Origin of the sequence: Tepidiphilus margaritifer DSM 15129, from assembly GCF_000425565.1 — a bacterium.
Taxonomy (GTDB): Bacteria; Pseudomonadota; Gammaproteobacteria; order Burkholderiales; family Rhodocyclaceae; genus Tepidiphilus; species Tepidiphilus margaritifer.
In genome coordinates, this window is sequence record NZ_AUDR01000016.1 from 111,510 (window position 1) to 168,285 (window position 56,776).

Genomic DNA, 56,776 nt, shown 5'->3' on the forward strand with positions numbered 1-56,776 from the left:
TCCATCGCCGCTATGGCCGCGCGATCATCGGTTTGCGGCAACAGGATGCCGAACTCCTCTCCGCCCAGTCGACCACAGACGTCCATCTGCCGCAGGGTTTGTCGCACCGTCTGGGCGAAATGGCGCAGCACGGCATCTCCTGCGGCATGCCCAAGCGTGTCGTTGATGCGTTTGAAGTAATCGAGATCGATGAGGCAAAAGGAAGAATTGATCGCAAATCCGGAACGAACGACGCGCTGAAACTCCTTGTTCATGGCATCGAGAAAGGCCCGACGGTTGGGCAGCTCGGTGAGGGGATCGGTCATGGCCATGCGTTCGAGCCGTTCCTCGAGCAGCACCTGGTCGGTCACGTCGCGATAGGTGGCGATGTAGCGCAAAGGCCGCCCCTCGTTGTCGGTGACAGGGGCGATGGTCACGTCGTGGTGGCGCAATTCCCCTGTTGCCGTCTTGTTCACCATCCTTCCTTGCCAGACTGCCCCCCGGGAAATCGTCTCCCATAATTCCCGGTAAAACGATTCCGTCTGAACGCCACTATGAAAGAGAAGTCCTGCCCGCGTACCGATGAGTTCGTCCGCGCTGTAACCCGTGATCTGCTCGAGCGCCGGGTTGACCCATTCGACGGTGCCGTCGGCCGCGGCGATCATGATGCCCACCGGCGCATGACGCAGCGCCGCGGTCAGAAGGCGATCTCGCTGGATTTTTTCTTCTTCTTGGGTCACGTCGCGTGACACGCCGATCGCGCGCAGCGCCCATCCCGTTTGCGGGTCGCGGTCGCATACCTGGCCACGATCTTCGAGCCACAGGATGCGGCCATCCGGTGTTCGAATACGGTAACGCTGCTGATAAATTGCGGTTTTTCCTTTCAGGAGATCGATGAGGGCCGAGCGCACCTTGAGCCAGTCGTCGGGATGGACGAAAGAACGCCATTGAGCAAAACTGAGGCGGACGGGCTCGCTGCCTAAGCCTACCCACCGACTCCATTGAGCATCGAGCCAGGCAGTTTCATGCACGAAATCCAGATCCCACGTCGCCAGCTCCGCCGCTTCCAACGCGAGCCGTAGGCGCGTCTCGAGCCGAGATGAGGACGAGACGGGATCCTGCCGCATTTACGTCCCTTTTTCAGGCAGGAGTCCACGGGATTCCGCTTCCTCGTAGATTGCCCGCGCCACGGCCTTCCACACGGGGCCACCGTGGAGCTCCTCTCCCATGCTCGCGGCCGAGGCCATGGTTTGGAACATGAGGGCGATGAGCCCCAAGAGCTCGGCGCGTACGCGCGGCTCGAGCGAAGACGAATAGAAATGCTGCGAGATTTTGTGCGGGTCGGTGTCGAGCGCTTCGCGCGCCAGTTCCCGCATCTGTTTGGCGTTGGACGGATCGATACCGAGCACGGCGAGCTTGGCCGCGATGGCGCTCTCCAGCGTTTCCACGTTGCGTGCCAGAAACGTCGGTTGCACCATTACCAGCCCTCTCGCTCATGTCTCGATCGCTCAATGATAGCACGGCCGAGAAAGAGCGATGGTGGGTGCTGACGGACTCGAACCGCCGACATTCGCCTTGTAAGGGCGACGCTCTACCAACTGAGCTAAGCACCCGCTGCAAGCGCCGGCAATGGTATCATCACCGGCCCTGCTTGGCAAACGAAGCAAAACTCAATGCGGCAATTCGCTTGCCGCCGGGCTCACGCCCGTGCTCGTGGTACTACTCGCGGCAATGACTGGCGTCGCAACGGGTGGTTCACTCGCGGGGGCCAAGGGTTCGGGCTTGCGCTCGAGGGCGAGCTCGAGCACCTGCTCGATCCAGCGCACGGGAATGATCTCGAGCGCGCTTTTGACGTTTTCGGGGATCTCGGCCAGATCCTTGACGTTCTCCTCGGGGATGAGCACCTTACGGATGCCACCGCGCACCGCGGCGAGCAGCTTCTCCTTGAGCCCGCCGATCGCCAGCACCTCGCCGCGTAAGGTGATCTCGCCGGTCATGGCCACGTCGCAGCGCACCGGAATCTCGGTGAGCGCGGACACCAGCGCCGTGGTGATGGCGATGCCCGCTGAAGGGCCGTCTTTGGGGATGGCGCCTTCGGGCAAGTGCACGTGCACGTCGGTCTTCTCGTAGAAATCTTCGGGAATACCGAGCTTGCGCGCGCGCTTGCGCACCACGGTGATGGCTGCCTGGATGGACTCCTGCATGACCTCGCCGAGTTTGCCCGTGGTGATGACCTTGCCCTTGCCCGGCATCACCGCGGCTTCCACGGTAAGGAGCTCACCACCGACTTCGGTCCAGGCAAGTCCAGTGACTTGTCCGACCTGGTTCTCCTTCTCGGCCACGCCGAAGGTGTATTTGCGCACGCCCAGATAGGTTTCGAGATCAGCCGAATCCACCGTGACAGGGGCTTTCAGCGCTTTCAACAGCAACCCTTTGATCACCTTGCGGCAGATCTTGGAGATCTCGCGCTCGAGACTGCGTACGCCGGCTTCCCGCGTGTAGTAGCGCACGATGTCGCGGATCGCCGCAGTGGTGACGCTGAGCTCGTTCTTCTTCACTCCGTTGAGTTTCATCTGCTTGGGCAGCAGATAGCGCTCGGCGATGGCGATCTTCTCGTCCTCGGTGTAGCCGGAGAGGCGAATCACCTCCATGCGATCGAGCAGCGGCGCCGGAATGTTGAGCGTATTGGCCGTAGCCACGAACATCACTTCCGAGAGGTCGAAATCGACCTCGACGTAGTGGTCCTGGAAGGCATGGTTTTGCTCGGGGTCGAGCACTTCCAGCAGCGCCGAGCTCGGATCACCACGAAAATCCATGCCGATCTTGTCGACTTCATCGAGCAGGAAGAGCGGGTTCTTCACGCCGACCTTGATGAGACTCTGGATGATGCGCCCCGGCATGGCGCCGATATAGGTGCGCCGATGGCCGCGGATCTCGGCTTCGTCGCGCACCCCGCCCAGCGCCATACGCACGAACTTGCGCCCCGTGGCGCGTGCCATCGACTGCCCGAGCGAGGTCTTGCCCACGCCGGGAGGACCGACGAGACACAGGATGGGGGCCTTGACGACGTCGACGCGCTTTTGCACGGCGAGGTACTCGACGATGCGTTCCTTGACTTTTTCCAGGCCGTAGTGATCGGTATCGAGGATCTTCTGCGCCCGAGCCAAATCCAGGCGTACGCGTGTGCGCTTGTTCCACGGCAAGCTCACGAGCACGTCGAGATAGTTGCGCACCACGGTGGCTTCGGCCGACATGGGCGACATCATGCGCAGCTTCTTGAGCTCGGCCTCGGCTTTTTCTTGCACCTCCTTGGGCATGCCGGCGGCCTTGATTTTCTTCTCGAGCTCCTCGAGTTCGGCCTGTTCGTCGCCCTCGCCGAGCTCCTTCTGGATCGCCTTGACCTGCTCATTGAGGTAGAACTCGCGCTGGGATTTCTCCATCTGGCGCTTGACCCGGCTGCGGATGCGCTTCTCGACTTCGAGAATGTCGATCTCGGCCTCGAGCAGCGCGAGCAGGCGCTCCATGCGGGGCACGAGCGCAGTGATTTCGAGCAGCTCTTGTTTCTTGTCGATCTTCAGCGGCAGATGGGCAGCGATGATGTCGGTGAGATGCTCGGGATCTTCGAGCGCCGCGAGCGAGGCAACGAGCTCTTGAGGCAGCTTCTGGTTGAGCTTGACGTACTCCTCGAAGGCCGACAGCAGCGAGCGGCGTAGCGCCTCGGTCTCGCGGGCATCCCCGCTCTGGGTTTCCAGGGGCTCAGCCAAGGCGACGAAAGTGTCGCCTTCTTCGAGGATGCGATCGAAACGCGCGCGCTGCCGTCCTTCGATGAGCACCTTGACCGTGCCGTCGGGCAGTTTGAGCATCTGCAGCACGTGGGCGATGCAGCCGAGCGTGAAGATGTCCTCGGGACCGGGATCGTCCTTGGCGGCGTCTTTCTGGGTGGCGAGCACGAGCCGGCCGCCATTTTCCATGGCACGCTCGAGCGCCTTGATGGACTTAGGTCGCCCCACGAAAAGCGGGATGACCATGTGGGGGAACACCACCACGTCGCGCAAAGGCAGCAACGGCAGGTGTTCGAGGGTTTTCCCCTGGGCTTGGATGATTTCTGTCATGGGTGAAAATCCTGATGAGGCGAGGAATCGCTACCGTGCAATATGGTAGCTTGGGGAGCAAAAATCAAGGGGGGAAAACGCATTGGCAGCGGAGCCAGGAGCGGGCTCCGCACCAAATGGAGGTAAAAACAGACAGACGGCTCAGTTCGCGCCGCTGACGCGGGCTTCCTCGCCGCTGAGCTTGAGGGGGGGTGTGCCTTGCGTCACGGTGGATTCTTCGATGATGATCTTGCGCACTCCCTCACTGCTGAGGTTGGGCAGATCGAACATCAGGTCGAGCAACACCTCTTCCATGATGGAACGCAGGCCCCGTGCACCTGTACGACGCTCGATGGCTTTACGAGCGATCGCCCGGATGGCTCCGGGAGTGAATTCGAGCTCCACGCCTTCCATCTCGAACAGTTTGCGGTATTGCTTGACGAGCGCGTTCTTCGGCTCGGTCTCGATGCGTATGAGCGCTTCTTCGTCGAGCTCCTCGAGCGGCACGATCACCGGCAAGCGTCCGACGAATTCGGGAATCAGCCCGAAACGCACGAGATCGTCGGGTTCGACCTGACGCAGCAATTCGGATTTCTTGCGCTCCTTCTTGCTGGCCACGGAAGCCCCAAAGCCAATACCGGCCGCTTCCGTGCGTTGTTCGACGATCTTTTCCAGCCCTTCGAACGCGCCGCCGCAGATGAAGAGGATATTGGTGGTGTCGAGCTGGATGAAATCTTGGTTCGGATGCTTGCGCCCCCCCTGCGGCGGCACGGAGGCGACCGTCCCTTCGATGAGTTTCAGGAGCGCCTGCTGCACGCCCTCGCCCGAGACATCGCGCGTGATCGAGGGATTCTCGGATTTGCGGGTGATCTTGTCGATCTCGTCGATGAAAACGATGCCCCGCTTGGCCCGTTCGACGTCGAAGTCGCAGGTCTGGAGCAAACGGGCGAGGATGTTCTCCACGTCTTCGCCCACGTAGCCTGCCTCGGTGAGCGTGGTGGCATCGGCGATGGCGAACGGGACGTCGAGCTTGCGTGCGAGCGTCTGCGCGAGCAGCGTCTTGCCCGAACCCGTAGGCCCGATGAGCAGGATGTTGCTCTTGGCGATCTCCACCTCGTCGTCGCGCCCCGCGAGCGCCAGGCGCTTGTAGTGGTTATACACCGCGACCGACAATACGCGTTTGGCGTAATCCTGACCAATGACGTATTGATCGAGATAATCGACGAGCTCCTTGGGAGTGGGTAGCCGCCGCTCTCCATCGGCCGCCGTACCGTGCTCCTCGGCCAGATCTTGACGCACGATGTCGTTGCACAGCTCGATGCACTCGTTGCAGATATACACCGACGGGCCGGCGATGAGCTTCTTGACCTCGTGCTGGCTCTTGCCGCAGAAGGAACAGTAGAATTCGCCGCTGTCGCTGCGTTTGCTTTTTGCCATGGTTTCTCAGATGTCTCCGCGACGGATCAGGACTTTGTCGACGAGGCCATACTTGACGGCCTCTTCCGCGTCCATGAAGTTGTCCCGCTCGGTATCCCGCTCGATGCGCTCGACGTCGTTGCCGGTGTGGAACGCCAGGAGCTCGTTGAGCTTGGCCTTGATCTTCAGGATCTCGCGGGCGTGGATCTCGATGTCGGTGGCCTGGCCCTGAAACCCACCCAGGGGCTGGTGGATCATCACGCGGGAATTGGGCAGGCAATAACGCTTGCCCTTGGCGCCTGCCGCGAGCAGGAAGGCGCCCATGCTCGCCGCCTGGCCGATGCACAGGGTGCTCACGTCGGGCTTGATGAACTGCATCGTGTCGTAGATGGCCATGCCTGCCGTGACCGAACCGCCCGGGGAGTTGATGTAGAAGTGGATGTCTTTGTCCGGGTTCTCGGATTCGAGAAAGAGGAGCTGCGCGACGACGAGGCTCGCGACCGCATCGTCGACGGGGCCAACGAGAAAGACCACGCGCTCCTTGAGCAGGCGCGAGTAGATGTCGTAGGCCCGCTCGCCGCGGCCGCTCTGCTCCACCACCATCGGCACGAGGCCGAGCCCGAGCGGGGTGTTCGCCTCAAAGGGTTCTTTCATGGTTCCTCACGCAGGAATGTGTTCAATCGCGGTTGACGCGAAAACGCGCGAATTCGTTCCCCATCAGGCGGGACGCTGCGTCATGAACTCGTCGAACTCGACGGGCTTGTCGGCCACCTGAACCTGCTCGAGCACCCACTGCACGACGTTGTTCTCGATCGCCACCGCTTCTACCGACACCAAGCGCTCCGGATCGGAATAATACCAATTGACCATCACCTCGGGGTGCTCGTACTCGGCAGCGACTTCTTCGACGAGGGCGCGCACCTGCTCGGGTTTGGCCTGCAATTCATGGCGTTTGACGATCTCGCCGATGATGAGCCCGAGCTTGACGCGGCGACGGGCCTCTTCCTCGAAGAGCTGCGGCGAGAGTTCGAGTTTGGCGGCGTCGAACCCGCGCATGCGCAGATCGCGGCGGGTGCGCTCGACGAGCTGTTCGGCTTCGGTCTCGACGAGGGCGTTCGGCACGGCAAAATCATGGGCGGTGAGCAGCAGATCGAAGACCTGTTTCTTCACTTCGTTGTCGATGCGCTGCTTGAGTTCGCGCTCGAGCGAAGCCCGGATCTCGTCGCGCAATTTTTGCACATCGCCATCTTCGATGCCGAGCGCGCGGGCGAAGTCGGCATCGACCGCCGGCAGCTCCGGCTCTTCGACTTTATGCAGCGTGAGCTCGAACTGCAGGGTCTGACCGGCGAACTTGTTGTCCTCGTCTTCGGGGAAGGTGACCTCGAAGGTTTTGGTTTCACCGGGTCGCATGCCGATCGGCGCGTTTTCGATGGCTTCGAGCAAAGCACCAGCGCCGATGACGAAGGGGAAATTCTCGACGTGGCCGTTTTCGACCACTTCGCCCTCTTTGCGCGCGGTGTAGGAAACGGTGACGCGATCCCCTTCTTGCGCCGGCCGATCGACCTCGTGGTAGGTGGTGCGCTGTTTGCGCAGCCGCTCGAGGGTTTTATCGACTTCGGCCTCGGTGATCTCGAGATGCGGGCGTTCGACCGTGCGCTCGGAGAGGTCGGCGAGTTCAACTTCGGGATAGATTTCGAAACGGGCCGTGAAGGCAAGGATCGACGCATCGGCCGATTCGGCGGGTTCGATGCGGAAACTGCCCGCCACGCGCAGCCCTTCACGGGCGACGGTTTCATTGAAGGTGCGTTCGATCGCCTCGCTCACGGCTTCGGCCCACATCTCGTTGCCGTACATTTGTTTGACGAGGCGCATCGGCACCTTGCCGGGACGGAAACCCGGCATCTTGACGGTGGGCGCGATGCGTTTGAGCCGCTTTTCGGCGTCTTTCTCGACGTCGGCCACGGGAATGTTGAGCGTGAGCGAGCGTTCGAGGGGATTGACGGGTTGTTGCGCGGGCGTCTGTTCGGCGACTTCCATCCGAGTTCCTTGCATTCGTGGGTGAAGAAAACGGTTTTTCATTCTAACATGGTTTGATCGTCAGCCGGGAGTCGCGTCATGCCTTTCGTCCCCTCTTTCATCGTACCTCTTTCTTCCCGCCCCTTGTGCCGTCTGCAGGAAATCCGGGCGATCGAGGCCGTGGAAGTTCCCCTGGCCGATCCGCCGCTGATGGAGCGTGCCGGCGCGGCGATCGCGCGCGTGGTGATGGCGCACGTGCCGCCTGGCGGATTGGTGTGTGTCCTGTGCGGACCGGGCAACAACGGCGGGGACGGGTTCGTGGCGGCGCGTCGGCTGCTCGCACTTGGGCGCCAGGCCGTGGTGATCGGTCGTTTCGACGGAGGGCGATCGGGGGGTGAAGCCGCGGCGGCGCGCGAAGCGTTCGTGGCATCTGGCGGGGTCGTCTTGCCCGGACCGGAAGCGCTCGAAGCCCCTCCGGCAGCGATCGTGGATGCCCTCTTCGGCATCGGTCTTGCCCGCCCCATCGGTGAGCCGTATGCCTCCTGGATCGAGTGGAGCAAGGGGTGGGCCGCGTTCAAACTGGCGGTGGATGTCCCCAGCGGACTCGATGCCGACACCGGGCACTGCATGGGGGCATGTTTCGAGGCGAACGCCACCCTCACGTTCCTCGCCGACAAGCCCGGCCTGCACACGCTTGACGGCCCGGATCGAGCCGGCAAAGTCATGGTCGACGCGCTGGGCATCGATCCGTCGCGCCACGACTTGGGGCAAGGACGTCTCCTCGGGCGGGATGCCTTCGCCGGTCATCTGCGGCCACGACGCCAGAATACTCACAAAGGCAGCTTCGGCCACGTGTTGGTGGTGGGCGGGGCGCCGCGCATGAGCGGAGCGGCTTTTCTCGCCGGGCACGCGGCGCTCGCCACCGGCGCCGGCAAGGTGACGCTGTGCGCGCTCGATCCGAACATCCTTTCCTTCAGTCCGGTGCATCCGGAACTGATGGTGGGCAACGCGATTCCCGAGCGCGGCGTCGACGTGCTCGTCGTCGGGCCGGGTTTGGGGGTTTCGGACGAGGCCAGGGCCCTGCTCGCGCGCCTTCTCCCCTCCCCTTTGCCGCTGGTGCTCGATGCCGACGGGCTCAATCGCTTGGCCGTCGATGGCGAATTGCAGGAGTCCCTGCGTTCGCGCTCGATTCCGGCGATCCTCACGCCCCACCCCATGGAGGCCGCGCGACTGCTCGGAACCGACGTGGCGACGGTGCAAAAGGATCGCATCGCCGCGGCGCAGGAATTGGCCCGGCGCCATCGGGCGCACGTCGTGCTCAAGGGCTGCGGCTCGGTCGTGGCCGATCCCGACGGCGCCTGGGCGATCAATCCCACCGGGAATCCGGGTATGGCGAGCGCCGGGATGGGCGACGTGCTGAGCGGCATACTCGGCTCCCTGCTCGCCCAAGGCTGGCCGGTACCGCTGGCGGCGCGCTTCGGCCCCTTCCTGCATGGCGCCGCGGCCGACCGACTCGCCGCCGAAGGTGTCGGCCCGATCGGGCTCACCGCCAGCGAGACGGTGGCGGCGGCGCGGCGACTGGTAAATGAATGGTCTGGCGCGGTCTATTCGAGCTGACCCCAGGGGCGGACGCGCTCTTCCTCCCACCAGGTCATCGCCTGGACCAACTCGGCGAGCGAATCGCAGGCCATTTTTTCCATCACGCGGGCGCGATAGACTTCTACCGTCTTGATCGAGATGCCCAGGTCGTCGGCAACCTGCTTGTTGAGGCGACCAGCGACGATGAGCGTGAGCACTTCACGCTCGCGCTGCGACAGGCTCGCGAGGCGCCGCTCGATCTCCTGGCGTCGGCGCTGCCGCTCGCACCACGTCCGCGAGCGATCGAGCGCCTCCTCGATGCGGTCGAGCAGTTGCGCATCGGAAAACGGTTTTTCCAGAAAGTCGACCGCTCCCTTGCGCAACATGCGCACCGCCATGGGAATGTCCCCGTGACCCGTGATGAAGATCACGGGCAATGGCAGCTCGCGTCGACGCAGCTCCTCGAAGAGTTCCAAACCGCTCATGCCGGGCATGCGCACGTCGAGTAACACACAACCGCTTCCCGATAGCCCGCCGGTGGCCAGAAAGGATGCCGCATCCGCGTACGTGCGCACGTGATGGCCGCTGCCTTCGAGGAGCCATTGCAGGGAATCGCGCATCGCTTCGTCGTCGTCGACGACATGCACGAGGCGTTCTTTCTCCGTCCCGTTCATCCCTTCATTCCTCCAACGGCAAGGTGAAGCGAAACACCGTTCCCCCTTGAGGATTGTCCTCCACGGTCAGGCGCCCTGCGTGGAATTCGACGATGGAGCGGCAGATCTTCAGCCCCATTCCCAGCCCATCGGGTTTGGTGGTGAAAAACGAAGTGAAAATCTGCTCGCGTTCCTCGGGCGAGAGACCGCGGCCCCGATCGATCACGGACACGGACACGTGGCGCTCGTCCTCGAGACTTGCCTGTACCCGGATCTGGCGCGCCGCAGGCCGCGTCTGTGCCATCGCTTCGATGCCATTGCGCATCAAATTGACCAGTACCTGCTCGATCAGGATCGGATCGGCCCGCACGCGGGGAAGGTCGGCCGGAAGCTCCACCAGGAGACGCACGTTGTTACGCTTGGCCTCCGGGGTCATGATTTCGACGGCACCCGCCACGATTTCGGCGAGCGGCACCGCTTCGCGCCTGGGTTCGGACTTGCGTACGAAGTCGCGGATGCGGTTGAGAATGGAGCCGGCGCGCTCGGCCTGCGTCGCTGCTTTTTCCAGCACGGCGCGGACTGCCGCCTCGTCGAGCCGTCCTTGTTCCAAGCGGCTCATGCCGCCGCGGCAATAATTGGCGATCGCCGCAAGCGGTTGGTTGAGCTCGTGCGCGAGCGTGGAAGCCATCTCGCCCATGGTGATGAGCCGTGCCGTCTGATGCAATTGGACCTGGCGCTGCAGCTCGAGCGCACGCAAATGCTGATGCACGGTAATGTCGGTGGCGATCGCCATGCGCACGATCCGCCCGTCGACCCACCGCGTGAGCTGTTCATGGACGTGATACCAGCGCCCGGATTCGGGGTGCTGCACTTCGCCGTCGAACAGCTCGCGAGGCAAGGTCTCTTCGTCGGGGTGAGATCCGTCCGGTTCCGGGGAGATCGGTCGCGGTACGCCAATGGCCGCCGCGCTTCGTCCCACCGCATCGAACCCATAGATACGCTTGAATGCCCGGTTGGCGAAGAGGATCTCGTCGCTCGCCCAGTCGGCGACGAACACCGCGGCATCGAGCCCTTCCAGCACCGCAGCGAAACGGCGTTGGGCCGCCTCGAGCGCGGCGCGGACCCGCCGTGCCTCGGTTACGTCCGTCACCGCGGCCATCCAGCCGGTGTGCCGCCCCTCGCCATCGATGAGCGGCGAGAGGTAGAAGCGCGCATCGAGCCGTTCTCCATCCTTGCGCCGGATGCGCATGTCGAATCCGTCGGGAGGAAAGCGTCCCGCGAGCGTCATGCGCAGGCTCTCCCAGCACGTCTCGAACGATTCTTCCGGCCAATAAGGAAACGGCGGACCACAGCCGAGGAGTTCCTCTTCCGTGAATCCGACCAGCCGGCAGAAAGCGGGGTTCACATAGATGATGCGCCCCTGCAGATCGATCGCCCGCAGGCCGGTGACGAGGGATTCCTCCATGGCGCGACGAAACGCCATCTCGGCCTGTAGCGCCTGCTCGGTTTGTTTTGCCCGGGTGATGTCATGCGCGATCGCGTAGCAAGCATCTTCATCATTGACCGGGTTGATGTGCCACGACAGCCAGCGATATTCACCGGTGATGCCATGCACGCGGGCGACGAATTCCACGGCTTCGCCACTCGAGAGCCGACGTAGCGCCGACATCGTCTCGCCCCAGTCGTCGGGATGCACCAAGTCGATGAGCGATTTTCCCTGGAGCATTCGCTCGGTATAGCCGAGCACACGGGGAAAGGCGGCGTTGCACCGCAAGATTTTCCCGTCTTGCGTCAGGATCGCCAGCAGGTCGAGCGAGAAATGGAAGAGCCGGTCCCGTTCGCGCAGCAAGCGCGCCATGGCCAACTCTCGTGTCCGTGAGCGTACGAGCAGCACGATGACCCAACCGCCCAGCGCCGCAATCACCAAGAGCATGGTGAGCATCTCGGTGTCGATCCCGGTGGCCGCTCCCGATGCCCCCCACTGGTAAAGCATGGCCCCCGTACCTAACATGATCAAGGCAAACAGGACCGCGGCGGCGCCGAATCTCGAAGGATGCGCTTCAGGCGCAGCGATGGCCGAAAGGTGGGTCTTCATGGATATGGGAAAGCGCGGGGGAAGGAAAATTCCTCGATGAGACTGTCGCGCATTCTTGGTCGTTCCACCACTAGGGAAAACCCGTAGTCATGATAACGTCTTTTTGTGCTGCAGCGCACGATTGCACTTCGTGAAATTAAATTTTATATTGCGGGACGTCGATCGCAAAAGGAGGCCTCCATGTCCGTTCAATCCCAGCACCACAACCACCCGGATCCGGATCCCGAAGAAACGCGCGAGTGGCTGGAAGCGCTCGATGCCGTCCTCGAGCACGAAGGGCCGGAACGGGCGCACGCGCTCCTCGAGACCCTGATCGAGGAGGCGCGAGAGCATGGCGTCGATCTCCCCTACTCGGCCAACACGGCCTACATCAACACCATCCCGGTCGAATTGCAGCCCCCTTATCCCGGCGATCCCGACCTCGAGATCAAGATCCATTCCTACATCCGTTGGAACGCGATGGCCATGGTGGTGCGCGCCAACCGTGATTCCAACGTGGGCGGGCACATCGCCTCGTTCGCCTCGGCCGCCGTACTCTACGACGTCGGCTTCAACCATTTTTTCCGTGCGCCGAACGAGCATCATCTGGGGGACCTCGTTTTCTTCCAGGGGCACTCCGCGCCCGGGATCTACGCGCGCGCCTTCATGCTCGGGCGGCTCACGGAAGAGCAGCTCATCAACTACCGCCGCGAGATCGACGGCAAGGGGCTTTCCTCCTATCCCCACCCTTGGCTGATGCCGGCCTTCTGGCAGTTTCCCACCGTGTCGATGGGCTTGGGTCCCATCCAGGCGATCTATCAGGCGCGTTTCATCAAGTATCTCGCCTGCCGGGGGGTGCTCGACGCGGAACGTGCCGCCAAGCGCAAAGTGTGGTGTTTCGTCGGCGATGGCGAAACCGACGAGGTCGAGACCTTGGGGGCGATCGGTCTGGCGGCGCGCGAGAAGCTCGACAACCTCATCTTCGTCATCAACTGTAACCTGCAGCGGCTCGACGGCCCGGTGCGAGGCAATGGCAAGGTCATCCAGGAGCTGGAAGCCGAGTTCCGTGGCGCCGGCTGGAACGTCATCAAGGTGATCTGGGGCTCGCGTTGGGACGCGCTCTTTGCCCGCGACAAGAAGGGCATCCTGAAAAAACGCATGATGGAGCTGTGCGACGGGGACTATCAGACGTTCCGCGCCAAGGACGGAGCCTACATCCGCGAGCATTTCTTCAATACGCCCGAGCTCAAGGCGCTGGTGGCCGACTGGACCGACGAGGAGATTTGGCAACTCAACCGCGGCGGCCACGACATCTTCAAAGTGCACGCTGCCTACAAGGCCGCCGTCGAACACGAGGGGCAGCCGACGGTGATCCTCGCCAAGACCATCAAGGGCTACGGCATGGGCCAGGCGGGCGAGGCGATGAACATCGCCCACCAGGCGAAGAAGATGGATCACGACGCGATCCGCAGTTTCCGCGACCGTTTCCGTCTGCCGGTCCCCGACGACCAGATCGATGCGCTGCCTTTCCTCACCTTCGCGCCCGACTCGCCCGAGGCGCGCTACATGCACGAACGGCGCCAGGCGCTGGGCGGCTATCTGCCGCAGCGGCGGCAGAAAGCGAGCGAATCGCTGGAAATTCCGCCGCTCGAATCGTTTGCCTCCTTCTTTGCCGGCAGCGGCGAAGGGCGCGAGATCTCCACGACCATGGCGCTGGTACGCATGATGATCCAGCTCATGCGCGACAAGAAGATCGGCAAGCGCGTGGTGCCCATCGTACCGGACGAGTCGCGCACCTTCGGCATGGAAGGGATGTTTCGCCAGTTCGGCATCTGGAACCAGGAAGGGCAGAAATACGTTCCCGAGGATCATGACCAGCTGATGTTCTACAAGGAGTCGCGCGACGGCCAGATCCTGGAGGAGGGGATCAACGAAGCGGGCGCGACGAGCGACTGGATCGCGGCGGCCACGAGCTACAGCGTGCACGACGTGATCACGATCCCCTTCTACATCTTCTATTCCATGTTCGGCTTCCAGCGCACGATGGATCTCATCTGGGCGGCGGGAGATCAGCGCGCCCGGGGCTTTCTCATCGGCGGCACCTCGGGGCGCACGACCTTGAACGGGGAAGGGCTGCAACACCAGGACGGCCACAGCCACGTGCTCGCGCACGTCGTGCCCAACTGCATCAGCTACGACCCGACCTTCCAGTACGAACTCGCCGTGATCGTGCACGAAGGCTTGCGGCGCATGATGGCAGAGCAGGAAGACGTCTTCTACTACATCACCGTGCTCAACGAGAACTACGAGCATCCGCCCATGCCCGAAGGCGAGGGGGTGCGCGAGGACATCCTCAAGGGAATGTATCTGCTGCGCGCCGCTGCAGCCGGCGACGCTCCCCGCGTCCAGCTCATGGGCAGCGGTTCTATCCTGCGCGAAGTGATGGCCGCGGCCGACATCCTGCGCGAAGACTGGGGCGTGGCTGCCGACGTGTGGAGCTGCACGAGCTTCAACGAGCTCGCCCGCGACGGCCAGGACACGGTGCGCTGGAACCTCTTGCATCCGCTGGAAGCGCCGCGCAAGAGCCACGTCGAGCAAAAACTCTCCGGGCACCGCGGCCCGGCAGTGGCGGCGACCGACTACGTCAAGCTCTACGCCGAGCAGATCCGCCCCTTCGTCAAGCGCACTTACTACACCTTGGGCACCGACGGATTCGGGCGTTCCGATACCCGCGAGAAGCTGCGATTCCATTTCGAGGTCGATCGGCACTGGGTGACGCTCGCCGCGCTCATGGCGCTCGCCGAAGACGGCGAACTGCCGCGGCGCAAGGTGGCCGAAGCCATCGTCCGCTACGGCATCGACCCCGCCAAACCCAATCCGCGCACGGCCTAAAGGAGATTCCCGATGGCATCCCTCATCGAAGTGAAGGTACCGGACATCGGCGACTATCACGACGTGCCGGTGATCGAGGTGTTGGTCAAGCCCGGTGACGTGCTTGCGCCCGAAGATCCGATCTGCACCCTCGAATCGGACAAGGCCACCATGGACGTGCCCTGCCCGGTGGCCGGCATCGTGCGCGAGGTGCTCGTCAAGGTCGGCGACAAGGTCTCCGAAGGCACCCCCGTCATCCGCCTCGAAGCCAGCGAGGCGGGCGAACAGGCCAAGACACCTGCCTCCGAGCCGACGCGATCGGCTCCTGCCGTCGGCGCGACCGCCTGGGCCCCGGTGCTCGAACCCGCGGCGCCGGCCCCCGTTGCGCCCACGCCGATCCAGCTCGGAGGCAAGATCCACGCCAGCCCGGTGGTGCGGGCTTTTGCCCGCGAGCTCGGGGTCGATCTCTCCAAGGTCACTGCGTCCGGGCCGAACGGCCGCATCCTGCGTGAGGATGTCGTTGCCTACGTCAAGCGCGTAATGCAGGGCGAAGCGCAGGCGCCGGCCAAGGAGGCGGGCGGCGGCACGCTGCTCGCCGGCCTGGAATTGCCGCCGTGGCCCAAGGTCGACTTCGCCAAGTTCGGCCCGATCGAGGTCAAGGAACTGGGGCGCATCAAGAAGATCTCGGCGGCGAATCTCGCGCGCAACTGGATCATGATCCCGGCGGTCACCTACCACGACGAGGCCGACGTCACCGAGCTCGAAGCCTTCCGCCGCGAGCTCAACCGCGAGCACGAAAAGGAAGGGATCAAGTTCACCATGCTCGCCTTCCTCATCAAGGCGGTGGTGGCGGCGCTGCAGCGATTCCCCGACATGAACACCAGCCTCGACGGGGACAAGCTCGTCTATAAGCGCTACTACCATATCGGCTTCGCCGCCGACACACCGCAGGGTCTGGTGGTGCCGGTGCTGAAAGAGGCCGACAAAAAGGGACTGCGCGACATCGCCGTCGAAACATCCGAACTCGCCCGTAAGGCGCGCGAAGGCAAGCTCAAGCCGGCCGAGATGCAGGGCGCCACCTTCACCATCTCCAGCCTGGGAGGGATCGGCGGCACGGGATTTGCCCCCATCATCAATGCGCCGGAAGTGGCGATCCTCGGCGTGAACAAGATCGCCGTCAAACCGGTATGGGACGGCAAGGCGTTCGTTCCGCGTCAGATCCTGCCGCTGTCGCTCACGGCGGATCATCGCGTCATCGACGGGGCGTACGCCACGCGCTTCACCACCCACCTTGCCCAGCTGCTCGCCGACTTCCGGCGGGTGCTGCTCTGACGCGGAGGCGAATTCCATGTCCCTCATCGAAGTGAAGGTACCGGACATCGGCGACTATCACGACGTGCCGGTGATCGAGGTGTTGGTCAAGCCCGGTGACGTGCTTGCGCCCGAAGATCCGATCTGCACCCTCGAATCGGACAAGGCCACCATGGACGTGCCCTGCCCGGTGGCCGGCATCGTGCGCGAGGTGCTCGTCAAGGTCGGCGACAAGGTCTCCGAAGGCACCCCCGTCATCCGCCTCGAAGCCAACGAAGCGGGCAAGGGGGCCGAAGCATCCTCTGCCCCTGCCGAATCCGCCGCAGCGAGCGCCCCGGCACCGTCCGGATCGGCTCCCGTGCCGGCAGTAACGTCGTCCGTACCCGCCTTCGCCGGAGAAGTCCACCACCGCTGTCAGCTGCTCGTGCTCGGCGGCGGCCCAGGCGGCTATTCCGCCGCCTTCCGCGCAGCCGATCTCGGGCTCGACGTATTGCTGGTCGAGCGCGAACCCGTGCTTGGAGGGGTGTGCCTCAACGTGGGCTGCATCCCCTCCAAGGCCCTGCTGCATCTGGCTGCCGGCATCGGCGCACGCGATCACCTCGCCCAGGCCGGGATCGTCTTCGAGGCGCCCAAAATCGAGCTCGAGCGGGTGCGCGCCCATCGTGACGAGGTCGTAGGGCGATTGACCAAGGGCCTCGCGGGCATGGCCAAGGCGCGCGGCGTGCGGGTGCTGCAGGGGGAAGGCCGGCTCGTCGGCCCCCATCACCTCGAAGTGCGGCGCATGGAGGGCAATCCTGCGCGCGAAACCGGCGTGGTCGAAACCATCGAATTCGAACAGGCGATCCTTGCCGCCGGTTCGCAGCCGGTGCGCCTGCCGTTCCAGCCGGACGATCCCCGCGTGGTAGACTCCACGGGGGCGCTCGCCCTGCCCTTGCTGCCAAAGCGCATGCTGGTGGTGGGCGGCGGCATCATCGGCCTGGAAATGGGTACGGTCTATGCCGCCTTCGGCGCCACGGTCGATGTGGTGGAGGCGACGGCGGATCTCTTTCCCGGTGCCGACCGTGACCTCGTTCGCGTCTGGGAGAAGAAAAACGCCGCCCGCTTCGGGGCGCTCTACCGCAACACGCGCACCACGGCGCTCGAGGCGCGCGCAGACGGTATCTGGGCGAGGTTCGAGGGCGAAGCGGCGCCCAAGGAAGGGCAACGCTACGACCTCGTGCTGGTGGCCGTGGGGCGTCGCTCCAACGGCCCCCTGCTCGGACTCGATGCGGCGGGCGTGCGCGTGGATGAACGCGGATTCATCCCGGTCGACCCGCAACGGCGCACCAACGTGCCCCACGTTTTCGCCATCGGGGACCTCACCGGCAATCCGATGCTCGCCCACAAAGCCGTGCACGAAGGGCATGTGGCGGCGGAAGCGGCCGCCGGCCGGAAAGCGGCGTTCGATGCGCTGCAGATCCCATCGGTGGCCTACACCGACCCCGAGATCGCCTGGGCCGGACTCACCGAAGCCGAAGCCAAGGCCCGTGGTCTCAAAGTAGAAAAGGCCGTCTTTCCCTGGGCCGCCTCGGGGCGGGCGATCGCCAACGGTTGCGAGGAAGGATTCACCAAACTGCTGTTCGACACCGAGACGCACCGCCTGGTCGGTGGCGCCATCGTCGGCGCCGGTGCCGGGGATCTGATCGGTGAAATCTGCCTGGCGATCGAGATGGGGGCGGAAGCAGGCGACATTGCCCGCACCATCCATCCTCACCCAACGCTCATCGAAACGGTGGGTCTGGCCGCGGAAGTCGCCGAGGGTAGTTGCACCGACCTTCCGCCTGCGCGCAAGCGTTGAACCGATTCATGGGCGGTAAGTCTTTTTGGCTTGCCGCCCATTAGGGAAATCCCTAGTCGGTGATTTCCCCATTTCCTCTTGCGATCAGCCCCACTCTACTCGATACTGTACGACGGTCCCGCGCCCGCAAGGAGGAAATTTCAATGAAGAAAAAAACCATCGTCGCGGCGCTCGCTGCGGCATGCGCTCTTTCCACCCCCGCTTGGGCGGGACAAACGCTCGATACCGTGCTCAAACGCGGCGTGCTGCATTGCGGCGTCAGCGACGGTCTGCCGGGGTTTTCCTACACCGACGCAAGCGGCAACTACGTGGGCATCGACGCGGATTTCTGCCGTGCGGTGGCCGCGGCGCTCTTCGGTGATGCGAAGAAAGTGAAATTCACACCGCTCACCGCCAAGGAGCGCTTCACCGCCCTGCAATCGGGCGAGATCGACGTACTGTCGCGCAATTCCACCTGGACCATCTCGCGCGACGTCGGCATGGGCATGTCCTTTGCTGGCGTTACCTACTACGACGGCCAGGGATTCCTCGTGAACAAGAAACTGGGCGTGAAGAGCGCCCGCGAGCTCGACGGTGCTACCGTCTGCATTTTGGCAGGTACCAGCACCGAGATGAATCTCTCGGACTACTTCCGCTCCAATGGCATGAAATACACGCCGGTCACCTATGAGAAGTCCGATGAATCCGCCAAAGCGCTCGAATCGGGCCGCTGTGACGTGCTCACGTCCGATCAATCTCAGCTCTACGCTCAACGCATGAAACTCGCCCATCCGGACGATTACGTCGTGCTGCCCGAGGTGATTTCGAAAGAGCCCCTCGGCCCCGTAGTCCGCCAGGGAGATCCCGAGTGGTTCAACGTGGTGCGCTGGACCCTCTTTGCCCTCGTTGCGGCTGAAGACTATGGCATCACCTCGGCCAATGTCGATCAGATGGCCAAGACTTCCACCAACCCCGAGGTGCGGCGCCTGCTCGGTCTGGACGCCGATTTCGGCAAGGACATGAAGCTCAAGAAAGACTGGGCCTACCAGATCGTCAAGCAAGTGGGCAATTACGGCGAGATGTTCGAACGTAACGTCGGCAAAGGAAGCCCCCTCAAGATCGAACGCGGCCTCAACGCCCAATGGAACAAAGGCGGCTTGCAGTACTCCCCACCCTTCCGCTGATTCCATCGCTTTCCTCGTCCGCCGTCGTCTCGGCGGCGGACTCTTTTCGGTTGATCCCTATGACCCCAGGCGAAACGATTCGCGGCGGCAGAGTGCGCCGCTGGCTCTATGATCCAAAGATCCGCGCCCTCGCGGCGCAGATTCTTACCATTCTGGCAATCGGGCTTTTTGCCGGCTGGATCGTGCACAACACCGTGCACAACCTCACGGTGCGCGGCATCGCCTCCGGCTTCGGCTTTCTGCACAATCCCGCGGGTTTTGGCATCCTGCAGACGCTCATCGATTATCGCGAAACCGACACCTTCGCGCGCGTCTTCGTGATCGGTCTGCTCAATACCCTGCTCGTGGCGGCGTTGGGCATCGTCTTCGCCACCGTGCTGGGTTTTCTCGTGGGAATCGGGCGTCTGGCCGAAAATGCGCTTATCCGCGGCCTATCGGCTCTCTACGTCGAAACCTTTCGCAATGTTCCCCCGCTGCTGCAGATCTTCTTCTGGTACTTCGCGGTGCTGCGCGCCATGCCTTCGCCGCGCCAGAGCCACGAGTTCCTGGGAGCGTTCTTCCTCAACATCCGCGGCCTCTACGTGCCACGTCCCATTCCCGCCGAGGGATTCGTCCCGACCTTGCTCGCGCTGGGAATCGCGCTCGTCTCGGCCTTTGCCCTGAGTCGTTGGGCTCGCCGTCGGCAGGAGCGCACCGGCGAGCCCTTCCCCACGGGGCGAGCCACGTTGTTGCTGCTCATCGGCTTGCCGCTTGCTGCGCGCCTGATCTTCGGTGCCCCTTTCACCTGGGAGCTTCCCCAGTTGCAGGGATTCAACTTCCGCGGCGGGTGGGTCTTGCTGCCCGAGCTCGTCGCGCTCACGCTGGCCCTGTCGCTTTATACCGCCGCCTTCATCGCCGAAACGGTCCGCTCCGGCATCCAGTCGGTGCCGCGCGGACAGATCGAGGCGGCAATCGCGCTGGGATTGACTCCGCGCCAGCGCCTGCGCCTCATCGTCCTGCCGCAGGCCATGCGCGTCATCATCCCGCCGCTCACCAGCCAGTACCTCAATCTGACGAAGAACTCCTCGCTGGGCGCGGCGATCGGCTATCCCGACCTCGTGGGGCTCTTCGCCGGCACGGTGCTCAATCAGACCGGACAGGCGATCGAGACCATCGCCATGACGATGGCGGTATATCTGCTCATCAGCCTGTCGATCTCTCTCGTCATGAACTGGTACAACCGGCGCATGGCGCTGGTCGAACGCTGAGGATCCGCCATGTCTTCCTCCCCTTCCCTTCGTCCTCCCGTCGTGCGCGTGGACGCGCTGCGCTGGCTGCGGGAGAACCTCTTCTCCGGCCCGATCAATACGGCGCTCACTCTGGTCGCGCTCTATCTGCTGTGGCGCTTCGTCCCCCCTGTACTGGGCTGGCTCTTTTTCGACGCCACCTGGCAAGGGAGTTCCCGTGCCGATTGCCATCCGGGTGGAGCGTGCTGGATCTTCATCGGCCAGCGGTTCGGACAATTCCTCTATGGTTTTTATCCGGCAGAAGAGCGCTGGCGGGTGAATCTGGCGGCCCTGTCGATCATTTTGCTGGCCGTACCGCTCTTTTTCTCCCGCCTTCCGCAGCGACGTCGCTGGGCGATCGGCTATTTTCTCTTTACCCCTGTGCTGGTGTGGTGGCTGCTCTATGGTGCGGGAATCCTAGGGCTTCCGACCGTCTCCACCGACCAATGGGGCGGTCTGATGCTCACCCTGGTAATCGCCGCCGTCGGCATTGCCGGTGCCCTGCCGCTGGGCATCCTGCTCGCGCTAGGGCGGCGCTCGCAGCTGCCGGCGATCAAGATCGTCTGCATCACCTTCATCGAATTCTGGCGCGGAGTGCCGCTCATCACGGTGCTCTTCATGTCCTCGGTGATGCTGCCGCTCTTCCTGCCCGAGCAGATGTCGATCGACAAACTCGTGCGGGCACTCATCGCCGTCATCCTCTTCGAAGCGGCCTATCTCGCCGAAGTGGTGCGCGGCGGCTTGCAAGCCATTCCCAAGGGGCAATACGAGGCTGCTCATGCCCTCGGCTTGAGCTACTGGCAGTCGATGGGCCTCGTGATCCTGCCTCAGGCCCTGCGTCTGGTGATCCCGGGTATCGTCAATACCTTCATCGCGCTCTTCAAGGATACGAGCTTAGTGATCATCATCGGCCTGGCGGATTTCTTCACCACGGTCCACCGGGCCACGGTCGCCCCCGAATGGCTCGGCTTTTCCACCGAAGGCTACGTCTTTGCCGCCTTCGTCTATTTCCTTTTCTGCTTCGGCATGTCGCGCTACTCGATCGCCTTGGAAAAACGCCTGGCGCGCAGCGAAAAGCGCTGACCCCCCTTCATTTTCCCGATGGGAGAACCAAATGGAACTCATGGAAGAGACGCTCACGCGCCTCGAATCGCACAAGACTCAAGAGGTGATGATCCTCATGGAGCACGTCAACAAGTGGTATCACGATTTCCACGTGCTCAAGGACATCGATCTCACGGTGATGGCCGGCGAGCGCATCGTGATATGCGGCCCTTCGGGTTCGGGTAAATCGACCCTCATCCGTTGCATCAACCGGCTCGAGGCGCACCAGCGAGGGCGCATCGTCGTCGATGGCATCGAACTCACCGAAGACGTGAAAGCGATCGACGCCATCCGCCGTGAAGTGGGAATGGTCTTTCAGCACTTCAACCTCTTCCCTCACCTCACGGTGCTCGAGAACTGCACGCTGGCGCCGATCTGGGTGAAGAAAATGCCCAAGAAAGAGGCCGAGGCGCTGGCGCTCCAGTATCTTCAGCGGGTGCGCATCGCCGATCAGGCGCACAAGTATCCGGGGCAACTCTCGGGGGGGCAACAGCAGCGCGTGGCGATCGCCCGGGCACTGTGCATGAAGCCGAAGATCATGCTCTTCGACGAGCCCACTTCTGCGCTCGACCCGGAGATGGTCAAGGAAGTGCTCGACACCATGATCGAACTCGCCGCCGAGGGGATGACCATGCTGTGCGTGACCCACGAGATGGGCTTTGCGCGCACCGTGGCCGACCGGGTGATTTTCATGGACCGCGGCGAGATCGTGGAGCAGGCCCCGCCGGAGGAATTCTTCCTCCACCCGAAGGAAGAGCGCACGCGCCGCTTCCTCGGGCAGATCCTGCACCACTGAGCAGCGCTCAGTCCTTGCTCAGGGCTTCGATCGGCAGGCCGACGCGCACGTTCCCCCACAGGCGGCCATCGACGTAGATCGGCATGGCGACATCGACGAGGACCTCGCCCGTGTCGCGGCGGTAGGTCTGCATCAGCACCGGAGCGGTATTCTGCGCCGCGCGCAGCTCGCGGGGATTGTCGAACTTGCGGTAAGTGCGGTTGCCCACCAGATCTTTTTCCCTGTCGCCGGTGAGGGGCTTGCTGAACTTCGCGTTGTGCGCCGAGAGGTAGCCGTCGGTATTGACGGCCACCACGAACACCGCCTCCGGGATCCGCGCCAGCCCCTCGTCCAGCAGGTGCTGACAGCGGCGCACGAACTCGTCGCTCCAGGCGAGCTTGAATTTCGGCGGATCGCAGTTCAGATAGGGGCGGTAGTTGCGGTCGAACACGTCGACGCCATCGCGTGCCATCGCTTCGAGCTGGGCCTGGATGGCATCGCGAATGGTCCGCTCCTCGCGCACGAGCTGATCGAAGCGGCCACGGCCAACACGGTAACGGGCGAGCATCTCGAGGATGGTTTCGGTACGCTCGGCCAGAGTGTCGATGTCGCTTCGAGTCTCCTGCATCAGGCGACGTACGGCCTCGCCCACCTCGGCGATGTGGCGCACGTGTCCCACCATCGCGTCGTTCGCCTGCACCAGATGTCCGCTGGCCGTGACCATCTCTCCCAGGCTCTCGCGGCTGCGGTGGAACGCCTCGTCCATGCGCAGGAATTCGTCTTCGACGTGATGGACCGAACGCAGCGTCTCGTCCATATCGGCGTTGATCGCCTCGTTCTGACTGCGGGTCTGGTCGACGATGCCAATCATGCCATCGATATCTCGGGTGATCTCTTGCGAGGAGAGGTTGACGCGTTCGGCGAGCTTGCGCACCTCGTCGGCCACCACGGCGAATCCGCGCCCATATTCTCCGGCGCGCGCCGCTTCGATCGCTGCGTTCAGGGCGAGCAAATTCGTCTGGTCGGCGACTTCGCGGATCAAACCGGCGATGCGGCGGATCTGCTCGGAGCGGTTCGCCAATTCGCCCACCGTGCCGGTAAAGCTAGCCAGACGCTCGCGCGAAGTACTGACGCGCTGCACGACGGCGTGCAGTTCGGAGAGCGCCGAAGAGACTGCGGCCAAGCTCTCCTGCATCGTCGTGTCCAGCCCCTGGATCCGCGTCTGGACCTCCTCGATCGCCTCCGTCGTACGCTGGCTCGCGGCAAAGACTTCGTCGGCCAGACGCAGCTGGGTCTCGGCGCCCTTCTCGGCTTCCACCGCCTTGGCATCGGCGCGCACCGCATCCCCGCCCACTTCCACGCTCACCCGGCGCAGGTCGACGATGATTGCTCGCATCTTCTCGGCAAACGCGTTGTAGGCTTTGGCGAGTTCTCCCAGCTCGTCGTGCGTCATCACCGGCAGGTCGACGGAGAAATCCCCTTCGCGCCGGTCGTTGCTCAGGGTGCGGAAGATCTCGGCCATGCGTCGCAGCGGCCGCACGATGAGGTGGCGCATGTAGAGGATGAGCCCGACGGACACGAGCAAGATCGCAATGACCAGCACCGCGAATTCGCCGAGGGTTTGGCCAAACGCCGCCGCGACTTCGGCGCGTAGTGCTTCGCCCCCTTGGCGGACGAGGAGTTCGTCGATGCGCGCTCTCAAAGACGAGAGCAGCAGCAAACCCATCGCCGCCATGAGAGGCAAGAGGAGAAAACTCGCGAATTTTTTCGTGACCGTGGCAAAAAAAGTACGCTCTACCCAGTCGTAAGCGCGCCAGAACCAACCCATGTCCTTCTCCATCGGCATTTGAGGAGTTATCGGCCTCCCTCGAAAAAACTTTAGCCGATACTGGCACGCTTCGCTTGCACGAGGCTGACGGAGGCGCCGTCCTCGTTTGCCAGAAGTCATGCGGTTTGCTCCCTCGCGCCGGAAATGCGAAAATTCCTCCTTTCGTTCGCCCAGATCCCGAGTCCTCCCATGACGGAACCAATGACTTCCGAGCCGCTCACCCTTGCCGAAGAGAACCGCATCATCGCCGAACGGCGCAAGAAACTCGCGGCGCTGCGTGCCCGCGGTCCGGCCTTCCCCAACGATTTCGAACGGCTCAATCTCGCCGCCAAGCTCGACGAAGCCTACGGCGAAACCGAGCCGGAAAAACTCCAGGAACTCAAGCCCGCCGCGGTCGTGGCCGGGCGCATCATGTTGAAGCGCGTCATGGGCAAGGCGAGTTTCATCACGATCCAGGACATGTCCGGCCGCATCCAGGTCTATGTGGCGCGAGACAGCGTCGGGGCCGAGGTCTATGAGGAGTTCAAACATTGGGACATCGGTGACATCGTCGGCGTCTCAGGTCACCTCTTCAAGACGCGCACCGGCGAGCTCACGATCCACGCGGAATCGATCCGCTTGCTCACCAAGAGCTTGCGCCCGCTGCCGGACAAATACCACGGCCTGGCCGACCAGGAGCTGAAATACCGGCAGCGCTACGTCGATCTCATCATGAGCGAGGAGACGCGCCGGCGATTCGTCGCCCGCAGCCGTCTCATCGAGGCGATTCGCGACTACATGCGCGAGTATGGATTCCTCGAAGTCGAAACGCCCATGCTCCACCCCATTCCCGGCGGAGCCAACGCGCGTCCCTTCGTCACGCACCACAACGCGCTCGACATGCCGATGTACCTGCGTATCGCCCCCGAGCTCTACCTCAAGCGCCTGGTGGTGGGCGGATTCGAAAAGGTGTTCGAGATCAACCGCAATTTCCGCAACGAGGGGATCTCGCCGCGGCACAATCCCGAATTCACCATGATGGAGTTCTACGAGGCCTACAGCGACTACCGCAAGATGATGGATTTCACCGAAGGGTTGATCCGTCATGCGGCGCGCGTGGCGCTGGGCACGGAGCGCTTCATCTATCAGGGGCGTGAACTCGATCTGTCACAGCCCTTCGCGCGGCTCACCATCGTCGAGGCGATCCAGAAACATCACCCCGGCTGGTCTCGCGCCCAGCTCGAGGATCCGCAGTGGCTGCGCGCCAAGCTGGCCGAACTCGGCGTGGACGTCAAACCGGACATGGGGCTGGGGGCGCTGCAGCTCGCGCTCTTCGAGGAGACCACCGAAGCCGAACTCTGGTCGCCGACCTTCATCGTCGATTATCCGGCCGAAGTCTCGCCGCTCGCGCGCCGTAGCGACACCAACCCCGAGATCACCGAGCGATTCGAGCTCTTCATCGTCGGGCGTGAGATCGCCAATGGCTTTTCCGAATTGAACGACCCGGAAGACCAGGCCGAGCGATTCCTTGCGCAAGTACGGGCAAAAGAGGCCGGAGACGAAGAAGCGATGTACTTCGACGCCGATTACATCCGGGCGCTCGAATACGGCATGCCGCCCACCGGTGGCTGCGGCATCGGCATCGACCGGCTGGTGATGCTGCTCACCGACAGCCCCAACATCCGCGACGTCATCCTTTTCCCCGCCATGCGTCCGGAAGAGTAAGGCACTTCAGCGGCGGAAAAAGCGTGCCGGGTCGGCCGCGAGCGCCGTGGTGCGCTCGAGCGGCCAGGGCTCGCCGCAAAGCATGGCCGCGGCAAGCCGCGCTGCCGGCACCGCGAAGGCCAAGCCCCGTGCGCCGAATCCCGAGAGTATGAAAAGTCCCGGCGTCTCGCCCAGGGGACCGACCACCGGCAGACGATCCGGTACCGTCGGCCGAAATCCTACTCGTGCTTCGAGCGAGGCGAAATCGAGCCCCGCCGTGTAGCCGGGTAAAATCGCTTCGAGCTTGGCGAGGTTTTCCCGGTGATCGCTGGCGCGCACGGCAGGGTCCGGGTCATCCACGGCCAACGTCGCTCCGAAGGCGCGCCGCCCCGAGACTTCCGGCGTCACATAGCCGTTGCGGCACACCGTCACCCGAGGCGGCGAACCTACCTCGGCCGGCGCGAGCGACACTTGGCCGCGCGCGGGCCGGATCGGCAGTCCGGCCGCCTGAGCGAACGAGGAGACTTCCGCGCCCGCGGCGAGCACCACCGCGTCGGCTTCTTCCAGGACCTTACCCTCGGCGTCGCGCACGCGCCAGCCCGGTGCGTACGGCTCGATCGAACCAACGGCCGTGGCGCAACGCAGCGTGAGCATCGGTCCGGCGAGTTCGAGCAAGCGGCGGCACCAGCGCTGCGGGCCGATCCAGCCGCCGAGCTCGAACCACCAGCCGCCCTGCGCCACCGGCCAGCCGATGCGCTCGGAGAGCGTGGCCGCGTCGAGCCAGGTCAACACCTCGGACGGCGGGGCAAGCCGCTCGAGCGTCGCGCGCTGCTTGCGCGCCTGCGCTTCGTCGCGCGCCAGATGCGCCACGCCGTTCGGTCCCCAAGGGGCGTCGATTCCCTGCGCTTCCCATTCGCGCAGCATGGCGTGGGCGGCGAGCGTGCCGGCGCGTGTCCAGCGCGAGAGGCGATTGTCGTCGGCGCTCGGCAGCCAGCGCAGCACCCCGGCGAGGTTGCCCGAAGCGCCCTGTCCCGGTGCCGATTCCCGCTCGAAGAGCGTCACGGGCACGCCGCGGCGTGCGAGCGCATGGGCGAGGTTTGCCCCTGCCATGCCTGCACCGATCACCACGACCCGAGCGGGACGTCGTTCCTCGGCGAGCATCCCCTCGCGCCAGGCGATGGTCATCTCCCGCTTGCCGGCGAATCCGGGCGCCGGACGGACGCTCAGGCCGGCGGCGGCGAGCCGCCGGCGTACCTCACCGGCCGCACACCAGGTAGCGAGCCGCGCCCCCGGTTTCATGCGCCGTGCGACCGCGGCGAGCAGCGGCTCCGACCACATGGCAGGGTTCTTCGTCGGGGCGAATCCGTCGAGATAGACGGCATCGAACCGGCCTTCGATCTCCTCGATCGCCGCGGCATCGTGGTAGACGAGAAAGAGCCGCACCCGACCCTCGTCGAACTCGACGGTATGAATACCCGGAACGAGCGGAGGTAAGCGTTGCCCCAAGGTCAGCGCGAGCGGACGCAGCTCGCTCTCCCCTTGCGCCCACACGTGGCGCCAGTCTTCGGCCGTAAGCGGATGCTTTTCCAGGGAAACGAAATCGAGCCGCTGCGCGCGTCGCGGATCCGAACGCCACGCCGCCCAGGTGGCGAGAAAATTCCCCCCCAGCCCGAATCCCGTCTCCAGGATGGCGAAGTGTGCCCGCCCCGCCCACGCCTGCGGCAGCCCTGTGCCGCCGAGAAAGACGTGTCGGCTCTGGGCGAGCGCTCCATGCACCGAGTGATAGACGTCGTCGTAGTCGCCATGTGCTGGCACGCCCTCGCGCCACTGCAAGCGCGCCGGGATGAGTTCGAGGAGCTTTGCCATGGTCACGGGGGCTCAGAGGGCGCGCTCGAGCCGCGAAAGCGTGCGTTCCCGTCCCAGCACTTCGAGCACCGCTTCCACTGCCGGGGATTGCGGCACGCCCAGCAGCACCACCCGCAGCGGGATGCCGAGCTTGGGCATTTTTACGCCAGCCGCGGCGAGCGTTTCCTTGATGGCTGCGGCGAGCCGCTCACGCCGCCATTCCGTTTCCGGGATCGCTTCGAGCCGACGATGGAGCTCGGCCAGCGCCCGGACGGCGGCTTCGTCGAGATGTTTCTCCCGTAATTCGGCCGCAGGATGCACTTCGGCCACGAACGGCTCGACGCAGTCGGCCAGTTCCTCCAAAGTCTGCACCCGATCCTGATAGAGCGCCACCACCGGTTCGAGCGCTGCCGCATCGGCAACCGCGACGCCGCGCCGCGTGAGCCGTTCGGCGCAATCGGCCGCGAGCCGGCGCACTTCGGCCTGCTTGATGTAATGGGCGTTCAGCCAGCGCAGCTTGTCGAAGTCGAAGCGCGCCGGGGAAGGATTGACGTCTTTGAGATCGAACCAGGCGACGAACTGCTCGCGCGTGAAAATTTCGTCGTCGCCATGGCTCCAGCCCAGACGGGCGAGATAGTTGATCACCGCTTCCGGCAGATAACCGTCCTCATGGTACTGCATCACCGACACCGCCCCGTGGCGTTTGGAGAGCTTCTGCCCGTCCGGCCCCAGGATCATGGGCAAATGGGCGAACTGCGGCAGAGGGGCGCCGAGCGCGAGGTAGAGGTTGATCTGGCGCGGCGTATTGTTGACGTGATCGTCACCGCGGATGACGTGCGTGATGCGCATGTCCCAGTCGTCGACCACCACGCAGAAATTGTAGGTAGGGGTGCCGTCGGCACGGGCGATCACGAAGTCGTCGAGCTCTTCGTTGGCGAATTCGATGCGCCCTTTGACGAGATCGTCCCAGGCAACGGTGCCACTGAGCGGATTCTTGAACCGCACCACCGGCTGCACGCCAGGCGGCGGAGGCGGCAGAGTCTTGCCGGGCTCGGGGCGCCAGCGCCGGTCGTATCGCGGCTTTTCTCCGCGGGCACGCTGAGCCTCGCGCAGCGCCTCCAGCTCCTCGGGGCTCATGTAACAATGATAGGCGGTGCCGGCCGCGAGCATCTGCTCGATCACCTCGCGGTAGCGATCCATGCGCTGGGTCTGATAATAAGGCCCTTCGTCATGGTCGAGCTCCAGCCAATGCATGCCATCGAGAATGGCCTTGACCGCTTCGGCCGTGGAACGCTCGCGGTCGGTGTCCTCGATGCGCAGGATGAACTGGCCACCATAGTGACGGGCATAGGCCCAGGAGAAGAGCGCGGTGCGCGCACCGCCGATGTGCAGATAACCCGTGGGACTAGGAGCAAAACGCGTGCGGACGGTCATGATCGAAAAGGTTCCTCGAAAAAATCAACCGGCATCATGGTTGAAACGCAAAAATGTGGATGAAGCGCTAGAGGGTGGTCACCCGACGGCATTTCATGGAATGTCCTCATTGGAGGAAAGCTCTTGCAAAAGGCGGGTTACTTGCCGATGCAATCCTGGCAAACTGCGATGAATCGTCCTCCAGACGATCTCATAGTCCACCTTGAAATAACCATGGGCAAGCACGTTGCGCATCTGATAGGCAATCGACAAGGGCAATTCAGGATGCGCCATCGCGAAATCGGGGTAGTGTTTGTCTATATTTCTGCTCGCCTCGCCGATCACCTCGAAATTTCGCACCACGGCATCCTGGACCAATGAGTCATTCAGGAAAGTCACCTCGTCCATATCGGCGGTATAGCGATCGATACGTTCGATGGCTTCAAGGATGTGCGCAAGGTAGTCGGCAAGACGCCGTCGGTCGGCGGTCATAAGGGGTGGGCCTGGGCAAGCACTTGGGCGCGGATTTCTTCTGGCAGAGCCTTGGGCGTCAGCACGTCCACTCGGATCCCCAGCAGGGTCTCGAGTTCATGGCGGATCGCACCGAGATCGAACAGCGTTGTTTCGGGCGTGGGATCGACGAGGATGTCCAAGTCGCTATCCTCGGTATCTCGACCTTGCACGACGGAACCGAATATCCGGGCATTGCGGGCATGATGCGCCTCGATCACGCGTCGAATAAGGTCACGGCGCAACGCAAGGACTTCGGAAGGTTTCACGTTTCCCCTCGCCCATTTTATTTTTTCATGATAACGCCGTGCATTACGAATCGCAACCGCACGGTTCAACGCCCGCCGGAGCCGCGCGCGGCGCGCTCCAGACGGTCGGCGATCGCTCGCGCCAAGGGGCCTTCCCCTTGCGGGCGTTCGATGACGATCTCGTCGACCCCGAGCCGGTCGAAGGCGCGCAGCCGGGCGTAGAGGAGGCGCGCCAAATCTTCGAGCGTCGCGGGCATCTCGTACCACTTCGCCCCCGGCAGATCGAGCGCATGTCGGCTCCACAGGGCGAGGCGTTTGCCTTGGGCGAGCAGACGGGAGACGAGCAACTCGATCTCGCCGGGCGCGGCCAGACGTACGGGCGTAGTCGGCGCGTAATGACCCGGTAACGACCCCGAGACGCGCGGTGCACCGCCATCGGCCGCGGCCACGGGTCGCCCCAGCACCTCGGCCAATGATTCTTCGCCGATCGCGCCGGGACGCAGGATGACGGGACCCACGGTGTCGAGACGGGAGAGATCGAGGATGGTCGATTCCACCCCCACCGTGCAGGGGCCGCCGTCGAGCACGAGCGCCACCTCGTCGCCCAATTCTTCGAGCACGTCGGCGGCCGTGGTCGGGCTCACGCGGCCGAAACGGTTGGCGCTCGGCGCCGCCAGCCCCGAACCGAAAGTGCGCAAGAGCGCCAAGGCCACGGGATGCGCCGGCACGCGCAGCGCCACCGTCTCCTGCCCCCCAGTCACCTCCAGCGGCACCCCTTCGCCGCGCCGAAGCACCAGGGTCAAAGGGCCGGGCCAGAATCGGCGCGCGAGTGCCCACGCCTCTTCAGGGATGTCGCGCGCCCACTGGGGCAGGTGTTCGGCGCAAGGCAGATGCACGATGAGGGGATGATCGCTGGGCCTGCCCTTGGCAGCGAAGATGCGCCGTACCGCCGTGGGGTTACGCGCGTCGGCGGCAAGGCCGTAGACCGTCTCGGTCGGCAGCCCCACCAGTTCGCCGGCACGAAGTTTCGCCGCCGCCTCGGCCAGCGCTTCTTCGCCGGGAGACAGGATGCGCGCGTTCATTGCGGCAAAGGCGGCAGCGGCGGCAAACCCAGACGACGCCGCGCTTCGCTTGCCACGGCGCACGCCTCGGCGAGCGTCGCTGCCGTGACGGTGAAATGCCCCATCTTGCGCCCGCGACGCGCCTCGCGCTTGCCATAGAGGTGCAACCGCAAGCCCGGCAGGGCGAGAATTTCGTGCCAAGGCGGCTCGCGCAGCACCTCGCCCTCGAACCACACCTCGCCCAAGAGATTGACCATCACCGCCGGCGAATGCGCCTCAGGCACGGCGAGTGGCAGGCCGCACAAGGCGCGCACCTGCTGCTCGAACTGGCAGACGCGGTGCGCATCGAGCGTATGGTGCCCGCTGTTGTGGGGCCGCGGTGCCATTTCGTTGACGTAGAGCTTGCCGCCGGCGTAGAAGAATTCCACTCCCAGCGTGCCGACGTAGCCGAGTGCCTCGGCGAGCGCTTCGGCGATCTCACCGGCCTCGCGCAGCACGGTCGATGGCAAGGGGGCCGGGGCGAATGTCGTATCCAGGATGCCGTCGCGATGCACGTTGAGTCCGGCCTCGAAGGCGGCGATGCGCCCATCGGCACCACGGACGAGCACCACCGAGAGCTCCGCCTCCAGGGCCAGCCGCGCCTCCAGCACGCAGTCGCGCCCAAAGCGCACGAACGCTGCCCGCGCCTCTTGCCGGTCGGCGACCACAGCCTGCCCTTTTCCGTCATAGCCGAAACGCGCCGTTTTGAGGATGCCGGGGAAAAGCGCCTCGGGCGCGCGCTCGAGGTCTTCTGCCGTGCGCACCGCGAGAAAAGACGCATGCGGCAGGCCATTTCGTGCGAGGAAAGACTTCTCTTCGATGCGATCCTGACAGACGGCAAGCGCTGCCGCGCCGGGACGCACGGGCATGGACTCGGCGAGCCGGGCGAGGCTCGTCGCGGGCACGTTCTCGAATTCGGTGGTTGCCGCGGCGCAGTGGGCCGCAACTTCCGCGAGCAGCGCCTCGTCGTCGTAGGCCCCGCACAGATGCCGCCCGGCGATGCGCCCTGCCGGCGCCTCGGGATCGGGATCGAGCACCCAGACTGCGTAACCGAGCTCCTGCGCCGCCCGAACGAAGAATCGCCCCAGCTGCCCGCCGCCGAGGATCGCCAGCCTTGCCGGCGCGTCGATCCGCCCGGCCGTCATTCCAGCGGCTCCAGGCGCATGGCGAGCACGGATTCGCTCTGGCGGCGGCGGAATTCGGCAAGCCGCTGCCCGAGCACTTCGTCCGTGACCGCGAGCATCGCCACGGCGAAGAGCGCTGCGTTCGCCGCTCCGGCCGCGCCGATGGCAAAGGTGGCGACCGGCACCCCCTTGGGCATCTGGACGATGGAGAGTAACGAATCCTGCCCGTGCAGCGCCCGCGACTCTACCGGCACCCCCAGCACCGGCACCGTCGTCTTCGCCGCCAGCATTCCCGGCAGATGCGCCGCCCCGCCGGCTCCGGCGATGATCGCCCGCAGACCGCGCTCGAGGGCCGTTTCGGCGTAGGCGAACATCAGGTCCGGCGTGCGGTGCGCCGACACCACCCGCGCCTCGAAGGGCACCTCGAACTCGCGCAGCACCTCGGCCGCGGCGCGCATCGTCGGCCAGTCGGAAGAAGACCCCATCACCACCCCGACGAGCGGCTCGCCGGATCCGTAGCGCAGGACTTCCCCATTCACGGCGCGATCCCCCGGCGGCGCTGGGCCGCGAGCAAGGTATTTTCCAGCAACATGGCGATCGTCATCGGCCCCACGCCGCCGGGCACGGGCGTGATCCGGCTGGCGACCTCACGCACTCCGGTGGCCACGTCCCCCACCAGCCGGCCGTCGGGCAAGCGGTTGATGCCGACGTCGATCACCACCGCCCCCGGCTTGACCATCTCGGGCGTGATGAATTCGGGCTTGCCCACCGCCACCACCAGCAGATCGGCGCGTCGGGTGTGCGCGGCGAGTTCCCGCGTGCGCGAATGCGCCACCGTCACCGTCGCCCCGGCGTTGAGCAGCATGAGTGCCATGGGCTTGCCGACGATGTTGGAACGCCCCACCACTACCGCGTCCATGCCCTGCGGCTCGATGCCTTCCCAGGCGAGCAACTGCATCACCCCGTGCGGCGTACAGGGCCAGAAACATTCCCGGCCTTGCACCAAGCGCCCCACGTTCTCGGCGTGAAAGCCATCGACGTCCTTGCTCACGGCGATGCGCTCGAGCACCAGAGTCTCGTCGATGTGCGGCGGCAGCGGCAGCTGCACGAGGATGCCGTCGACCTCGGAATCGGCATTCAAGGCGTCGATACAGGCGAGCAGCCGCTCGGCGGACACGTCGGCAGGAAACTCGTACTTGCGCGAGCGGATCCCGACCTCGGCACAGGCCGTCACCTTGTTGCGCACATAGACGTGAGAGGCAGGGTCTTCCCCCACCAGGATCACCGCGAGCGTCGGCACGACGCCGCGCTCCTGCAAGACGCGCACGCGTTCGGCGATGCGGCGGCGCAGGGCCTGGGCGATGGCTTTACCGTCGATGAGTTCAGCGGTCATCGTATACCCGTCGAGAAAGAAAATAGGCCGACGCAGGGCCGGCCTATTCGTGAAAACTGGGGCGACATACCGGATTCGAACCGGTGACACCTGGAGCCACAATCCAGTGCTCTACCAACTGAGCTAATGCCGCCGCCGAAAACCTTGGGGCTTGCGTGGCCTGCCCGACAGGAATCGAACCTGTAACCCCCGGCTTAGAAGGCCGGTGCTCTATCCGGTTGAGCTACGGGCAGATTCCGTCCCAGGCAGTATTCCGGAAGTAGCGTGGTCGGGGTGGAGGGATTCGAACCCCCGACATCTTGCTCCCAAAGCAAGCGCGCTACCGGACTGCGCTACACCCCGGAAAGGCGATCATTATAACCCGATCGCCCCACTTGTCAAAGCCTCATTCACCCTCTTTGACCGCCTTGAGACTGAGCTTGATGCGCCCGCGATCGTCGGTCTCGAGCACCTTCACGCGCACCTTCTGCCCTTCCTGCACGTAGTCGGAAACTTTCTCCACCCGCTCGTCGGCGATCTGGGAGATGTGCAACAGCCCGTCGCGACCCGGCATGATGTTGACGATGGCGCCGAAATCGAGCAGCTTGACGACCGTGCCCTCGTAGATCCTGCCCACCTCCACTTCGGCCGTGAGCTCCTCGATGCGCCGCTTGGCTTCCTCGGCGCCTTCGGCGCTGAAGGACGAGATGGTGACGTTGCCATCGTCGGCGATCTCGATGACGGTACCGGTCTCTTCTTGCAGGGCCCGGATCACGGAACCCCCCTTGCCGATCACGTCGCGGATCTTCTCGGGGTTGATCTTGAGCTGGATCATGCGCGGCGCATAGGCCGAGACCTCACCGCGCGCCTCGCCCATCGCCTGGCGCATCAGCTGCAGGATATGCATGCGGCCTTCGCGCGCCTGGGCGAGCGCCACCTGCATGATTTCCTTGGTGATGCCCTGGATCTTGATGTCCATCTGCAGCGCCGTGACGCCACGCTCGGTACCGGCCACCTTGAAATCCATGTCGCCGAGGTGATCCTCGTCGCCCAGGATGTCCGTGAGCACCGCGAAACGGTTGCCTTCCTTGATGAGACCCATGGCGACCCCGGCCACGTGCGCTTTGGTCGGCACGCCGGCGTCCATCAGCGCGAGCGAGCCGCCGCAGACGGTGGCCATGGAGCTCGAACCGTTCGACTCGAGGATTTCGGAGACGAGCCGGATGGTGTAGGGGAAATCCTCCTGCTTGGGCAGCACGGCCGAGAGCGCCCGCTTGGCGAGGTTGCCGTGACCGATCTCGCGGCGCTTGGGCGAGCCGACCCGGCCGGTCTCGCCGGTGGAGAACGGCGGGAAGTTGTAGTGCAGCATGAAGCTTTCACGATATTCGCCGGCCACGGCATCGATGATCTGCTCGTCACGGCCGGTGCCGAGCGTGGCGACCACCAGCGCCTGCGTCTCGCCCCGGGTGAAGAGCGCCGAACCGTGCGTGCGCGGCAGCACCCCCACCCGAATGTCGATCGGGCGCACGGTGCGCGTGTCGCGCCCATCGATGCGCGGCTCACCCGCGAGGATACGTCCGCGCACGATGGAGGCTTCCAGCGTGAAGAGGATGTTCTCGATGTCGGGGATGGAGGGCAGCGGATCGAACTCGGCGAGCACCTTCTCGATCACCTGGGCGCGAATCGCCTTGAGTCGATCGTTACGCGCCTGTTTGGCCGTGATACGGAAAGCTTCTTCCAATTCGGCGAAGGCGAGCTCACGGATGCGCGCCACCAGCGCCTCGTTGGGCTGGGGAGCTTTCCAGTCCCAGGCCGGTTTGCCCGCGACTTCGACGAGTTCGTTGATCGCCTGGATCGCCGCCTGCATCTGCTCGTGACCGAAGACCACGGCGCCGAGCATCACGTCTTCGGGCAGCTCCTGCGCTTCCGATTCGACCATCAAGACGGCATTCTCGGTGCCGGCCACCACCAGGTCGAGGGCGCTCTTCTCGAGCTCGCTCGCCGAAGGATTCAAGACGTATTGACCGTCGAGGTAGCCCACGCGGCAAGCGCCGATCGGCCCGTGGAAGGGCACGCCGGAGACGGCGAGCGCGGCGCTCGCGGCGATCATGGCAACGATGTCGGCGTTCACCTCGGGGTTGAGCGAGAGCACCGTGGCGACGATCTGCACCTCGTTGTAGAACCCTTCGGGGAAAAGCGGGCGGATGGGTCGGTCGATGAGGCGCGAGGTGAGCGTCTCTTTCTCGGAGGGGCGGCCTTCGCGCTTGAAGAAACCGCCGGGAATGCGGCCGGAGGCGTAGAACTTCTCGATGTAATCGACAGTGAGCGGGAAGAATTCCTGCCCGGGTTTAGCCTCTTTGGCGGCGACGACGGTGGCGAGCACCACGGTGTCGTCCATGGAAGCGAGCACCGCGCCGCTCGCTTGGCGAGCGAGTTCGCCCGTCTCGAGGGTGACTTGGTGACGACCGTAAGTGAAGGTTTTCTTGATGGCGGTAGGCAAGGGACGATCCTTTCTCGGTGAGAGGGCCGACCCTCGCCTGGGCGGACGACAGCGATCGGCCCGGAAGAGGGAATTACTTGCGCAAACCGAGCCGCTTGATGAGCTCGAGGTAACGCTCGGGTTCGGTGCGCTTGAGGTAGTCGAGCAGCCGACGGCGCTGCGACACCATCTTCAACAGACCCCGGCGGGAATGGTGATCTTTCTTGTGATCATTGAAATGCGGCTGCAGCCCTTCGATGCGGGCGGTGAGCAATGCGATCTGTACTTCGGGCGAACCCGTGTCGTTGTCGCCGCGTTTGTATTCCGCGATGATGCGGGCTTTGGTTGCGTTGTCTAGCGCCATGGATGTGGTTCTCTCTCGTGAATCTGAACGCAAAAAATGAAAAAACGAGCCGCGACCCGGAAAGGATCACTCGGCCGGGATGACCGGAACACGCGACGAAGGCGGCGTTATATTAGCAATGACCCGCTTCGGGGACAAGCCCCGCGATGGGTCACATTCCCCCAGCCCGATGAAAATGGGCTTGCTTTCCTCTTGCTCCGCGTAGACGCGCACCATGCCGCAGGCAAGAAAATCACCAAGCGCGGCCTGGGCGATGCGCTGTCCGGCAAGAAAAGCCAGGGTCCGGGTCGCATCCAGCTCGACCCGCGGCAGGTCTGCCACCAAGGCATCGGGCGGCAGCAGCCATTCCCGCCCTTTCGCTCCCGCTTCCTCCCATTCGGCGAGCGTTCTCGCTTTCTCGACCGAAAAGGGGCCGATCACCAGGCGCCGCAACCGATCGATGTGCGCCGGCACCCCCAGCGCTGCACCGAGGTCTTCGGCAAGCGTGCGGATGTACGTTCCCTTGCCGACGCGGGCGTAGAGGGTGGCCGCCGTGAGGGATTCGTCCCACTCCACGAGACGCAGCTCGTGGATCGTCACCGACCGGGGCGCACGCTCGATCGTCACCCCCTCGCGGGCGTAGCGGTAGAGCGGCTTGCCTTCGTGCTTCAGCGCCGAGACCATGGGCGGGACTTGCTCGATGATGCCGAGAAAACGCGGTAGCACCGCCTGCACCGCTTCGACACCAAAGGAAACCGGCGCGCGCGCGATCACCTCTCCTTCGGCGTCCCCCGTGGAAGTGGCTACCCCGAAACGCACGCGCGTGAGATAGACCTTGTCGGCTTCCAGCCAGCGCTGGGCGAACTTGGTCGCCTCGCCGAAGGCAAGCAGCATGAGTCCGGTCGCCATGGGGTCGAGCGTACCGGTATGGCCCGCTTTCGCCGCCCCCAAGGCACGGCGCACCCGTTGCAGCGCAGCGTTCGCCGTGAGTCCCTCGGGCTTGTCGAGTAGCGCAACGCCGTCAAGCGCCACGGTCTTCGCCCTCGCCATCCTTTCCCGGTTCCTTGGCGACCGCTTCGTCGATGAGATGCGCCAGACGCACACCGCGTTCGATCGATTCGTCGTAGACGAAAGTGAGCTGGGGAATGGTGTGGATGTGCAGACGCCGGCCGAGCTCGCGGCGCAGGAATCCCGCCGCATGCTGCAACCCCTCGAGGAGCTCCGGGATGGTGGCCGGATCGGCGAGCGTGGAGACATACACCTTGGCATGCGCGAAATCCGGACTCACGTCGACGGCGGTGATGGTGACGAAACCCACACGGGGATCCTTCACGTGCCGCGAGATCAGCTCGGCGAGCTCCTCGCGGATGCCCTCGGCCACCCGCGGCAGCCGCGTGCGGTTGCCCCCCTTCATGCCAGCTCCCGCGCCACTTCGCGCACTTCGAAGACTTCGATCTGGTCACCGACCTGGATGTCGTTGTACCCCTTGACCGAGAGACCGCACTCGTAGCCGGCCTTGACCTCGCGCACGTCCTCTTTGAAGCGCTTGAGCGAATCGAGCTCGCCCTCGTGGATGACGACGTGGTCGCGCAGCACGCGTACTTTGGCACCGCGCCGGATCGTGCCTTCGAGCACGTAGCACCCTGCCACGGTACCGACCTTGGGCACGCGGAAGACCTGGCGCACCTCGGCCAGACCGATGATCTCTTCCTTGCGCTCGGGCGAGAGCATGCCGCTCAAGGCCGCCTTGATCTCATCGACCGCATCGTAGATGATGTTGTAGTAGCGGATGTCCACGCCGTAACTCTCGGCGAGCTTGCGCGCGCTGGCGTCGCTGCGCACGTTGAAGCCGATGATGATGGCGTTGGACGCCTGAGCGAGGTTGACGTCGCTCTCGCTGATGCCACCCACGGCACCGTGGATGACCTGCACCTTGACTTCGTCGGTGGAGAGTTTCTCCAGCGACTGCTTGAGCGCTTCGAGCGAACCCTGTACGTCGGCCTTGATGATGATGGGCAGCGTCTTCACCTCGCCCTCGCTCATCTGTTCGAAGAGATTCTCGAGCTTGAGCGCCTGCTGCTTGGCGAGTTTCACCTCGCGGAACTTGCCCTGGCGATAGAGGGCGATCTCGCGCGCCTTGCGCTCGTCGGGCAGCACCACGAACTCTTCGCCCGCCTGCGGCACGTCTTCCAAGCCCAGGATCTCGACGGGCATCGAGGGGCCGGCCGAGTCGACCGTTTTGCCGGTTTCGTCGAGCATGGCACGCACCCGGCCCCAGGTGGAGCCGACGAGCACCACGTCGCCCTTGTGCAACATGCCGCTTTGCACCAGCACGGAAGCCACCGGGCCGCGGCCTTTGTCGAGACGCGCTTCGAGCACGATCCCTTTGGCCGGGCCTTCGGCCGGCGCTTTGAGCTCCAGCACCTCGGCTTGCAGCAGGATGCCTTCGAGCAGCTCGTCGATCCCCTGCCCCATCTTGGCCGAGACGTTGTAGAACATGGTGTCGCCGCCGTATTCTTCGGGGATCACGCCTTCGGCCACCAGTTCCTGGCGCACGCGTTCCGGGTTGGCGTCGGGCTTGTCGATCTTGTTGACGGCCACGATGATGGGTACACCGGCGGCGCGCGCGTGGTGGATCGCCTCGCGCGTCTGCGGCATCACCCCGTCGTCGGCGGCCACCACCAGCACCACGATGTCAGTGGCTTGCGCTCCACGCGCCCGCATGGCCGTGAAGGCCTCGTGGCCCGGCGTGTCGAGGAAAGTGATGGTGCCGCGCGGCGTTTCCACGTGATACGCCCCGATGTGCTGCGTGATGCCGCCCGCCTCGCCTGCAGCCACCTTGGTGCGGCGGATGTAGTCGAGGAGCGACGTTTTCCCGTGGTCGACGTGGCCCATGACGGTGACTACCGGCGGGCGCGGTTTTTCTTCGTAGTGCTGCGCGCTCACTTCTTCGAGGAAGGCATCCGGTTCGTCCAGACGGGCGGGCACGGCCTTGTGCCCCATCTCTTCGACCACGATCATGGCCGTTTCCTGGTCGATGACCTGGTTGATGGTGGCCATGATGCCCATCTTCATCATGGTCTTGATGACCTCGGTGGCCTTGACCGCCATCTTGTGCGCCAATTCGGCCACGGTGATGGTCTCAGGCACATGGACCTCGCGCACGATCGGTTCGGTCGGCGCTTGGAATTCATGCGACTCGGCACCGCGGGCGGCACGCTTGCCCGCCTTGCCTGCCTTGCCGCCGCCTTTCCAACCGGCGCTGCCATCGTCGAGTGCCCGTACCTTGAGCCCGCCGCGCTTGCCGGGTACGCGCTCCTCGGTTTTCTTCTCGACCTTCTTCTCTTTGTCTTTCGCCTTGTGCAGGGTCGGACGCTCTTCAGTGGCCGGTTTGGCTGCTGCCGGAGCAGAAGCCGCTGCGGCCGCCTCGGCGGCCTCTTTGGCTTTCGCCGCCTCTTCCTGCAGTTGCGCCTGGGCACGCGCCTGACGGGCGAGCTCACGCTCGCGCTTGGCGCGCAAGTCGGCCTCCTGGCGAGCGCGCAACTCGGCCTGGCGCTTCGCTTCGGCCTCCCGGCGGGCGAGCTCTTCAGGCGACAGAATGGAGGCCACCGGGGGGGCAGTCCGCGTGAGTTTCGCCTTGGGCGCCGCCGGGGCCGGCTGAGGTTCGGCGGCCTTGGGTTCGACGGCGGCAGGCGCTTGCGCTGCGACTTCGGCCGGCGCCGCCACGGCAGGCGCCTCGGTCGCGACCGGCTCGAAAACTTCTCCGGGAGTTTCCTCCACCGAAGGTTTTTCTTCGGCGATGGATGCAGTGGTTTCACTGGGAAGGTGTCGCGCTTCGGCAGAGATCGGTGCGGCCCCGGCCTGGGGTGTGGTCTCGGTTGGTACGGCAGGAGCCGCCTCTTCGGCGGTAGGAGTCGGGCGCGCTGCCGTCTCCACTGCTTGCGCCGCCTTCAGCGCCGCCTCGAGCTTGGCCTGCTCTTCCTTCGCTTTGGCGAGTACCTCGTCGCGATTGACGAGCACCCGTTTCTTGCGCACCTCGACCTGTACCGTGCGCGCCCGTCCCTGAGCGTCGGTCGCGCGCAGGGCGGTGGTTTCCTTGCGCGTGAGCGTGATCTTGCCACTGCCGCCTTCGCCGTGCTGACGCTTGAGAAAGGCGAGCAATTGCGCCTTGTCCTTGGCCGTGACGGGATCCTCGGCACTTTTTTTCACGACTCCTGCCTGCTGGAACTGGTCGAGCAGGCGTTGCACGTCGAGCCTGAGCTCGTCGGCGAATTCCTTGACGTTCTTTGCTTCCATCCTACTACCCCCTTACTCGAACCAATGTGCGCGCGCCTTGGTGATCAGATCGGCGGCGCGCTCATGGTCGATGCCGGTCAATTCGGCGAGCTCGTCGGTCGCCAGTTCCGCCAGATCGTCGAGCCGGGTGATGCCCTGGCGGGCGAGCTTCACGGCAAGTTCCTTGTCCATTCCCTCGAGTTCCAGGAGCGCCGGCTCCACCTTTTCGAGCGCCTCCTCGATGGCGATCGCCTCGGAAAGCAGTGCCGTACGGGCGCGTTCACGCAGCGCCTGCACCGTCTCCTCGTCCAACCCTTCGATCGCCAGCATTTCGGAGAGCGGCACGTAGGCGATCTCTTCGAGCGAGGTAAACCCCTCATCGATCAAGAGATCGGCGAGCTCCTCGTCGACATCGAGTTTCTCCATGAAGAGGGCGCGCAAGGTTTGCCGTTCCTCTTCCTGTTTCTGCTGCGACTCGGCCTGGCTCAGCAAGTTGATGGTCCAACCGGTGAGCTCGGAGGCGAGCCGCACGTTCTGGCCGCCGCGGCCGATGGCGATGGCGAGGTTCGCGTCGTCGACCACCACGTCCATGGCATGCTTTTCTTCATCGACCACGATGGAGAGCACCTCGGCCGGCTGCAGCGCCGCGATCACGTACTGCGCCGGATCGGGCGACCAGACGATGATGTCGATCTGTTCCTGGGCGATCTCGTTGCGGACCGCCATCACGCGCGAGCCGCGCATCCCCACGCAGGTACCCACCGGATCGAGCCGCGGATCCTTCGAATGCACGGCGATCTTGGAGCGCAAACCGGGGTCGCGGGCGCAGCCCTTGATCTCGATGAGCCCCTCCTCGATCTCGGGGACTTCCAGCTCGAAGAGCTTGACGACCAGCTCGGGCGAGGTGCGCGAGAGGATCAGCTGCGGCCCGCGGCCGCTGCGGTCGACCCGGATGACCACCGCCTTGATGCGATCGCCGACGCGCAGCGCCTCGCGCGGAATCATCTGCTCGCGCGGCAGGAGCGCTTCCAGCCGGCCGATCTCGACGATGGCGTTGCCGCGCTCCATGCGCTTGATGGTGCCGGAGACGAGCGTTTCGTTGCGCGAGAGGAATTCTTCGAGGATCTGCTCGCGCTCGGCGTCGCGGATCTTCTGCAGCACGATCTGCTTGGCCGTCTGCGCCCCGATCCGCCCAAGGTCCTGCACCGGAATCTCTTCCTCGTAATACTCGCCCACGCGGATGTCCGGATTGATCTCGCGCGCGTCGATGAGCCCCATCTCGCGCTCGTCGTTGGTCACCTCGGCATCGGGCAGCACCAGCCAACGCCGCCAGGCGCGGTAGGTGCCGGTGGAGCGGTCGATCTCCACGCGCACGTCGGCGTCTTCATGGAGATGCTTCTTCGTGGCGGAGGCGAGCGCCGCTTCAAGGGCAGCGAAGACGACGTCCTTGGAGACGTTCTTTTCATGGGCCAGCGCATCGACCAGCAACAGCAGTTCTCGACTCATTGTTTTTTACCTCCGAAACCGTCGAATTGAGGGACGAGGCGGGCCCGGTCGATCTCCGCCAACGCGAATTCATGTTCTCCCAGGTCGCTCGAGACGCGCACCCGATCCTCTTCGATGCCCAGCAGTTCCGCTTTCAGGTTCTTGCGCCCCTGCCAGGGTTCGCGCAGCTTGAGCTGGACCTGAGCGCCGACGAAACGGGCGAAATCACGTGGTTTCTTCAGCACCCGGTCGAGCCCGGGCGAAGAGACTTCCAATCGATCGTAGTCGATGTCCTCGACCTCGAACACGCGCTGCAGCTGGTCGCTCACCGTGGCGCAGTCATCGACGGTGACGCCCCGTTCGATGTCGATGAACACACGCAGAATGCGGGCCCGGGGCGAGACTTCGAAATCGACGAGCTCGAACCCCATGCCTGACACCACCTGCTCGACCAAGGCTTCCAGATCCACCATGTTTCACCCGAGAAAAAAAAATGGGCCAGAAGAGCCCATTTCCGTTTGCTTGCCAACCGGAAATCCGGGCAACTTAGCAAGTTTGCCCGGACGAGATGACGAACTATAGCACCATCGAGGGGGATTTTACAAGAGAGGGTGTTTTTACAAGATATTAGAACGACACACTCCACATCTCTCGAGAAAAGCACTATATTTAGCGCTATATTCGTAGCCGTTACTTTGAAGGGAACACATCATGGATGCAATCTACGCCAACTACTCCATCAGCATATCCGAGTTCAAGCGCAACCCGGCACGGGTGCTGCGTGCCGCAGGCGAGAAACCCGTGGCGGTACTCAACCACAACCGTCCAGCCTTCTACCTGATCACTCCCAAGCTCTTCGAAGCGCTGGTCGAAGAGTTGGCCGACCGCGATTTGGTCGATTTAGCCCGCCGACGTCTGGCCATGAAGGACAGCGCCATCGAGGTGGATCTTGACGAGCTCTGATCCTTCGTCCGGGGCAACGAAATATCGCCTGAAGTTTCTGCCTGCAGCGCTGGAGGAATGGAACGCCCTGGACGGCAGCCTCAAAGCCGCCTTCAAGAAACTACTCGAGAAGCGTCTGGAGCAGCCGCGCGTCCCCGGCGCGGAATTGCACGGGGATTTACGCGACTGCTACAAGATCAAACTGCTCAAGCAGGGCTACCGGCTGGTGTATCAGGTCGAGGACGATGCTCTGGTCGTGCTGGTGCTGGCCATCGCCAAGCGCGAGGACATGGTGGTCTATCGCGCGGCCATCGAGCGACTGATTGCAGATCGGTAGTGCCAGCCCCTCTGCGATGGCGCGCGCTCGCGGCTTTTTCACCCCACCCAGCGACGCGCATTGAGAAAGAGCTGGAACCACGGCGATTCCTCGCCCAGGCCGGCCGGCGCCCAGGACCATTGCACCGTGCGGAAAGCGCGTTCCGGATGCGGCATGAGAATGGTAAAGCGGCCGTCGGGCGTGGTGAAGCCCGTCGAGCCGCCTGCGGAGCCGTTCGGGTTGAAGGGATAGCGCTCAGTAGGGGCGCCGCGGTGATCGACGTAGCGCAGCGTCGCGATCGCCTTGGCAGCCTGTTCGGACGAGACGAACTCGGTGCGCCCCTCGCCGTGGCTCACGACGATGGGCAGGCGGCTGCCCGCCATCCCCGCGAAGAAGATGGAAGGGCTCTCGAGCACCTCCACCATCACGAAGCGCGCCTCGAACTGCTCGCTGCGGTTGCGCACGAAGCGGGGCCAATGCGCCGCCCCGGGGATGATGGGGGCGAGCTGCGCCATCATCTGGCAGCCGTTGCACACTCCCAGCGCGAAGCTGTCTTCGCGGGCGAAGAAGGCCGCGAACTGCGCCCGCAGCGTTTCATGGTAGAGGATGGCCTTGGCCCAACCCGCCCCGGCTCCGAGCACGTCGCCGTAGGAAAACCCGCCGCAGGCGGCGATCCCCTTGAATTCGTCGAGCCGTCGCCTGCCGGCGATGAGATCGGTCATCGGCACGTCCACGGCCTCGAACCCTGCCCGGGAAAACGCCGCGGCCATTTCCGCGTGGCTGTTGACCCCCTGCTCCCTCAGGATGGCCACGCGCGGGCGCACCCCGCTTGCCACCATGGGCGCCTTGCCCACTTCGAAAGTAAGCGCGCAGGAAAGACCGGGATCCTCGGCATCGGCGAGCGCGGCGAACTCTTCCTCGGCGCAGGTTTCGTCATCGCGCAAGCGGGCGATGCGCCGGCTCACTTCGCTCCAGCGCTGCCACAGCGCCGTGCGCGGGGCGGCGTAGAGGAGTTGCCCGCCATGCCACAGGCGCAGTTCGTCGCGGTCGTTCAAGGTGCCGACGAAGTGATGCGCCACGCCGTGTTCGCGCAGGATCTCGCGCACCTCCTCGCGCCGGTCGCGCTCGATCTGGATGAGCGCCCCCAACTCCTCGGCGAAGAGGGCCGAGAGCACCGCGTCGTTGCGCCGTCCCAGCACGGTGTCGGATCGCTTGGTCGAATCCACGTCCAGGCAAGCGCCGCCGATCGCCACCGTGTCGAGCTGCAGCGAAAGGCCGCAGCCCGAGGCGAACATCATCTCGGCGGCGCAGGCGAGCAAGCCGCCGTCGGAGCGGTCGTGGTAAGCGAGCACCAGGCCGCGCGAGCGCAGTGCCCGCAGCGCGCGCCAGAACCCCGCCAACGCCTCGGGGCGCACGTCCGGCGCCTGCTCGCCCACCGAGGCATACACCTGGGCGAGCGCCGAGCCTCCCAGGCGGTTTTTCCCCTCGCCCAGGTCGATCAGCACCAGTTCCGTCTCGCGCGCGCCATCGCGCACGAGCTCCGGCGTGAGCGTGCGGCGCACGTCCTCAACCGGGGCGAAGGCCGTGACGATGAGCGACACGGGCGAGACCACCTCGCGCTCGCTGCCGTCGGCCTCGCGCCAAGCCGTCTTCATGGAGAGCGAATCCTTGCCCACGGGAATCGCAAGCCCCACCGCCTGGCAGAAGCGGCTCACGGCCGCGACCGTCTCGTAGAGCCGCGCATCCTCGCCACGATGCCCCGCCGCCGCCATCCAGTTGGCCGAGAGTTTCACCCGCGTGAGTTCGGCCACGTCGGCCGCGGCGAGGTTGGTGATCGCCTCGCCCACCGCCATGCGCCCCGAGGCGGCCGGATCGACGCAGGCAAGCGGCGTGCGCTCGCCCATGGCAAAGGCCTCGCCCGCGTATCCCGTGAAATCGGCCGAGGTGACCGCCACGTCGGCCACCGGCACCTGCCAGCGCCCCACCAGCTGGTCGCGCGCCGTCAAGCCGCCGACGGTGCGATCCCCGATCGTGACGAGGAACTTCTTGCTCGCCACCGCCGGCAGCGCCAGCACCCGTTCGATCGCCTCGTCGAGCGCGATCGGGGTGAGATCGAAGGGTGGAAGGTGGATCGCCCGGCGCGAGACATGGCGCACCATCTTCGGCGGCTTGCCCAGCAGCGTCTCCATTTCCATGCGCACCGGATCGTTGCCGAAGAGCCGATCGTGCACGACGAGCATGCCGTCCTCGCTCGCCTCGCCCACCACCGCGAAGGGGCAGCGCTCGCGCGCGCAGATGGCGGCGAAGCGCTCGAGCTGCTGCGGCGCCACGGCCAACACATAGCGCTCCTGCGCCTCGTTGCACCAGATCTCGCGCGGGCTCATGCCCGGCTCCTCGATCGGGATTTCGCGCAGTTCGATGTGCGCCCCCAGCCCGGCCCCATCGACGAGCTCGGGCAAGGCGTTCGACAGCCCCCCGGCCCCCACGTCGTGGATGGAGAGAATGGGATTGTCGATGCCAAGCTGCCAGCAACGATCGATCACCTCCTGACAGCGGCGCTGCATCTCCGGGTTGCCGCGCTGCACCGAGGCGAAATCGAGCTCCGCCTCGTTCGTGCCCGCGCTCACCGAAGAGGCCGCCCCGCCGCCCAGGCCGATCAGCATCCCCGGCCCGCCGAGCTGGATCAGCAGCGTACCCGGCGCGAAGCCGACTTTCTTCGCCTGCCGCGCCTGGATCGCGCCCACCCCGCCGGCGATCATGATGGGCTTGTGGTAGCCGCGCACCTCGCCGTCGACCTCGAGCTCGAAGGTACGGAAATACCCCGCCAGGTTGGGACGGCCGAACTCGTTGTTGAACGCCGCCGCCCCGATCGGCCCCTCGATCATGATCTCCAGGGGCGAAGCGATGCGCCCGGGTCGCCCATGAGCGCGCTCCCAGGGTTGCTCGAAGTCGGGCAAATGCAAGTTGGAGACAGTGAAGCCGGCAAGCCCCGCCTTGGGCTTGGCGCCGCGGCCGGTGGCACCCTCGTCGCGGATCTCGCCGCCCGCACCCGTGGCCGCACCCGGGAAAGGCGAGATCGCCGTGGGATGATTGTGCGTCTCGACCTTGCCGAGAAAATGCATGCGCTCACGATGGGCGCGCCACACGCCGTCGGTGTCGGGATGCAGCACTTCGCACTCCCGCCCCTCGAACACCGCCGCGTTGTCGGCATAAGCCACGATGGTGCCTTCGGGATGCGCCGCGTGCGTGTCGCGAATCCATTGGAAGAGGGACTTTTCCTGCTCCTGGCCGTCGATGACCCAGCGCGCGTTGAAGATCTTGTGCCGGCAATGCTCGGAATTGGCCTGAGCAAACATCATGAGCTCGACGTCGGTCGGATCGCGCCGCATGCGCCGGTAGGCGTCGAGCAGATAGTCGATCTCGTCGTCGGAGAGCGCCAGGCCCATGGCGCGGTTCGCCGCCTCCAGCGCCGCGCGTCCTTCCCGCAAGAGCGGCACCGTCTCGAGCGGTTTGGGCGGAAAATGCGCAAAGAGTCTCACCCCTTCGGCCGGATCGTGGACGACCGATTCCGTCATGCGATCGTGCAGCAGCGCCGCCACTGCCTCGCGCTGCGCCTGCGACAGCCGCCCGAAGCCCTCGAGCCGATAGACGATACCGCGCTCCACCCGGCGCACCGCCGAAAGCCCGCACTGGCGCACGATGTCGGTGGCCTTGGAGGACCACGGCGAGATCGTGCCGAAGCGCGGCAGCACCACCAGCACGTCCGCCGGCGCCTGCGCCGGCGCCTGCGCCGGTGCCGGCTGCGCCGCCAGCAGCTCCATGAGACGCCCGCGGGCAAGCGCGTCGAGCGGTGCCTCGCACTCGGCCCAGAACCACTGTTGCGCCGACAACGTCGCCTCCCGGCCGATCGCCGCGGCCAGACGCCGCGCCAGACGCTGCAACCGCGGCGCCGACCAGGCGGCGCCCCCTGCGAACGAGACGATTTCGCTCATTGGATGACCGTCGACCCTTTGCGGAAAACACCGATTATACCGTCCGCCGCACCCTTCCTTTCCGGCATCGCATCGTCTATGATGCAGAGGAAACACCCAAAGGACGGAGGAGATGAACATATTTTCGTCATGGAAACCCCTGCGCCGCTTTCACCTTACTCCCGGCACGACGATCGACCAGCCCAACGAGGAGGCTGCCCGTCAGGTCACGCTGGATTCCCCCGCGATCGAAGTGATGACCGATCTCGAGCGGGTGCGCCCCGTCACCGCCCACCCCGACGAATCGCTCGTCGCTGCCGAGGAGCGCATGATCCGCCGCGGCGTGCGCTTACTGCTGGTGCTCGATCCGTCGGGTACTTTGTTGGGTATTCTCACCGCCAATGACCTCCTCGGCGAAAAACCCATGCGCTTCGCCCATGAAAACCACCTCAAACGCGAAGAAGTTCTGGTGCGCCACATCATGACCTCCTTTGCGCAAGTCGACGCGGTCCTGCTCGAAGACATCCTCCATGCCAAGGTGGGCAACGTCGTCGCCACCTTGCAGGAATGCGGGCGTCACCACCTGCTCGTGGCTCAGCAGCGCGATGGCCGGATCAGCATCCGCGGCATTTTTTCCGTGACCCAGATCGCCCGCCAGCTCGGCATGGAAATTCCCATCGACCCGCGACCACAAACCTTCGCCGAAATCGAATCGGAGCTACGCTGAACCCCATGGCCAGAAAGAAAATCCATTTGCGCCAACTCTATTGGATTCTGGGGCTGACGCTGCTGGGCATCATCGTCGCTCCACTCTTGCGCCTCCTATGGCACCCTCCGCCAGCCATGCGGACTTCCGCACCCGAGCCTCCACTGCCGTGGCGCGTCACGCTCGACGAGCGCGGTCGCCCCGTCGTCTTCGGCCTCACCCTGGGAGGCAGCACCGTGGCCGACGCCCGCCGCCACCTCGGCGACGAGGGCGAGTGGGCCATTCTCGGGCGAGAGGGAAACACCCCCGTGCTCGAAGCCTATTATCCCGATTTCACCGCCGGCTACATCGAGGGCAAACTGATCCTGCGTTTCGAAGGCGACGCCGCTCTCCTCGAGCGTGAATTTTCCCGCCGCAGCAAAAAGGCACCCACGGCTGGCGGCGCGCGCAAAGTCGAACTCAAAGAGGCGGAGCTCGCGCCTTTTTCCGGGCTCACGCTCACCCTCGTCACTTTTCTGCCCAAAGCGAGTCTCGACGAAGCGGTCATCCGCGAGCGTTTTGGTCCGGCCCCCTACGGTTGGAAAGAAGAAGAAAGCGACACGCGCCACTACCTCTACCCCGAGCGCGGCATCCATGTGCTGCGCGACGAACGCGGCCGCATCGTGATCGAATACGCCGTGCCCGAGCGCTTACGCCGCCTCGTGCCGGAACGGCATTGATTCCTTTTCCTGAAGCCCGTATAATCCGCGGTTTTCGGTCATATCGCACATCGAGGAACACGCATGGTCGTCATCCGTCTCGCCCGTGGCGGCGCCAAGAAGCGCCCCTTCTACAGCCTGGTGGTCACCGATTCGCACAACCGCCGCGACGGTCGCTTCATCGAGCGCGTCGGTTTCTATAACCCGCTCGCCGCCGGCAACGAAAAAGGATTGTCCATCGACTTCGGTCGTATCGAGTACTGGACCAGCCAAGGCGCCCAGCTCTCCCCCACCGTGCGCCGCCTCGTCAAGCAAGCGCGCCAGAACGCCGCCTGAATCTCGCCCCATGGCCATCGTCGTCCTGGGGCGACTCGTCGCCCCGTTCGGCATCAAAGGCTGGTTCAAACTCCACGCATACGGCGACGACCCCGGTTCCTGGGCCGAAATGCCCCATTGGTGGGTCGCGCCCGCCCCCGATGCTCCCTTGGAATCTTGGCAGACTTTGACGCTCGCCGAGCTGCGCCAACACGGCCGGGGGATCATCGTCAAGTTTTCCGGCATCGACGATCGCACCAGCGCCGAATCTTACCAAGGTTGGTACATCGGCGCACCGCGCGAGGCCCTGCCCGAGCCCGAAGAAGACGAATACTACTGGGGCGATTTGATCGGTGCCGAGGTATATACGAAGAGCGGCGCGCCGCTGGGCCGCGTCGCCGAGCTCATCACCACCGGCGCGAACGACGTCCTCTCCGTGCGCGACGACGCGCACGATCGCACCCACCTCATCCCCTTCGTGCGCGCCTACGTGCTCGACGTCGACTTGCCCGGGCACCGCATCACCGTCGACTGGGACCCCGACTGGTAGCCGATGCGCCGCTACGACGTCGTCACGATCTTCCCCGCCATGTTCGCTGCGCTGACCGAGCACGGCGTCACCCGGCGCGCGCACGAACGCGGTCTCTATGAACTGGCGCTGCACGATCCGCGGGACTTCACCCACGATCCGCACCGGCGCGTCGATGACCGCCCCTACGGCGGCGGCCCCGGTATGCTCATGCGGCCCGAACCGCTCACTGCCGCCCTGCGCCACGCTCGCGCCGAGCAGCTCCGCGCGGTCGGCACCCCCGGCCCGGTCATCTACCTCTCGCCTCAAGGCAGGCGGCTCGATCACGCCGAAGTGATGCGGCTTGCCGCACGCCCGTCTTTCATTCTGCTCTGCGGCCGTTACGAGGGCATCGATCAGCGTGTGATCGAAGCCGAAGTGGACGAAGAGCTCTCCCTCGGCGATTTCGTCCTCACCGGCGGCGAGCTCGCCGCCATGGTCGTGCTCGACGCGGTGATCCGCCAATTGCCCGGAGCGCTGGGCGACGCGCAGTCGGCCGAAGCCGACTCTTACGTCGGCGGCCTACTCGATCACCCCCACTACACCCGCCCCGAAGTCTTCGAAGGCCGAGCGGTGCCCGAAGTGCTGCGCTCGGGCAACCACGAAGCGGTCGCACGCTGGCGCCTCAAGGAACGCCTGCGCCGCACCCGCGCGCTACGGCCGGATCTCCTCGCCTCCCGCCCCCTTTCCGTGCTAGAATCGCGCCTGCTCGAAGAACTCGAGCAAGAAGAGAAACGCGAGGCATCAGCCTGACTTCCGGGCTGCTCTGCACGCAACCAGCCCCGCCAAGGGGCGTTTTTGCTACCAGGAGTTCCTGATGAACCTGATCGAACAGATCGAACGCGAAGAGATCGCCCGGCTCACCGCGGATAAATCCATCCCCGACTTTCGCGCCGGCGACACCGTCGCCGTACAAGTCAAGGTGAAAGAAGGCAACCGCGAACGGCTGCAAACCTTCGAAGGCGTGGTCATCGCCCGTCGCAACCGCGGTCTCAACTCTTCCTTCATCGTACGCAAGATTTCCTCGGGTGAGGGGGTGGAGCGCACTTTCCAGCTCTATTCCCCTTTGGTCGCTTCGATCAAAGTCGTGCGCCGTGGCGACGTGCGCCGCGCCAAGCTCTACTACCTGCGCGAGCGCAGCGGTAAAGCCGCCCGCATCAAGGAAAAGATCGTGCGCAAAACCCAGGAAAGCGCCGCGCAGCAGTAAGCTCTGCGTTCTTCCTGCGCCAAACGGCACTCAGAAAAGGCCCTCGCGGGCCTTTTCTTTTTCCTCTCCTCAGCGCCGCTCCACCCAACGCATCATCAGGAGTGCGAGCGCCATGAAGGCGATCCCCGGCAGCGCTGCGGCCAGCCAAGGCGACCATCCCACCAATACGCCCAGATTGCTCGAAAGCGAATTGAGCAGATGGAACGCCACCCCGAGCAAGGTCCCCAGAAACACCTTGAAGCCGATCGGCGTCCCTCGCGCGTGACCCAGCGCAAAAGGCAAAGCCAGGGTAGCCATCACGAAGGCCGTCAGCGGATAGATCGACTTGCGCAAGAGCGCCTGCAGATAGCGATCCGCATTCTGCCCATTGCGCAACAAATGGCGGCTGAAGGTATAGAGCGCCCACATCGTCATGCGCGAGGGCTCCATCGTCAGCACCGCCAGCACGTTGGGGGTGAGCTCGGTTTGCCACTCCAGCTCCGGCATGGATTCGGCCACGATGCGATCCGCAGCGAAGCGGCGCCGCTGCACCTCTTTCAGCCGCCAAACTCCATGCTCCGCGTCGAATTTCGCCTCTGCCACCCGATCGATCGCCGTCAAGGTCCGATCCGAACCGAAGCGGAAGATCTCCAAGGAGCGCAATCGCCCATCGCGCGCGACACGTCGCACGTTGATGAAATCGTCCCCGTCCCGGATCCACAGCCCCGAGCGCAAATCGGTCGAAACGTCGCTCGACCCTAAGGCATTGCCACGAAAAAGCCGGGCAAACTGCTCCGAGGGGGGAACCAGCCATTCCCCCACGGCCAGAATCACCAGGCCCATGATCGTCGCAGCCAGCGCCAACTTGCCCCATAGCGCTGCCACCGACATGCCGGAAGCGCGCAGCACCGCCAGCTCCGAATGGCGCGCCATTTGCGCCAATGCCGCCAAGGTTCCCACCAGAAAAGCGATCGGCAGCAACTCGTAGAGCCGCGAAGGCAGCCGCAGCACGACGTAGAGCAAGGCTTCTTTCAAGCCGTAGGTCCCGCGGCCGATGTCTTCGATCTGATCGACGAAATCGAAGAAAAGAAACAGCGCAGCGAACAATGCCGCCACCAGCGCGGTAGCTCGCAAGACTTCCGACACGATCCAGCGCGTCAATACCTTCATCCGCGCTTCCTCCGCCACAGCAACAAGGCCAACCACGTGACGAGCGCCAAGGCATGGGGCAAGGCCAATCCCGCAGTGAATGGTAATTTGCCGCGGGCGATCCAGCCATAACTCACATTGATGAAGTTCGTATAGGCCACGAAGATGAGCAGCGCCAGGACCAAGGTATACCCCTTGCTCGTGCGCGGACTCGACTCACCCAGAGGCAACGCCATGAGCGTGAGCAGGACCACCGCCATCGGCAATCCCAGGCGCCGGGTGAGCTCGGCGAGTTCCTCTCGTCCCGGTTTCATGAGTAGCCGCTCGAGCGATACCGTTTTCAACTTGAATTTCGGGACATCGGAAGTCTTCGATTGCAGCAGCAACTCCTGCCAGGTGAATTGCTCGACCCGAAAAGCCAACGGCGTATCTCCTTCGTCGTAGCGGCGCCCGTCGTGCAGGCGAATCCACTGCGCCCCGTCGCGCTGAAAGAGCTCGACACCGCCGGCCAACACCACCGAAGTCTTACCGTCGTGCAACAGACGTGCGAAGAGCTGATTCCGCCCTTCCCCCGTCGTCATCACGAAGAACACTCTGCGCCCATCACCCGACTCACGAAACACCCCCGGAGCGACGTTCTGCGTCTCGTCGCGCGTCGCGGCGCTCGCCTCCAGCTCCGCCCGCTGCCGATCGGCCCAAGGCGATACCCACAGCGTAAACCACAGCACCACGGCCGACAGCGGCATCACGAAAACGATCAGAGGATCATAAAATTTTATCCGTGACACGCCGGCCACCCGCCACACGATCAGCTCCGAATCGCGTGCCAGCCGCTGCACCGTGAGCAGAACGCCCGCGAACCCTCCCAGCACCAACACCAGGGGCACCTGGCTGAGCATGCTCAAGCCAAGCACCGTACCCAACAAATCCGAAGGAAGATCACCGCTCGCCGCCTGCGAGACCAGCCGCACCACGAGCACGGTCAAGGCCACGGCGAGCAGCCCGAAGGCCGCCATTGCCGCGTTCTGTACGATCTCGGCTAAAATGCTACGACGAAAGATCATTGGACCGACTGCGAGGAGTGAGCCCGTGGAATTTACCATAAACGTACAGCCCGCCGAAAAAATCCCTGCCACCTCCTTCGTGCTCCCCGTCTTCGCCGACGAGCCCATGCCGCTCGCCAAGCGTCTCGACAAACTCAGCAAAGGCAAGCTCACGGCGCTGCTCAATGAGGAAACCGATCTCGACAAAGCCGGAAGCCTGCACACCTACACCACGCTCCCGGGGCTGGACGCCGAACGCCTACACGTCGTCTCGCTGGGGCCGCGCGCCAAGCTCGATCGCCGCGCCTGGATGAAAGCGGTGCGTTCTGCCGCCGCCGCGCTCGCCAACGGCCCCGTCGGTACGGCGGTCGTGGCGCTCGCCGAGATCGAAGTGCCCGGAACCACGCTCACCGAACGTCTGCGCCGTCTGGCCACGGCGCTCGAAGACGCCACTTATGCCTACGACGCCACCAAAACCACCAACGGCAAGAAACCACGCGGCGCCGAACGCATCGAACTGCCGCTGTCCACGCCCCTCTCTCCCAATGAACTCGCTGCCCTCGAAGAAGGCCGCGCGATCGCCGCCGGCATGGCGCGCGCCCGCGAGCTCGGCAACCTCCCGCCCAACCTCTGCACCCCTGCCAAGCTCGCCGAAACGGCGCTCGAACTCGGCAAGGCGTACGAGCTCAAGGTCCAGGTGCTCGAGCGCGAAGACGCGGAGCGCCTCGGCATGGGTGCCTTCCTCGCCGTGGCCGCCGGCAGCAAGACTCCGCCCAAGTTCATCGTGGCCGAATACCGCGGCAGCGGCGAGAAACGCGGCAAGCGCCGCCCCATCGTCCTCATCGGCAAAGGCATCACCTTCGATTCGGGCGGCATCTGTCTCAAGCCAGCCGCCCAGATGGACGAGATGAAATTCGACATGTGCGGCGCCGCCGCCGTACTCGGCACACTAGAAGCCGTCGCCCGGCTCAAGCTCCCGCTCGACGTCGTGGCCATCGTCCCCGCCACCGAGAATCTCCCCAGCGGCACGGCCACCCGCCCGGGCGACGTCGTGCGCACGCTCGCCGGACGCACGGTGGAGATCCTCAACACCGACGCCGAAGGGCGGCTCATCCTGTGCGATGCCCTCACCTACGCCCAGCGCGAATACCGCCCCGAGTGCCTCATCGACGTCGCCACGCTCACCGGCGCCATCGTCATCGCCCTCGGCAAGGAAGCCACCGGCCTCATGAGCAACGACGAAACCCTCGCCCAAGCGCTCCTCGAAAGCGGCGAACGCGCCGCCGACCCCGCCTGGCAGCTGCCGCTGTGGGACGAATACCAGGAAGCGCTCAAGAGCAATTTCGCCGACGTGGCCAACGTCAGCACCGACCGCGCCGCCGGCTCCATCACCGCTGCCTGTTTCCTCGCCCGCTTCGTCGAAAACGTCCCCTGGGCGCATCTCGACATCGCCGGCACCGCCTGGCGCTCCGGCGAGAAAAAAGGCGCCACCGGCCGCCCCGTGCCGCTGCTCGTCGAATTCCTCCTCGAGCGCGCCGCCGCCCGGCGTCAGGGCGACTGACTCCTCCCATGGCGCACGTCCGCTTCTATTACGACGTGCCCGAGCCGCTCGCGCTCGCCTACGAGCTCGCCGCCCGCGCCTACCGCGCCGGGCAAAAAGTGGCCGTGCGCCTGGAAGACGAAACCATGCTCGCCACCCTGGCCCACCGCCTCTGGACCCAGGAATCCGGCGCTTTCCTGCCCAACGTCCCCGCCGGCTCGCCGCTCGCCGGGCAAACCCCCATCGTCCTCCTCACGGCCGAAGCGCCCATCCCACCGCGCCCCGTCCTCATCCAGCTCGCCCGCTCCCATCCCGAGCTGGATCGGAACAGCGAATGGGTTTTGGAAATCGTCGGCCCCCAGGAAAACGACAAAGCCCCCGCGCGAGAACGTTTTCGTCGCTACCGCGCCGAAGGGCACGACGTCCAGGCCATCCCCCGCAAGGCCCCGACCCCATGACCCCGACCAACGACCCCTCCCCTGCCGCCCCGCCGCTTCCCGTCGACGACCTGCCGCTCCTCACGGAAGTGGTCGACACGCCCTCCCCCGCAAGCGCCTCGTCCCCCTCGCCCTCGCCCAATCAGAACCTCACCCCCGCCGCCGAAGCACAACTGCGCTGGATCGAACGGCGCCTGCCACAAATCCTCGCCGAAGAGATGGCATTGCTGCAAACCCGCGTCCTCACCCGGCTGAAGCTCGAGCTGGAGCAGGGGCCGCCGAAGTAATGCCACCTTATACCTTGTGACTTGTAGTCCATTGAACTACAATTGAGCCATGGATTTCGAATGGGATGAGGCAAAAAGCGAAGCGTGCTTCCTCGAGCGTGGGTTTGATTTCGCCTATGCGACCAGAGCCTTCTTCGATCCGAACCGCCTGATCCAAGCTGATACCCGATACAACTACGGCGAGGAACGTTACCAGTTGATGGGCAAGATCGAAGGTCGGCTCTTCGTCGTGATCTATACACCAAGGAATGGCGCGATTCGCATCATCTCGGCCCGCAAAGCCAACCAACGGGAGATTAAGCACTATGAAAATCGTACGCATGAGGATTGACCCCGAAGTTCCCGAATCGCTGAATGTAGGGCGCATCGATCCCGAACGGGTGGATGCTACGACGGAGGCCGACGTTGCCCGACAGGCCGCTGCCGATGGGGCTGAGGCAATGCAAGACGTCGCCCGCTTCGTGCGTCGCGTCCGCCTGCGTTTAGGGCTAAGCCAGGTGGAATTTGCCGAGCGGATCAATGTTCCGCTGGACACCATCCGCAACTGGGAACAAGGAAAGCGCCGCCCGACGGGGGCTGCCAAGGCATTGCTCAAAGTGCTCGACAAGGCACCGGAAGCCGCGCTCGCCGCCCTGCACTGACCTCTCCTCCAGCTCACCCCGCCGCAACACCCCCGGCGTGCGAAAGCGCACGATGCGCCGGTACAGCCAGACGTAGAGCACTGCGAATAACAAGGACAGCGCTGCCCAACCGCAGGAACTTTGGTCCCGATGCGGCTACAATAGGGGACATGAACGCCCGACACGACGCTAGCTACAAGCACCTCTTCTCCTCGCCCAAGGTGGTGCAGCACCTCATCGAAGGGTTCCTGCCCGCCGAAGGGCTGGGGTGGCTCGACTTCAGTACCCTGGAAAAAGTTCCCGCGAGCTACGTGAGCGAAGACCTGCGCGAACGCGCCGATGATGTCATCTGGCGGGTGAAGACCGGTGAAGACTGGCTCTACCTCTATCTTCTGATCGAATTCCAAAGTAGCGTCGACCCCTGGATGGCGGTACGCCTCCTCACCTACGTCGGGCTGCTCTATCAGGACCTCATCAAGGGCGGACAGATCAAGGGCAGGCGCCTGCCGCCAGTCTTGCCCATCGTCTTCTATACCGGCGAAGCACCCTGGAGTGCGGCCACCGACATCGCCGAGCTCCTGCCCCAAGACCCGCCCGAGACGCTCGCCAAGTACCTGCCGCGCTTGGCCTACGTGCTCATCGACGAGAACGCCTATAGTGACGAGACGCTCGCCGGGCTGAAGAACGTGGTCGCGGCCACCATGCGGCTCAAGCGCCAGCAACGGCCGCAGGATCTCGCCCGGCTTACCGCGGCGCTGCACAGCTGGTTTGCCGGCGATGTGGAACTCGAACGCCTGCTCACCGTCTGGATTCGAGAATATCTACTGCGCGACCTGCGTCCGGAACTGGACGTACCCGAAGCCCACGACCTGGGGGAGATCACCATGCAACTGGCCGAACGATTCAAGCAATGGGAACGAGAAGTCAAGACCGAAGCCCGACTCGAAGGTCGACTCGAGGGTCGGCTCGAAGGCGAAGCGCTTTTGCTGCAACGCATGCTCACGCGCCGCTTCGGTCCCTTGCCCGAGTGGGCGCAGCAGCGCCTGCGCTCTGCATCGAGCGAAGAGCTCGAGACTTGGGCCGACCGCGTGCTCGATGCCCAGCGGCTCGAAGACGTCTTCGGAAGATGACGGCTGTCTGGTTCCACCCTCACCCGCGCC

50 protein-coding genes and 4 tRNA genes (1 of these 54 running past the window's edge) are annotated in these 56,776 nt (G+C 64.5%); 23 read left to right on the plus strand and 31 right to left on the minus strand.

Annotation, left to right across the window (positions count from 1 at the left end; genetic code table 11):
* The 7 genes from H607_RS0106245 to tig form a co-directional block, all read right to left on the minus strand.
* On the minus strand, positions 1-1,106 hold the 5' portion of the coding sequence (locus tag H607_RS0106245) for a sensor domain-containing diguanylate cyclase (RefSeq protein ID WP_028874718.1). Its footprint begins 202 nt before the window's first position; only the first 1,106 of its 1,308 coding nucleotides appear in the window; it begins with the start codon at positions 1,104-1,106; its stop codon lies beyond the left edge, outside the window.
* Positions 1,107-1,457 (minus strand): hypothetical protein, encoded by a 351-nt coding sequence (locus tag H607_RS12005; protein WP_037989807.1) that lies wholly within the window; start codon positions 1,455-1,457, stop codon positions 1,107-1,109.
* Positions 1,458-1,516: 59 nt separating this feature from the next.
* Positions 1,517-1,592, minus strand: a tRNA-Val gene (locus H607_RS0106255).
* 57 nt (positions 1,593-1,649) lie between these two features.
* Positions 1,650-4,091 (minus strand): endopeptidase La, encoded by a 2,442-nt coding sequence (lon, locus tag H607_RS0106260; RefSeq protein ID WP_028874719.1) that lies wholly within the window; start codon positions 4,089-4,091, stop codon positions 1,650-1,652.
* Positions 4,092-4,232: 141 nt separating this feature from the next.
* The gene (gene clpX / locus H607_RS0106265) at positions 4,233-5,507 is read right to left on the minus strand and encodes an ATP-dependent Clp protease ATP-binding subunit ClpX (protein ID WP_028874720.1); all 1,275 of its coding nucleotides are present in this window, start codon (positions 5,505-5,507) and stop codon (positions 4,233-4,235) included.
* Positions 5,508-5,513: 6 nt separating this feature from the next.
* Positions 5,514-6,140, minus strand: a complete 627-nt coding sequence (gene clpP, locus H607_RS0106270; protein WP_028874721.1) for an ATP-dependent Clp endopeptidase proteolytic subunit ClpP — start codon at positions 6,138-6,140, stop codon at positions 5,514-5,516.
* A 63-nt stretch (positions 6,141-6,203) separates the two neighbouring features.
* Entirely contained in the window at positions 6,204-7,523 is a 1,320-nt protein-coding gene (gene tig, locus H607_RS0106275; RefSeq protein WP_028874722.1) for a trigger factor, read from the minus strand.
* A gap of 78 nt (positions 7,524-7,601) precedes the next feature.
* Between tig and H607_RS0106280 the strand changes: the two genes are divergently transcribed.
* Positions 7,602-9,119, plus strand: a complete 1,518-nt coding sequence (locus H607_RS0106280; protein WP_037989811.1) for an NAD(P)H-hydrate dehydratase — start codon at positions 7,602-7,604, stop codon at positions 9,117-9,119.
* Here the strand turns inward: H607_RS0106280 and H607_RS12010 are convergent.
* Both H607_RS12010 and H607_RS12015 read right to left on the minus strand, forming a co-directional pair.
* On the minus strand, positions 9,107-9,754 hold the full coding sequence (locus H607_RS12010; protein WP_051240722.1) for a response regulator transcription factor: 648 nt from the start codon (positions 9,752-9,754) through the stop codon (positions 9,107-9,109). The two genes, H607_RS0106280 and H607_RS12010, sit on opposite strands and share 13 nt — an antisense overlap.
* Before the next feature lie 4 nt (positions 9,755-9,758).
* The gene (locus tag H607_RS12015) at positions 9,759-11,726 is read right to left on the minus strand and encodes a PAS domain-containing sensor histidine kinase (RefSeq protein WP_211218490.1); all 1,968 of its coding nucleotides are present in this window, start codon (positions 11,724-11,726) and stop codon (positions 9,759-9,761) included.
* A gap of 282 nt (positions 11,727-12,008) precedes the next feature.
* Here H607_RS12015 and aceE point away from each other — a divergent pair, with 282 nt between their 5' ends.
* The 7 genes from aceE (at position 12,009) to H607_RS0106330 (ending at position 22,154) form a co-directional block, all read left to right on the plus strand.
* Positions 12,009-14,699: a pyruvate dehydrogenase (acetyl-transferring), homodimeric type gene (gene aceE / locus H607_RS0106295; RefSeq protein ID WP_028874724.1), complete on the plus strand. Its 2,691-nt coding sequence runs from the start codon at positions 12,009-12,011 to the stop codon at positions 14,697-14,699.
* A gap of 12 nt (positions 14,700-14,711) precedes the next feature.
* Positions 14,712-16,010, plus strand: coding sequence for a dihydrolipoyllysine-residue acetyltransferase (gene aceF / locus H607_RS12020; RefSeq protein ID WP_051240724.1), 1,299 nt, complete (start codon positions 14,712-14,714; stop codon positions 16,008-16,010).
* 16 nt (positions 16,011-16,026) lie between these two features.
* Positions 16,027-17,826 (plus strand): dihydrolipoyl dehydrogenase, encoded by a 1,800-nt coding sequence (gene lpdA / locus H607_RS0106305; RefSeq protein ID WP_028874725.1) that lies wholly within the window; start codon positions 16,027-16,029, stop codon positions 17,824-17,826.
* A gap of 137 nt (positions 17,827-17,963) precedes the next feature.
* The gene (locus H607_RS0106310; protein WP_028874726.1) at positions 17,964-18,989 is read left to right on the plus strand and encodes an amino acid ABC transporter substrate-binding protein; all 1,026 of its coding nucleotides are present in this window, start codon (positions 17,964-17,966) and stop codon (positions 18,987-18,989) included.
* Between the two features lie 59 nt (positions 18,990-19,048).
* Positions 19,049-20,236: an amino acid ABC transporter permease gene (locus H607_RS0106320; protein WP_051240725.1), complete on the plus strand. Its 1,188-nt coding sequence runs from the start codon at positions 19,049-19,051 to the stop codon at positions 20,234-20,236.
* A gap of 9 nt (positions 20,237-20,245) precedes the next feature.
* Positions 20,246-21,337, plus strand: a complete 1,092-nt coding sequence (locus H607_RS0106325) for an amino acid ABC transporter permease (RefSeq protein WP_028874728.1) — start codon at positions 20,246-20,248, stop codon at positions 21,335-21,337.
* 88 nt (positions 21,338-21,425) lie between these two features.
* Positions 21,426-22,154 carry an ATP-binding cassette domain-containing protein gene (locus H607_RS0106330; RefSeq protein WP_051240727.1) on the plus strand — a complete coding sequence of 243 codons (729 nt, stop codon included), beginning with the start codon at positions 21,426-21,428 and terminating at the stop codon, positions 22,152-22,154.
* 7 nt (positions 22,155-22,161) lie between these two features.
* Here H607_RS0106330 and H607_RS0106335 read toward each other — a convergent pair whose 3' ends face one another.
* The gene (locus H607_RS0106335; RefSeq protein WP_028874730.1) at positions 22,162-23,961 is read right to left on the minus strand and encodes a methyl-accepting chemotaxis protein; all 1,800 of its coding nucleotides are present in this window, start codon (positions 23,959-23,961) and stop codon (positions 22,162-22,164) included.
* Positions 23,962-24,150: 189 nt separating this feature from the next.
* On the opposite strand from H607_RS0106335, the gene lysS reads away from it, so the two are divergent.
* A complete protein-coding gene (lysS, locus tag H607_RS0106340; protein ID WP_028874731.1) occupies positions 24,151-25,665 on the plus strand; it encodes a lysine--tRNA ligase in 1,515 nt (504 codons plus the stop codon).
* Positions 25,666-25,671: 6 nt separating this feature from the next.
* On the opposite strand, the gene mnmC is transcribed toward lysS, so the two are convergent.
* The 18 genes from mnmC to rimP form a co-directional block, all read right to left on the minus strand.
* Positions 25,672-27,510, minus strand: a complete 1,839-nt coding sequence (mnmC, locus tag H607_RS0106345; RefSeq protein WP_037989814.1) for a bifunctional tRNA (5-methylaminomethyl-2-thiouridine)(34)-methyltransferase MnmC2/FAD-dependent 5-carboxymethylaminomethyl-2-thiouridine(34) oxidoreductase MnmC1 — start codon at positions 27,508-27,510, stop codon at positions 25,672-25,674.
* A gap of 12 nt (positions 27,511-27,522) precedes the next feature.
* Positions 27,523-28,923, minus strand: a complete 1,401-nt coding sequence (gene gltX / locus H607_RS0106350; RefSeq protein ID WP_037989817.1) for a glutamate--tRNA ligase — start codon at positions 28,921-28,923, stop codon at positions 27,523-27,525.
* Positions 28,924-29,016: 93 nt separating this feature from the next.
* Positions 29,017-29,394 (minus strand): HepT-like ribonuclease domain-containing protein, encoded by a 378-nt coding sequence (locus H607_RS0106355; protein ID WP_028874734.1) that lies wholly within the window; start codon positions 29,392-29,394, stop codon positions 29,017-29,019.
* Positions 29,391-29,681, minus strand: a complete 291-nt coding sequence (locus H607_RS0106360; protein ID WP_028874735.1) for a nucleotidyltransferase family protein — start codon at positions 29,679-29,681, stop codon at positions 29,391-29,393. The genes H607_RS0106355 and H607_RS0106360 overlap by 4 nt, the downstream gene beginning before the upstream one ends.
* A gap of 65 nt (positions 29,682-29,746) precedes the next feature.
* Entirely contained in the window at positions 29,747-30,742 is a 996-nt protein-coding gene (locus H607_RS0106365; RefSeq protein ID WP_028874736.1) for an L-threonylcarbamoyladenylate synthase, read from the minus strand.
* Positions 30,739-31,905, minus strand: coding sequence for a 5-(carboxyamino)imidazole ribonucleotide synthase (locus H607_RS0106370; RefSeq protein ID WP_028874737.1), 1,167 nt, complete (start codon positions 31,903-31,905; stop codon positions 30,739-30,741). The genes H607_RS0106365 and H607_RS0106370 overlap by 4 nt, the downstream gene beginning before the upstream one ends.
* On the minus strand, positions 31,902-32,369 hold the full coding sequence (gene purE, locus H607_RS0106375) for a 5-(carboxyamino)imidazole ribonucleotide mutase (RefSeq protein ID WP_037989866.1): 468 nt from the start codon (positions 32,367-32,369) through the stop codon (positions 31,902-31,904). Before purE ends, H607_RS0106370 begins: the two co-directional genes overlap by 4 nt.
* A 50-nt stretch (positions 32,370-32,419) precedes the next feature.
* Positions 32,420-33,277, minus strand: coding sequence for a bifunctional methylenetetrahydrofolate dehydrogenase/methenyltetrahydrofolate cyclohydrolase FolD (gene folD, locus H607_RS0106380; RefSeq protein WP_028874739.1), 858 nt, complete (start codon positions 33,275-33,277; stop codon positions 32,420-32,422).
* Positions 33,278-33,334: 57 nt separating this feature from the next.
* Positions 33,335-33,410 (minus strand) — tRNA-His (locus H607_RS0106385).
* A 23-nt stretch (positions 33,411-33,433) separates the two neighbouring features.
* Positions 33,434-33,510: transfer RNA gene (locus H607_RS0106390), tRNA-Arg, on the minus strand.
* A 32-nt stretch (positions 33,511-33,542) separates the two neighbouring features.
* A tRNA-Pro gene (locus H607_RS0106395) sits at positions 33,543-33,619 on the minus strand.
* 43 nt (positions 33,620-33,662) lie between these two features.
* Entirely contained in the window at positions 33,663-35,756 is a 2,094-nt protein-coding gene (gene pnp / locus H607_RS0106400; RefSeq protein ID WP_028874740.1) for a polyribonucleotide nucleotidyltransferase, read from the minus strand.
* Positions 35,757-35,829: 73 nt separating this feature from the next.
* Complete coding sequence (rpsO, locus tag H607_RS0106405; protein WP_028874741.1) at positions 35,830-36,099, minus strand: 30S ribosomal protein S15; 270 nt, start codon at positions 36,097-36,099, stop codon at positions 35,830-35,832.
* 66 nt (positions 36,100-36,165) lie between these two features.
* Complete coding sequence (truB, locus tag H607_RS0106410; RefSeq protein WP_028874742.1) at positions 36,166-37,128, minus strand: tRNA pseudouridine(55) synthase TruB; 963 nt, start codon at positions 37,126-37,128, stop codon at positions 36,166-36,168.
* On the minus strand, positions 37,100-37,492 hold the full coding sequence (rbfA, locus tag H607_RS0106415) for a 30S ribosome-binding factor RbfA (RefSeq protein ID WP_028874743.1): 393 nt from the start codon (positions 37,490-37,492) through the stop codon (positions 37,100-37,102). The genes truB and rbfA overlap by 29 nt, the downstream gene beginning before the upstream one ends.
* Positions 37,489-40,374 carry a translation initiation factor IF-2 gene (infB, locus tag H607_RS0106420; RefSeq protein WP_028874744.1) on the minus strand — a complete coding sequence of 962 codons (2,886 nt, stop codon included), beginning with the start codon at positions 40,372-40,374 and terminating at the stop codon, positions 37,489-37,491. The genes rbfA and infB overlap by 4 nt, the downstream gene beginning before the upstream one ends.
* A gap of 12 nt (positions 40,375-40,386) precedes the next feature.
* Entirely contained in the window at positions 40,387-41,859 is a 1,473-nt protein-coding gene (gene nusA / locus H607_RS0106425; RefSeq protein WP_028874745.1) for a transcription termination factor NusA, read from the minus strand.
* Entirely contained in the window at positions 41,856-42,311 is a 456-nt protein-coding gene (gene rimP / locus H607_RS0106430; RefSeq protein WP_037989822.1) for a ribosome maturation factor RimP, read from the minus strand. The genes nusA and rimP overlap by 4 nt, the downstream gene beginning before the upstream one ends.
* A gap of 238 nt (positions 42,312-42,549) precedes the next feature.
* On the opposite strand from rimP, the gene H607_RS0106435 reads away from it, so the two are divergent.
* Complete coding sequence (locus H607_RS0106435) at positions 42,550-42,801, plus strand: type II toxin-antitoxin system Phd/YefM family antitoxin (RefSeq protein WP_028874747.1); 252 nt, start codon at positions 42,550-42,552, stop codon at positions 42,799-42,801.
* Positions 42,788-43,117, plus strand: a complete 330-nt coding sequence (locus H607_RS0106440; protein ID WP_028874748.1) for a type II toxin-antitoxin system RelE family toxin — start codon at positions 42,788-42,790, stop codon at positions 43,115-43,117. Before H607_RS0106435 ends, H607_RS0106440 begins: the two co-directional genes overlap by 14 nt.
* A 38-nt stretch (positions 43,118-43,155) precedes the next feature.
* Here H607_RS0106440 and purL read toward each other — a convergent pair whose 3' ends face one another.
* Positions 43,156-47,088, minus strand: a complete 3,933-nt coding sequence (gene purL, locus H607_RS0106445) for a phosphoribosylformylglycinamidine synthase (protein WP_028874749.1) — start codon at positions 47,086-47,088, stop codon at positions 43,156-43,158.
* A 112-nt stretch (positions 47,089-47,200) separates the two neighbouring features.
* Here purL and H607_RS0106450 point away from each other — a divergent pair, with 112 nt between their 5' ends.
* From H607_RS0106450 to rplS, 6 genes are all read left to right on the plus strand, one after another.
* Positions 47,201-47,794, plus strand: coding sequence for a CBS domain-containing protein (locus H607_RS0106450; RefSeq protein WP_028874750.1), 594 nt, complete (start codon positions 47,201-47,203; stop codon positions 47,792-47,794).
* Positions 47,795-47,799: 5 nt separating this feature from the next.
* Positions 47,800-48,492 (plus strand): hypothetical protein, encoded by a 693-nt coding sequence (locus H607_RS0106455; RefSeq protein WP_028874751.1) that lies wholly within the window; start codon positions 47,800-47,802, stop codon positions 48,490-48,492.
* 63 nt (positions 48,493-48,555) lie between these two features.
* The gene (gene rpsP, locus H607_RS0106460; RefSeq protein WP_028874752.1) at positions 48,556-48,807 is read left to right on the plus strand and encodes a 30S ribosomal protein S16; all 252 of its coding nucleotides are present in this window, start codon (positions 48,556-48,558) and stop codon (positions 48,805-48,807) included.
* Positions 48,808-48,823: 16 nt separating this feature from the next.
* Complete coding sequence (gene rimM, locus H607_RS0106465; RefSeq protein ID WP_028874753.1) at positions 48,824-49,336, plus strand: ribosome maturation factor RimM; 513 nt, start codon at positions 48,824-48,826, stop codon at positions 49,334-49,336.
* A gap of 3 nt (positions 49,337-49,339) precedes the next feature.
* Positions 49,340-50,107: a tRNA (guanosine(37)-N1)-methyltransferase TrmD gene (trmD, locus tag H607_RS0106470; RefSeq protein WP_028874754.1), complete on the plus strand. Its 768-nt coding sequence runs from the start codon at positions 49,340-49,342 to the stop codon at positions 50,105-50,107.
* 64 nt (positions 50,108-50,171) lie between these two features.
* Positions 50,172-50,561: a 50S ribosomal protein L19 gene (gene rplS, locus H607_RS0106475; protein WP_028874755.1), complete on the plus strand. Its 390-nt coding sequence runs from the start codon at positions 50,172-50,174 to the stop codon at positions 50,559-50,561.
* 69 nt (positions 50,562-50,630) lie between these two features.
* On the opposite strand, the gene lptG is transcribed toward rplS, so the two are convergent.
* Entirely contained in the window at positions 50,631-51,710 is a 1,080-nt protein-coding gene (gene lptG / locus H607_RS0106480; protein WP_028874756.1) for an LPS export ABC transporter permease LptG, read from the minus strand.
* Positions 51,707-52,753 carry an LPS export ABC transporter permease LptF gene (gene lptF / locus H607_RS0106485; RefSeq protein ID WP_157381274.1) on the minus strand — a complete coding sequence of 349 codons (1,047 nt, stop codon included), beginning with the start codon at positions 52,751-52,753 and terminating at the stop codon, positions 51,707-51,709. The genes lptG and lptF overlap by 4 nt, the downstream gene beginning before the upstream one ends.
* A 25-nt stretch (positions 52,754-52,778) precedes the next feature.
* Between lptF and H607_RS0106490 the strand changes: the two genes are divergently transcribed.
* From H607_RS0106490 to H607_RS0106515, 6 genes are all read left to right on the plus strand, one after another.
* Positions 52,779-54,293 carry a leucyl aminopeptidase gene (locus tag H607_RS0106490; RefSeq protein ID WP_028874758.1) on the plus strand — a complete coding sequence of 505 codons (1,515 nt, stop codon included), beginning with the start codon at positions 52,779-52,781 and terminating at the stop codon, positions 54,291-54,293.
* Positions 54,294-54,301: 8 nt separating this feature from the next.
* Positions 54,302-54,730 carry a DNA polymerase III subunit chi gene (locus H607_RS0106495; protein WP_028874759.1) on the plus strand — a complete coding sequence of 143 codons (429 nt, stop codon included), beginning with the start codon at positions 54,302-54,304 and terminating at the stop codon, positions 54,728-54,730.
* Positions 54,727-54,996 carry a hypothetical protein gene (locus tag H607_RS0106500; protein WP_028874760.1) on the plus strand — a complete coding sequence of 90 codons (270 nt, stop codon included), beginning with the start codon at positions 54,727-54,729 and terminating at the stop codon, positions 54,994-54,996. The genes H607_RS0106495 and H607_RS0106500 overlap by 4 nt, the downstream gene beginning before the upstream one ends.
* Before the next feature lie 49 nt (positions 54,997-55,045).
* A complete protein-coding gene (locus tag H607_RS0106505) occupies positions 55,046-55,327 on the plus strand; it encodes a BrnT family toxin (protein WP_028874761.1) in 282 nt (93 codons plus the stop codon).
* Positions 55,317-55,637 (plus strand): helix-turn-helix domain-containing protein, encoded by a 321-nt coding sequence (locus tag H607_RS0106510; RefSeq protein WP_083961967.1) that lies wholly within the window; start codon positions 55,317-55,319, stop codon positions 55,635-55,637. The genes H607_RS0106505 and H607_RS0106510 overlap by 11 nt, the downstream gene beginning before the upstream one ends.
* Positions 55,638-55,786: 149 nt before the next feature.
* Entirely contained in the window at positions 55,787-56,746 is a 960-nt protein-coding gene (locus H607_RS0106515; RefSeq protein WP_028874763.1) for an Rpn family recombination-promoting nuclease/putative transposase, read from the plus strand.
* Positions 56,747-56,776: the final 30 nt, after the last annotated feature.

What these genes read in the sequence shown, in the direction of transcription:
- H607_RS12005 (WP_037989807.1), bottom strand. Translation starts at nt 1,457, where the DNA reads ATGGTGCAACCGACGTTTCTGGCACGCAACGTGGAAACGCTGGAGAGC.
- lon (WP_028874719.1), bottom strand. Translation starts at nt 4,091, where the DNA reads ATGACAGAAATCATCCAAGCCCAGGGGAAAACCCTCGAACACCTGCCG.
- clpX (WP_028874720.1), bottom strand. Translation starts at nt 5,507, where the DNA reads ATGGCAAAAAGCAAACGCAGCGACAGCGGCGAATTCTACTGTTCCTTC.
- clpP (WP_028874721.1), bottom strand. Translation starts at nt 6,140, where the DNA reads ATGAAAGAACCCTTTGAGGCGAACACCCCGCTCGGGCTCGGCCTCGTG.
- tig (WP_028874722.1), bottom strand. Translation starts at nt 7,523, where the DNA reads ATGGAAGTCGCCGAACAGACGCCCGCGCAACAACCCGTCAATCCCCTC.
- H607_RS0106280 (WP_037989811.1), top strand. Translation starts at nt 7,602, where the DNA reads ATGCCTTTCGTCCCCTCTTTCATCGTACCTCTTTCTTCCCGCCCCTTG.
- H607_RS12010 (WP_051240722.1), bottom strand. Translation starts at nt 9,754, where the DNA reads ATGAACGGGACGGAGAAAGAACGCCTCGTGCATGTCGTCGACGACGAC.
- H607_RS12015 (WP_211218490.1), bottom strand. Translation starts at nt 11,726, where the DNA reads ATGCTTTACCAGTGGGGGGCATCGGGAGCGGCCACCGGGATCGACACC.
- aceE (WP_028874724.1), top strand. Translation starts at nt 12,009, where the DNA reads ATGTCCGTTCAATCCCAGCACCACAACCACCCGGATCCGGATCCCGAA.
- aceF (WP_051240724.1), top strand. Translation starts at nt 14,712, where the DNA reads ATGGCATCCCTCATCGAAGTGAAGGTACCGGACATCGGCGACTATCAC.
- lpdA (WP_028874725.1), top strand. Translation starts at nt 16,027, where the DNA reads ATGTCCCTCATCGAAGTGAAGGTACCGGACATCGGCGACTATCACGAC.
- H607_RS0106320 (WP_051240725.1), top strand. Translation starts at nt 19,049, where the DNA reads ATGACCCCAGGCGAAACGATTCGCGGCGGCAGAGTGCGCCGCTGGCTC.
- H607_RS0106325 (WP_028874728.1), top strand. Translation starts at nt 20,246, where the DNA reads ATGTCTTCCTCCCCTTCCCTTCGTCCTCCCGTCGTGCGCGTGGACGCG.
- H607_RS0106330 (WP_051240727.1), top strand. Translation starts at nt 21,426, where the DNA reads ATGATCCTCATGGAGCACGTCAACAAGTGGTATCACGATTTCCACGTG.
- H607_RS0106335 (WP_028874730.1), bottom strand. Translation starts at nt 23,961, where the DNA reads ATGGGTTGGTTCTGGCGCGCTTACGACTGGGTAGAGCGTACTTTTTTT.
- lysS (WP_028874731.1), top strand. Translation starts at nt 24,151, where the DNA reads ATGACGGAACCAATGACTTCCGAGCCGCTCACCCTTGCCGAAGAGAAC.
- mnmC (WP_037989814.1), bottom strand. Translation starts at nt 27,510, where the DNA reads ATGGCAAAGCTCCTCGAACTCATCCCGGCGCGCTTGCAGTGGCGCGAG.
- gltX (WP_037989817.1), bottom strand. Translation starts at nt 28,923, where the DNA reads ATGACCGTCCGCACGCGTTTTGCTCCTAGTCCCACGGGTTATCTGCAC.
- H607_RS0106355 (WP_028874734.1), bottom strand. Translation starts at nt 29,394, where the DNA reads ATGACCGCCGACCGACGGCGTCTTGCCGACTACCTTGCGCACATCCTT.
- H607_RS0106365 (WP_028874736.1), bottom strand. Translation starts at nt 30,742, where the DNA reads ATGAACGCGCGCATCCTGTCTCCCGGCGAAGAAGCGCTGGCCGAGGCG.
- H607_RS0106370 (WP_028874737.1), bottom strand. Translation starts at nt 31,905, where the DNA reads ATGACGGCCGGGCGGATCGACGCGCCGGCAAGGCTGGCGATCCTCGGC.
- purE (WP_037989866.1), bottom strand. Translation starts at nt 32,369, where the DNA reads ATGGGGTCTTCTTCCGACTGGCCGACGATGCGCGCCGCGGCCGAGGTG.
- folD (WP_028874739.1), bottom strand. Translation starts at nt 33,277, where the DNA reads ATGACCGCTGAACTCATCGACGGTAAAGCCATCGCCCAGGCCCTGCGC.
- rpsO (WP_028874741.1), bottom strand. Translation starts at nt 36,099, where the DNA reads ATGGCGCTAGACAACGCAACCAAAGCCCGCATCATCGCGGAATACAAA.
- truB (WP_028874742.1), bottom strand. Translation starts at nt 37,128, where the DNA reads ATGGCGAGGGCGAAGACCGTGGCGCTTGACGGCGTTGCGCTACTCGAC.
- rbfA (WP_028874743.1), bottom strand. Translation starts at nt 37,492, where the DNA reads ATGAAGGGGGGCAACCGCACGCGGCTGCCGCGGGTGGCCGAGGGCATC.
- infB (WP_028874744.1), bottom strand. Translation starts at nt 40,374, where the DNA reads ATGGAAGCAAAGAACGTCAAGGAATTCGCCGACGAGCTCAGGCTCGAC.
- nusA (WP_028874745.1), bottom strand. Translation starts at nt 41,859, where the DNA reads ATGAGTCGAGAACTGCTGTTGCTGGTCGATGCGCTGGCCCATGAAAAG.
- rimP (WP_037989822.1), bottom strand. Translation starts at nt 42,311, where the DNA reads ATGGTGGATCTGGAAGCCTTGGTCGAGCAGGTGGTGTCAGGCATGGGG.
- H607_RS0106435 (WP_028874747.1), top strand. Translation starts at nt 42,550, where the DNA reads ATGGATGCAATCTACGCCAACTACTCCATCAGCATATCCGAGTTCAAG.
- purL (WP_028874749.1), bottom strand. Translation starts at nt 47,088, where the DNA reads ATGAGCGAAATCGTCTCGTTCGCAGGGGGCGCCGCCTGGTCGGCGCCG.
- H607_RS0106450 (WP_028874750.1), top strand. Translation starts at nt 47,201, where the DNA reads ATGAACATATTTTCGTCATGGAAACCCCTGCGCCGCTTTCACCTTACT.
- H607_RS0106455 (WP_028874751.1), top strand. Translation starts at nt 47,800, where the DNA reads ATGGCCAGAAAGAAAATCCATTTGCGCCAACTCTATTGGATTCTGGGG.
- rpsP (WP_028874752.1), top strand. Translation starts at nt 48,556, where the DNA reads ATGGTCGTCATCCGTCTCGCCCGTGGCGGCGCCAAGAAGCGCCCCTTC.
- trmD (WP_028874754.1), top strand. Translation starts at nt 49,340, where the DNA reads ATGCGCCGCTACGACGTCGTCACGATCTTCCCCGCCATGTTCGCTGCG.
- rplS (WP_028874755.1), top strand. Translation starts at nt 50,172, where the DNA reads ATGAACCTGATCGAACAGATCGAACGCGAAGAGATCGCCCGGCTCACC.
- lptG (WP_028874756.1), bottom strand. Translation starts at nt 51,710, where the DNA reads ATGAAGGTATTGACGCGCTGGATCGTGTCGGAAGTCTTGCGAGCTACC.
- lptF (WP_157381274.1), bottom strand. Translation starts at nt 52,753, where the DNA reads ATGATCTTTCGTCGTAGCATTTTAGCCGAGATCGTACAGAACGCGGCA.
- H607_RS0106495 (WP_028874759.1), top strand. Translation starts at nt 54,302, where the DNA reads ATGGCGCACGTCCGCTTCTATTACGACGTGCCCGAGCCGCTCGCGCTC.
- H607_RS0106500 (WP_028874760.1), top strand. Translation starts at nt 54,727, where the DNA reads ATGACCCCGACCAACGACCCCTCCCCTGCCGCCCCGCCGCTTCCCGTC.
- H607_RS0106505 (WP_028874761.1), top strand. Translation starts at nt 55,046, where the DNA reads ATGGATTTCGAATGGGATGAGGCAAAAAGCGAAGCGTGCTTCCTCGAG.
- H607_RS0106510 (WP_083961967.1), top strand. Translation starts at nt 55,317, where the DNA reads ATGAGGATTGACCCCGAAGTTCCCGAATCGCTGAATGTAGGGCGCATC.
- H607_RS0106515 (WP_028874763.1), top strand. Translation starts at nt 55,787, where the DNA reads ATGAACGCCCGACACGACGCTAGCTACAAGCACCTCTTCTCCTCGCCC.